Annotated in this window: 47 protein-coding genes and 1 pseudogene (1 of these 48 running past the window's edge); 28 read left to right on the top strand and 20 right to left on the bottom strand. The window is 37.1% G+C overall.

Annotated elements, in window-relative coordinates; all coding sequences use genetic code 11:
- Positions 1-271: transposase (locus F580_RS0112045; RefSeq protein WP_019026269.1), on the top strand; the 271-nt coding region annotated here is incomplete at its 5' end.
- Positions 272-373: 102 nt separating this feature from the next.
- Here F580_RS0112045 and F580_RS0112050 read toward each other — a convergent pair.
- Both F580_RS0112050 and F580_RS24445 read right to left on the bottom strand, forming a co-directional pair.
- A complete protein-coding gene (locus F580_RS0112050) occupies positions 374-997 on the bottom strand; it encodes a tyrosine-type recombinase/integrase (RefSeq protein ID WP_019027989.1) in 624 nt (207 codons plus the stop codon).
- A 590-nt stretch (positions 998-1,587) separates the two neighbouring features.
- Positions 1,588-3,141: an amidohydrolase family protein gene (locus tag F580_RS24445; RefSeq protein ID WP_019027990.1), complete on the bottom strand. Its 1,554-nt coding sequence runs from the start codon at positions 3,139-3,141 to the stop codon at positions 1,588-1,590.
- Positions 3,142-3,886: 745 nt separating this feature from the next.
- On the opposite strand from F580_RS24445, the gene F580_RS27115 reads away from it, so the two are divergent.
- Positions 3,887-4,399 (top strand): type II secretion system protein, encoded by a 513-nt coding sequence (locus F580_RS27115; RefSeq protein WP_019027991.1) that lies wholly within the window; start codon positions 3,887-3,889, stop codon positions 4,397-4,399.
- 554 nt (positions 4,400-4,953) lie between these two features.
- Here F580_RS27115 and F580_RS0112070 read toward each other — a convergent pair.
- Positions 4,954-6,087 carry a response regulator gene (locus tag F580_RS0112070; protein WP_019027992.1) on the bottom strand — a complete coding sequence of 378 codons (1,134 nt, stop codon included), beginning with the start codon at positions 6,085-6,087 and terminating at the stop codon, positions 4,954-4,956.
- A 583-nt stretch (positions 6,088-6,670) separates the two neighbouring features.
- Between F580_RS0112070 and F580_RS25520 the strand changes: the two genes are divergently transcribed.
- The 3 genes from F580_RS25520 (at position 6,671) to F580_RS0112085 (ending at position 12,014) form a co-directional block, all read left to right on the top strand.
- Positions 6,671-8,902, top strand: a complete 2,232-nt coding sequence (locus F580_RS25520; RefSeq protein ID WP_019027993.1) for a hypothetical protein — start codon at positions 6,671-6,673, stop codon at positions 8,900-8,902.
- A gap of 357 nt (positions 8,903-9,259) precedes the next feature.
- The gene (locus tag F580_RS24455; RefSeq protein WP_019027994.1) at positions 9,260-11,695 is read left to right on the top strand and encodes a response regulator; all 2,436 of its coding nucleotides are present in this window, start codon (positions 9,260-9,262) and stop codon (positions 11,693-11,695) included.
- A 115-nt stretch (positions 11,696-11,810) separates the two neighbouring features.
- Entirely contained in the window at positions 11,811-12,014 is a 204-nt protein-coding gene (locus F580_RS0112085) for an Hpt domain-containing protein (protein WP_019027995.1), read from the top strand.
- A gap of 244 nt (positions 12,015-12,258) precedes the next feature.
- Here F580_RS0112085 and secF read toward each other — a convergent pair whose 3' ends face one another.
- The 4 genes from secF to F580_RS0112105 all read right to left on the bottom strand — a co-directional run bounded on the left by secF (position 12,259) and on the right by F580_RS0112105 (position 15,586).
- A complete protein-coding gene (secF, locus tag F580_RS0112095; RefSeq protein WP_019027997.1) occupies positions 12,259-13,179 on the bottom strand; it encodes a protein translocase subunit SecF in 921 nt (306 codons plus the stop codon).
- On the bottom strand, positions 13,176-13,853 hold the full coding sequence (gene secD / locus F580_RS27315; protein ID WP_425393337.1) for a protein translocase subunit SecD: 678 nt from the start codon (positions 13,851-13,853) through the stop codon (positions 13,176-13,178). The genes secF and secD overlap by 4 nt, the downstream gene beginning before the upstream one ends.
- Positions 13,853-15,007: a SecDF P1 head subdomain-containing protein gene (locus F580_RS27320; protein WP_245560622.1), complete on the bottom strand. Its 1,155-nt coding sequence runs from the start codon at positions 15,005-15,007 to the stop codon at positions 13,853-13,855. Before F580_RS27320 ends, secD begins: the two co-directional genes overlap by 1 nt.
- A 159-nt stretch (positions 15,008-15,166) precedes the next feature.
- Entirely contained in the window at positions 15,167-15,586 is a 420-nt protein-coding gene (locus F580_RS0112105) for a hypothetical protein (RefSeq protein WP_019027998.1), read from the bottom strand.
- Positions 15,587-15,841: 255 nt separating this feature from the next.
- On the opposite strand from F580_RS0112105, the gene F580_RS25525 reads away from it, so the two are divergent.
- Positions 15,842-16,114 carry a PD40 domain-containing protein gene (locus tag F580_RS25525; protein ID WP_019027999.1) on the top strand — a complete coding sequence of 91 codons (273 nt, stop codon included), beginning with the start codon at positions 15,842-15,844 and terminating at the stop codon, positions 16,112-16,114.
- Between the two features lie 264 nt (positions 16,115-16,378).
- On the opposite strand, the gene F580_RS0112115 is transcribed toward F580_RS25525, so the two are convergent.
- The gene (locus F580_RS0112115) at positions 16,379-17,398 is read right to left on the bottom strand and encodes an SEL1-like repeat protein (protein ID WP_019028000.1); all 1,020 of its coding nucleotides are present in this window, start codon (positions 17,396-17,398) and stop codon (positions 16,379-16,381) included.
- Between the two features lie 486 nt (positions 17,399-17,884).
- Here F580_RS0112115 and F580_RS0112125 point away from each other — a divergent pair, with 486 nt between their 5' ends.
- Positions 17,885-18,712: a substrate-binding periplasmic protein gene (locus tag F580_RS0112125; RefSeq protein ID WP_019028002.1), complete on the top strand. Its 828-nt coding sequence runs from the start codon at positions 17,885-17,887 to the stop codon at positions 18,710-18,712.
- A 43-nt stretch (positions 18,713-18,755) separates the two neighbouring features.
- On the opposite strand, the gene F580_RS0112130 is transcribed toward F580_RS0112125, so the two are convergent.
- Both F580_RS0112130 and F580_RS0112135 read right to left on the bottom strand, forming a co-directional pair.
- A complete protein-coding gene (locus tag F580_RS0112130; protein ID WP_169338308.1) occupies positions 18,756-22,751 on the bottom strand; it encodes a translocation/assembly module TamB domain-containing protein in 3,996 nt (1,331 codons plus the stop codon).
- 11 nt (positions 22,752-22,762) lie between these two features.
- Positions 22,763-24,526 carry an autotransporter assembly complex protein TamA gene (locus F580_RS0112135; RefSeq protein WP_245560623.1) on the bottom strand — a complete coding sequence of 588 codons (1,764 nt, stop codon included), beginning with the start codon at positions 24,524-24,526 and terminating at the stop codon, positions 22,763-22,765.
- Between the two features lie 314 nt (positions 24,527-24,840).
- On the opposite strand from F580_RS0112135, the gene F580_RS0112140 reads away from it, so the two are divergent.
- The 7 genes from F580_RS0112140 to F580_RS0112170 all read left to right on the top strand — a co-directional run bounded on the left by F580_RS0112140 (position 24,841) and on the right by F580_RS0112170 (position 31,777).
- Positions 24,841-25,920, top strand: coding sequence for a DUF2157 domain-containing protein (locus F580_RS0112140; protein WP_019028005.1), 1,080 nt, complete (start codon positions 24,841-24,843; stop codon positions 25,918-25,920).
- Complete coding sequence (locus tag F580_RS0112145) at positions 25,917-26,720, top strand: DUF4824 family protein (RefSeq protein WP_019028006.1); 804 nt, start codon at positions 25,917-25,919, stop codon at positions 26,718-26,720. The genes F580_RS0112140 and F580_RS0112145 overlap by 4 nt, the downstream gene beginning before the upstream one ends.
- Before the next feature lie 127 nt (positions 26,721-26,847).
- The gene (locus F580_RS0112150) at positions 26,848-27,135 is read left to right on the top strand and encodes a hypothetical protein (protein WP_019028007.1); all 288 of its coding nucleotides are present in this window, start codon (positions 26,848-26,850) and stop codon (positions 27,133-27,135) included.
- Between the two features lie 389 nt (positions 27,136-27,524).
- Positions 27,525-28,880: a GTPase HflX gene (hflX, locus tag F580_RS0112155; protein ID WP_019028008.1), complete on the top strand. Its 1,356-nt coding sequence runs from the start codon at positions 27,525-27,527 to the stop codon at positions 28,878-28,880.
- Between the two features lie 204 nt (positions 28,881-29,084).
- A complete protein-coding gene (locus F580_RS0112160) occupies positions 29,085-29,918 on the top strand; it encodes an AAA family ATPase (protein ID WP_019028009.1) in 834 nt (277 codons plus the stop codon).
- Positions 29,919-29,925: 7 nt separating this feature from the next.
- A complete protein-coding gene (locus tag F580_RS0112165) occupies positions 29,926-31,098 on the top strand; it encodes a vWA domain-containing protein (protein WP_019028010.1) in 1,173 nt (390 codons plus the stop codon).
- A gap of 142 nt (positions 31,099-31,240) precedes the next feature.
- Positions 31,241-31,777, top strand: coding sequence for a DUF3750 domain-containing protein (locus F580_RS0112170; RefSeq protein ID WP_019028011.1), 537 nt, complete (start codon positions 31,241-31,243; stop codon positions 31,775-31,777).
- A gap of 124 nt (positions 31,778-31,901) precedes the next feature.
- On the opposite strand, the gene sigZ is transcribed toward F580_RS0112170, so the two are convergent.
- Complete coding sequence (gene sigZ / locus F580_RS0112175) at positions 31,902-32,459, bottom strand: RNA polymerase sigma factor SigZ (RefSeq protein WP_019028012.1); 558 nt, start codon at positions 32,457-32,459, stop codon at positions 31,902-31,904.
- Positions 32,460-32,648: 189 nt separating this feature from the next.
- Between sigZ and arsH the strand changes: the two genes are divergently transcribed.
- Positions 32,649-33,323: an arsenical resistance protein ArsH gene (arsH, locus tag F580_RS0112180; RefSeq protein ID WP_019028013.1), complete on the top strand. Its 675-nt coding sequence runs from the start codon at positions 32,649-32,651 to the stop codon at positions 33,321-33,323.
- Between the two features lie 77 nt (positions 33,324-33,400).
- Here the strand turns inward: arsH and F580_RS25985 are convergent, their stop codons facing one another.
- The 3 genes from F580_RS25985 to F580_RS0112190 form a co-directional block, all read right to left on the bottom strand.
- On the bottom strand, positions 33,401-33,586 hold the full coding sequence (locus tag F580_RS25985; protein ID WP_425393329.1) for an alkyl sulfatase dimerization domain-containing protein: 186 nt from the start codon (positions 33,584-33,586) through the stop codon (positions 33,401-33,403).
- A 44-nt stretch (positions 33,587-33,630) separates the two neighbouring features.
- Positions 33,631-35,253 (bottom strand): phospholipase D-like domain-containing protein, encoded by a 1,623-nt coding sequence (locus tag F580_RS0112185; RefSeq protein ID WP_019028014.1) that lies wholly within the window; start codon positions 35,251-35,253, stop codon positions 33,631-33,633.
- A 168-nt stretch (positions 35,254-35,421) separates the two neighbouring features.
- Positions 35,422-36,195, bottom strand: coding sequence for a hypothetical protein (locus F580_RS0112190; protein ID WP_019028015.1), 774 nt, complete (start codon positions 36,193-36,195; stop codon positions 35,422-35,424).
- Between the two features lie 318 nt (positions 36,196-36,513).
- On the opposite strand from F580_RS0112190, the gene yegS reads away from it, so the two are divergent.
- The gene (gene yegS, locus F580_RS0112195) at positions 36,514-37,410 is read left to right on the top strand and encodes a lipid kinase YegS (protein WP_019028016.1); all 897 of its coding nucleotides are present in this window, start codon (positions 36,514-36,516) and stop codon (positions 37,408-37,410) included.
- Between the two features lie 135 nt (positions 37,411-37,545).
- On the opposite strand, the gene F580_RS0112200 is transcribed toward yegS, so the two are convergent.
- On the bottom strand, positions 37,546-38,190 hold the full coding sequence (locus F580_RS0112200) for an HdeD family acid-resistance protein (protein ID WP_019028017.1): 645 nt from the start codon (positions 38,188-38,190) through the stop codon (positions 37,546-37,548).
- Between the two features lie 198 nt (positions 38,191-38,388).
- Here F580_RS0112200 and F580_RS26905 point away from each other — a divergent pair.
- The 4 genes and pseudogenes from F580_RS26905 to F580_RS25530 all read left to right on the top strand — a co-directional run.
- Positions 38,389-38,687: pseudogene (locus tag F580_RS26905) on the top strand (transposase); the annotation flags it as partial.
- Between the two features lie 247 nt (positions 38,688-38,934).
- On the top strand, positions 38,935-39,378 hold the full coding sequence (locus F580_RS24470) for a phosphatidylglycerophosphatase A family protein (RefSeq protein WP_281167220.1): 444 nt from the start codon (positions 38,935-38,937) through the stop codon (positions 39,376-39,378).
- A 9-nt stretch (positions 39,379-39,387) separates the two neighbouring features.
- Positions 39,388-40,275 (top strand): YegS/Rv2252/BmrU family lipid kinase, encoded by an 888-nt coding sequence (locus F580_RS0112215; RefSeq protein ID WP_019028020.1) that lies wholly within the window; start codon positions 39,388-39,390, stop codon positions 40,273-40,275.
- Positions 40,276-40,287: 12 nt separating this feature from the next.
- The gene (locus F580_RS25530) at positions 40,288-41,157 is read left to right on the top strand and encodes a YihY/virulence factor BrkB family protein (protein WP_019028021.1); all 870 of its coding nucleotides are present in this window, start codon (positions 40,288-40,290) and stop codon (positions 41,155-41,157) included.
- A 162-nt stretch (positions 41,158-41,319) separates the two neighbouring features.
- Here the strand turns inward: F580_RS25530 and ppk2 are convergent, their stop codons facing one another.
- Complete coding sequence (gene ppk2, locus F580_RS0112225) at positions 41,320-42,105, bottom strand: polyphosphate kinase 2 (RefSeq protein WP_019028022.1); 786 nt, start codon at positions 42,103-42,105, stop codon at positions 41,320-41,322.
- Positions 42,106-42,547: 442 nt separating this feature from the next.
- Between ppk2 and F580_RS25535 the strand changes: the two genes are divergently transcribed.
- Together F580_RS25535 and F580_RS27325 are read left to right on the top strand one after the other, a co-directional pair.
- Complete coding sequence (locus F580_RS25535; protein WP_083926981.1) at positions 42,548-42,892, top strand: diacylglycerol kinase family protein; 345 nt, start codon at positions 42,548-42,550, stop codon at positions 42,890-42,892.
- Positions 42,893-43,115: 223 nt separating this feature from the next.
- Positions 43,116-43,361 (top strand): hypothetical protein, encoded by a 246-nt coding sequence (locus F580_RS27325; RefSeq protein WP_425393338.1) that lies wholly within the window; start codon positions 43,116-43,118, stop codon positions 43,359-43,361.
- Positions 43,362-43,432: 71 nt separating this feature from the next.
- Here the strand turns inward: F580_RS27325 and F580_RS0112245 are convergent, their stop codons facing one another.
- Positions 43,433-44,077, bottom strand: a complete 645-nt coding sequence (locus F580_RS0112245) for an HdeD family acid-resistance protein (RefSeq protein WP_019028024.1) — start codon at positions 44,075-44,077, stop codon at positions 43,433-43,435.
- 481 nt (positions 44,078-44,558) lie between these two features.
- On the opposite strand from F580_RS0112245, the gene F580_RS0112250 reads away from it, so the two are divergent.
- A complete protein-coding gene (locus tag F580_RS0112250; protein ID WP_019028025.1) occupies positions 44,559-45,020 on the top strand; it encodes a hypothetical protein in 462 nt (153 codons plus the stop codon).
- 81 nt (positions 45,021-45,101) lie between these two features.
- On the opposite strand, the gene F580_RS0112255 is transcribed toward F580_RS0112250, so the two are convergent.
- Both F580_RS0112255 and F580_RS0112260 read right to left on the bottom strand, forming a co-directional pair.
- Positions 45,102-46,163, bottom strand: a complete 1,062-nt coding sequence (locus F580_RS0112255; protein WP_019028026.1) for an AI-2E family transporter — start codon at positions 46,161-46,163, stop codon at positions 45,102-45,104.
- A 17-nt stretch (positions 46,164-46,180) separates the two neighbouring features.
- Positions 46,181-46,660 carry a hypothetical protein gene (locus F580_RS0112260; RefSeq protein ID WP_019028027.1) on the bottom strand — a complete coding sequence of 160 codons (480 nt, stop codon included), beginning with the start codon at positions 46,658-46,660 and terminating at the stop codon, positions 46,181-46,183.
- Positions 46,661-47,220: 560 nt separating this feature from the next.
- Here F580_RS0112260 and F580_RS25540 point away from each other — a divergent pair.
- Positions 47,221-51,651 carry a hybrid sensor histidine kinase/response regulator gene (locus tag F580_RS25540; RefSeq protein WP_026301413.1) on the top strand — a complete coding sequence of 1,477 codons (4,431 nt, stop codon included), beginning with the start codon at positions 47,221-47,223 and terminating at the stop codon, positions 51,649-51,651.
- Here the strand turns inward: F580_RS25540 and F580_RS0112270 are convergent.
- Positions 51,641-51,865 carry a hypothetical protein gene (locus tag F580_RS0112270; protein ID WP_157443098.1) on the bottom strand — a complete coding sequence of 75 codons (225 nt, stop codon included), beginning with the start codon at positions 51,863-51,865 and terminating at the stop codon, positions 51,641-51,643. The genes F580_RS25540 and F580_RS0112270 overlap by 11 nt on opposite strands.
- Positions 51,866-51,920: 55 nt before the next feature.
- Here F580_RS0112270 and F580_RS0112275 point away from each other — a divergent pair, with 55 nt between their 5' ends.
- The 4 genes from F580_RS0112275 to F580_RS0112290 form a co-directional block, all read left to right on the top strand.
- Positions 51,921-52,163: a hypothetical protein gene (locus tag F580_RS0112275; protein ID WP_019028029.1), complete on the top strand. Its 243-nt coding sequence runs from the start codon at positions 51,921-51,923 to the stop codon at positions 52,161-52,163.
- Positions 52,160-55,666, top strand: a complete 3,507-nt coding sequence (locus F580_RS24490; protein ID WP_051092080.1) for a response regulator — start codon at positions 52,160-52,162, stop codon at positions 55,664-55,666. The genes F580_RS0112275 and F580_RS24490 overlap by 4 nt, the downstream gene beginning before the upstream one ends.
- Before the next feature lie 93 nt (positions 55,667-55,759).
- Positions 55,760-57,358 carry a hybrid sensor histidine kinase/response regulator gene (locus F580_RS0112285; RefSeq protein WP_019028030.1) on the top strand — a complete coding sequence of 533 codons (1,599 nt, stop codon included), beginning with the start codon at positions 55,760-55,762 and terminating at the stop codon, positions 57,356-57,358.
- Between the two features lie 20 nt (positions 57,359-57,378).
- Positions 57,379-57,671 carry the 5' end (the start) of a response regulator gene (locus F580_RS0112290; protein WP_019028031.1) on the top strand. Its footprint extends 2,770 nt past the window's final position, so only the first 293 of its 3,063 coding nucleotides appear in the window; its start codon is at positions 57,379-57,381; its stop codon lies beyond the right edge, outside the window.

Genomic DNA, 57,671 nt, shown 5'->3' on the forward strand with positions numbered 1-57,671 from the left:
ACTTGAAGCTTGGTGCCGTCTAGCAGAATCAACTAATATATTGGCCTTACATAATTTTGCAGTCGGACTAAGAATGCACAAGGTAGGCATTTGTAACTATGCCAAATATAAGTTGACCAGTGCCCGTATTGAGGCAGGAAATGTTTCTATTGGGATGATTAGGAGGCGAGCCAGAGGAGTAAGGGATACCGAATACTTCAAATTAAAAATAAGGCAAACATCAGTTCCAGCAACGCATTCTATCTTTTATCCAAAAATCAACCTCACATAACCGGAGAAGAGCCCAAAATCTAATCCGAAACCTAACTTTGATGAAACGGCTAATGTCCGTAATGTGGTAGGAAGCGTCCATACTTCCTGAATCATTTGCGATTTAAATATCTATATTTTCAGATAGCTCAAGTACGTCATCGACTTCTATACCAAGATAACGAACCGTACTCTCTAGTTTTGTATGACCAAGAAAAATTTGAACAGCTCTCAGGTTCTTCGTTTTTTTATAAATCAAAGTAGCCTTAGTGCGCCTCATTGAATGAGTGGCATAGGATGTTACATCCAAGCCAATACTAGCAATCCACTTTTTTACTATTCTGGTATATTGCCGAGTCGATAAATGGAAATTATCTTTTACTCTACTTCCAAATAAATAATCACTAGAACGAAGTGATTGAAATGAGATCCATTTTTGTAAAGCTGTTCGAGTTTTTTTTGTTATTTCAAATTGAACAGGAGTTCCTGTTTTTTGTTGAATTAACATTGCTCGTGATTGGATATTTTTGCCATGAGCAATATCCATCACTTTAAGCTTGATGAAATCACATGCTCTTAATTTACAATCTAGAGCCAAATTAAACATCGTTAATTCACGTAGATTATTTACTAAATCAAGCCTTGTTCTAATAGACCAAACTTCCTCAAGTTTTAGAGGAAGTTTTTGACCAACCAGTTTTCCTTTATTCCAGCTAGCTTTTGGGGTGTATGGAATCATGTCATACATAATAGCGCTCCTACGTTTAAGGGACTATAAGTATGGCTGTGGCTAATGTTCAGAATTGTGCGCTTTATACGTTAGCTACTGGTTATTCTTTAGGTCAACTGATAGCCAATAGCTGACATTAGCTTTTAAGCTATTAACAGCAGCTCAGAGCCTATTGCGGTCATTCTAATTTAAATGCTTTTATTTATTTGTACCCAAAATATTACTTAATATTTAGCATACGATTATATACACAATCTCTAAAGCGGACATTTGAATCATCTAAGGTCTACATAAAGTAGAGTATTAAATCTAAGACGCTAATGAGATAGTGCTAACCGTCACTATTACCACATTGATGACGTTCTTTATGAACCAAATTCATCTCAGCTAAGGGGTTGTTTAGATAAGAAAGCTGACGTTAGCCATTGTTTATCTAATGGTAACTGATCCGACAGAGTAGCCGTAAGCATCACTGATTACTTTATGACTTATGATCGCTATTAGTCGCTATTAGTCGATATTAAATTCCGTTATTAGTGCATGAGTTTGTTTGAGCAGAGAAGGAAAATTAAGTATTTTCCTTCTCTATGATTGCAAATCAAATAGTTCTATTTATTTACCACGCGCAAATCTAATTCTTGTTTTTTCTGCTGTGCAGTCATTAGCATACGATCAAGATCTTTACGTTCATATAGTTCACCATTATTTACAACGCGCAAATCTAATTCTTGTTTTTTCTGCTGTGCAGTCATTAGCATACGATCAAGATCTTTACGTTCATATAGTTCACCATTATTTACAACCGCAAAAATATCTTGAGTTGCTTTAATGTTTTCCAATGGATTGGAATTCAAGATCACAAGATCAGCCTCCTTATTTACACTTATAGATGCTGTGTGCTCTTTAACCCCCATAAATTTTGCACCATTAATTGTTGCCGTCTGTAGTATATTTAAAGGTTGCATCCCAGCATCTTGAAAAAGTATTAACTCTTCATGTAATGCCATTGCAGGATATACTAATGTATTCAAAGCCGCAGAATCACTTCCTGCCATCACTAGCACCCCAGCTTCTTGCAAATACGGAATTTGACTTGCAATAAGTTGATATTTATATTTTTTTTCTTTCCATTGTTCAGCAGTCAAATTTCCCATTCGTTTAATACGCCATTCATAATGGCTCATAAATTCAGATGTTAAGTATTTTTTAAAGTCATCTTCACTGTGATCATCTTCATCTAAATAGGCAAGTTGTTTACCGCCAATAAGAGTTGGTGTAATGGCAACCCCTTTTTTAGCTAAATATTGATAACGTTTATTAGCAAGAGCCTGATCAAAGTTATTTACATACTGCTTACGAGCTTGCGATGATTTTATTTCACCATTATTAACTTGAGCAATTAATTCAGCTTCATTAGGAATGCCTAATCTCAGTAAATAACTTGCATGCTCAATACTGCTTACTCCAGCATCAACAATATCGTATACAGTTGCTTTTTGTGGAATATGCGCTGAAACTTTATATCCTCGTTCCTTTGCCGCTTTGATACCTTCAATAAACAAATCGGTTTTCAATGTATTGGCTGTCATTTTTACAAAATCAACATTTTTACTATCGAGTAAATCTAACGCTTTATTAAGCTCTGCTGTTGTACCTATTTCTAGATCACCTTTCCAAATAGAGTCAATTCCTTCTAATTTACGGCCAGCGGTGTAAATCTGTGGACCCAACAATTTCCCTTGAGCAATCTGCGAACGCCATTCAAGTACTTCCTCACCTAAATCACTAGCTGAATCTCGTACAGTTGTAATGCCTAGGGCAATATATACAGGGAATAAAGCCTCATTGTCTTGGATTAAGCTCTTTCCTTCAAAGTGAACATGCATATCCCATAACCCAGGAATAACATATTTATTTTTTGCGTTTAACATCTTTGGAGCTTGATGGTTAGCTAACAGTGACAGATCACCAACTAGAGTTATTTTATTTTCATCAAGCACTATAACAGCATGCTTTTTAATATGACCTGTTTCAACATTGATAACATTGGCATCATAAATAATGACATTATGTTGCTGTTTAACTGTTTTAGTAACGTCATTGTTTTGACAACTAGAGATAAACAGAATTATTGACATAGTAGGGAATAGTATATTTTTCATTGTTTTTTTTACCAAATAGTTACTTTGAATAAATTAATCAGCTATAAACCAGTGTATTAGAGATACCTTATATAGTAAGTATTCACTAAAGTCACAATTTTTTCATTAAATTCGATGGTACATTATCCAATTTTAATTTTGTAGTTATCTTAGTATCTACCTGTACGATTAAATTAAAATAAACGATGATTATTAATTGGTGTCCATATTAATGGTGCAAGATCAGCTCTAAGTTACCATGATAAGGACTAAATCTAACGTCCACTTTTAGCCACAATCTCTAAAGCGGACATTAGAATCATCTAAGGTCTACATAAAGTAGAGTATTAAATCTAAGACGCTAATGAGATAGTGCTAACCGTCACCATTACCACTTTGAAGACCTAAGTTTTTAGTACCATAACGACAGCTGTGGGGCAGTAATCGGTCATAAATCACGATCCAAAATCACTATACCTAGCAGTCACAATGAGCATAAAACGGTCAAAAAACGCTTGTTAAAACAAACCTATGAAGTCGTTATTTTTATACGATAGCTGACCTAGATGAAAACATTATTTTAATGCTTAACCTGTTGTTGCTGACATAAATTTTATATACGAACAAATCAACAAAAGCTTGATTTCTCTATTGCCAAAGGTATTATAATTTCACTTATTACTTCATTATTTTTAAATAAAATGGGCAATCGTATTTAGCCCTTCGAAAAATAACTTCTTAAGCAAATATATAGAGATGAATACAGATGTATAGTAGTACAAAACAGCAGGGTTTCACCTTAATTGAGTTGGTCGTGGTAATTGTTATTTTGGGGATTTTGGCCGCTACCGCCGCACCAAAATTCATAGATATTACTTCAGATGCTAACAAGTCTGTACTAGAGTCTATGGGAGGAGCTATTTTATCAGGATCTAAACTAGTGTATGCAAAATCAATAATTCAGGGGGTGCAAAACCAAGAGTTAGCAAACATAGATATAGATGGTGATGGGAATAATGATGTTGAAATTAAATATGGTTACCCCAGTGGCGACAGAACAAATGGAATAGCCAATGCAGTAGAATTAGGAGACGATTGGGCTTATGGCGATAGGTTCAATCATGGAGCCTTCATCGTAACTCCTTCGTCCCTTGCTGGATTCAGTGGCATTACCAATAATAATATCCCTATCACACAAACTAATTGCTATTTGACTTACACGCCGCCAACTACAGTTGGGCTATTACCAACTGTGACATATACGAAAAACGATTGTTAACAGAAAATTTGAACCTTCAATACACTCTCTCAACTAAGCCAGAAATTTCTTCTTTAGCGAGCAAAAGTCATAAGGTCATCATTGGTGCTAACGACGGTTTTAAGTCTTGGAGATGCCGTTAGGAAAGTAAACGCTACCGACAGCTAAGCGCACTTTTTTAACGTTAGTTTTTGGTGAGGACAAACTTACAAGAACTCATCGTTCTAAGGTCACTAGCTACCACAGAGCGGACTAAAGCAAAAACCTAGGTAAAGTTAGGTATATGATCTGAAAGCGGACGCTGGGCTACCTCAATTATTTGTAAAACTACAATACATGATGTTATTGTTAATAATACAAGTTTTAGCAGTTATGACCGACTGTAAAGAGCGATCAACAGCCGTTCAAACGTTAATAAATAAGGCTCACTTAGGTACGATAACCGGACATTAACCTCAAAATAATAGCCCTATATTTTCTAATGAATGTTGTGTTGTTATTAATATATGCTGTTCGGTTCACAGGAAATACGGTTCATTAATATTACAGTTTAATATGTTTTTCAAGCTCTTGAATTAAAACAGTTCAATATCTTCAGTTGATTTGTATTCTCCTTCTGTTTTCAATTCCTCAATTTCTAGTTCATCAATTGTTGTTATAAGTACCTGACTAATATTTGATAAGGCATCTATGTTGCTAGTTTTTTCAATCGCATTTTCCAAGAATTTCTCATCATTGTCAGATAAATCTAAATTATGAAAATTTAATGTGATTTCAAGAATGACATCATCTATCATCTTCTCCTTAATGTCTTTTAAATGATTAATGTCTTCATTAATATCTATTACAGTTTTCTCTAACTTCACTTTCATTTTATTTAGTTGGATATAGTTAAATAGCGCCCGATAACGCATTTCTATTGCAGGAATTAACTTAGCAAAAATATCAATCCATAAACCATATTTAGTGGAGTGTTTGTCAGGCATGTTTTTAATGAGAATAGAGACATTAGTATCGTTGAATATGGCTCGTGAACCGAACTCATAGATACGTCCTCTATCCTTTAATAAGGAAAACACTTTTTTTTCTAAAGGACTGCACCTAATAGTTTCTTGGGAAAAACCCGAGATATCATCAGCATGATGAAATTCTATAGCTGAATTAAAATCATGATTTAAGAAAAACTTTAAAACCGCTTTCCCAAGATCTTCAAAAGAGTTTATTGTTTGGATATCTGACATGAAATTCAAACAATCCCCATACAAAGATGCTTGAATCATGCTTATCTCAACGGTTTGAGTTAGTTTCTTTATATTCTTCTTCTGTCTTTGTGTATCTTGGCTTAATAAATTTAAATTTCTGACTACCTGCAAGACAACCGATAGTGATTTATGTTTCGGTATAAAATCATTTGCGCCAGCCTCAAAGCATTTGAGAATAATTTCTTCATCATCTTTTGCTGTTCTAAAGATAACTTGGACTTCAGGTGATATCGACTTTAATAGCTTACATATCTCAAATCCATTCATACCTGACATTTCAGTATCTAAAATTACAACTGGAAATGTGTGTTTCTTGAATAAATCAATACCTTCATTTCCTGAAGTTGACGAATAAACTTTATAATGCTCAGCTAAGTATTTACCTATTGAATTCAAACTACTTTCACAGTCATCTATGATTAGGATTTGTTCTTGGTTTGAAGACATTATCACCTCTGACTTTAGTATTTTGCCATTCCTTGCGTAAATTAATATTATCAACTTAACTAAAAATATAGCAGTAAATTCTCCTTTGGGAATATTAATAATTGTTCCTTAGTCGTAACAAATTAAAATTCGTAAACTACAAACGTTATTTATATAAAATATAATCCTAGTATCAGTTTCAACTCAATCACTTAATGTCTCTAAAGTGGCACAAACTGATCGTTTCATATACATAATCGAATGACGGTTAGTGGCACTTAGCGGCAAAGAAAAAATGACCAATTTCACTTTTAATTAGTGAGCAGAATTATAATCAAGAGTTCTGACCCCTTGAACTTCATAAATACTAAATATTCATACAGAGTTGACCATATTTTCTTGCCAAAACGTTTAATAAAAAGAGACGAGTTTGATACGAAATTTATCCTATACAATCGCCCTTAAAGAGCTGGATTTATTCTAATATAAGACATTAGGTTAGCACCATATTTGATATATACCCTCAATAGCACTACATTGTTTATTAATGGATAATTAATGAACATATTTATGGATAATTAATAAACATATTTATGGATTAAATATGGTTGGATCTTTCATATCAGAACTCAAAAGGCGTAATGTTTTCAAAGTAGGCGTTGCTTATCTTGTTCTAGCTTGGGTTGTTGTTCAAATATCTGATACAGCTGTACCGGCATTACATTTGCCTGAATGGATAATAACAGCCGTATTCTTCTTTGGTGCTATCGGTTTTCCTTTTGCCATATTCTTTGCCTGGGCATTTGAAATCACTCCTGAAGGTATAAAAAAAGAATCTGAAATAACGCCAGAAGAATCTATTGCTGCTCATACGGGCAGAAAGATTGATTTCATTATTATCGGACTGATGGCTATTGCACTGAGCTATTTTATCTATGAAAGCAGGTTTCCCACTAAAACAGAACAAGCTGTTGTTACTGACACTTCATCTGAACTGAAAACTGAATCAGCTGAACCAATCAAAATATCTATAGCCGTATTGCCATTTGCTGATATGAGTCCAAATAACGATCATGAATATTTCTCCGATGGAATTTCCGAGGAATTATTAAACTTATTGGCTAAAATACCAAATATTCAAGTGGTGGCCCGCACTTCTTCTTTTCAATTTAAAGGCAAGAATCTGGACATTCAAAGTATTGCCAAAAAATTGGGTGTAAAAACAATTTTGGAAGGTAGTGTTCGTAAATCAGGAACAAAAGTCCGTATTACTGCTCAGTTAATTAAAGCTGATGATGGGTTTCATATTTGGTCAGAAACGTATGATAGAGAGTTGGACGATATATTCAAAGTTCAGGATGAAATATCAGCGGCTATTGTTGAGTCACTAAAGGAGGTATTAGGTATTAAGTTAGAAAAGGCCACTAGCACAGGAAAAATAATTAACCCAATAGCATATGATTTATATCTGCAAGGTTTGAAGGGGCTATATTCCCGAAATTTTAAGAGTCTTGAACGAGCGGTTTCAAAATTTGAATCCGCCATAAAAATAGAACCTAACTTTAATATTGCCAAAGTAAAATTAGCAGAAACATTTATTAATCAGATAGGAACGGGGAGTCGATTTGATAACGACATTCTTGTTACTGCTGAGTCAATGTTAAAAGCTGTACTGGAAAAGGAGCCTGACTCTGCTGATACCTACTATGTATTGTCATTACTTCCTGCTGATGTTGAATTGAGTCAAAAATTCATTAAAAATGCTTACCGTTTAAACGCAAATAATACCTACATAATTATGGATTATATTATGGCCTTTGGTCATGAACTAGGCGAGCATGAAACAAGGAAATTATATAATAAAGCACAACGGATTGATCCACTCAATGCGAATATACCCTATCAATATTCGATGTATTTAGCCTACATCGTTCAAAAATATACAGCAGCAGTTTTAGCCGTGAAACAAGCCATTAAAATGACCCCTCAATTTTTGGATTATCCCTTTGTTCTGAGTATGTATTACAGTTATTTTAAGGGAAATATTGCGGACGCTATATTTCAGATGGAAATACCTTATAAATCTGATCTGCTAGACCCTGATAGTGCTCGATTTTTATCAGGTCATTACTTATCCCTTGCCGATGGTGAAAGCGCTATAAAACTTGCAGAAGAGGCAGTTAAGATAAATCCCGATAATGCTGATGCTATTGACGCTAAAGTCAATGCGCTAATCTTTTTGAAAGATAATGTCAAAGCTTTAAAACTCATCAATGATACGCTTGATAATCCCGATACTGTCTACCGGAGAGTCACTAAAGGTATACTGGTTAGTAAAGCTATCTATCTATTGCTAAAAAGAAATGATTTAGATGCAGCTGAAACACTGCTCGATAAACATTTTTCAAAAGTGATTAATCTTAGCTCAATACCATCAACCAGGAATAGATATGTTGATACAGATATTCATGCATTAGCGCTACAGATTATTGTTTCAAAAGCCTTGGAAAAAGCAGCCAAAGCAGAAAAAATGTTAGATGAACTGAATTCATTGGATGAAACCTTTTTTACTAAAGGACAGATTAACTTGATGGGCAATGAACAGTGGGTGCTTGCTATACTCAATGCAATTAAAAATAATGACAATAAGGCTTTAGATTACCTTGAAGCCTCTATTGATAATGGCTTTATACATGATTGGCGTTCAAATATTTTACAGTCACCCTATTTTTTATTTCTACATCAGCATCCAAGATTCATTACTTTAATAAAACGATTAGAGACTGAAATGGTGAAACAAAGAGCGCTTGTAGAGGAATATTCAACTTCAGGGTAAATTATTCTGATAAGAAAACTCTGTGATGTTTACTTTACTACTCTGCGTAGTAATCAAAAGTTCTGACCCCTTGATTATATGTTCCCCCTTGAACATATAATCAAGGTGACAGTGGAGTTTCATATCAGAACTCTGTCTTTTACCACTAAAGATACCTAGAAAAGTCCAAAATTTGTACTTTGCTAGCTATCACTTAGATAGGAAAGCTGACCTTAATAAAATTGTACTTTAATACTTAACTTGATCCACTGGCTTGAATGATGGTGCTATTACATACTCTACGATCTCAGCTAACAATATCTTTTTTGATGTCCTATAGTAGTGATATAAAATAAAAAACATAAGGATTGTAACGTTTTGAAAATTAGTTGGTTTGAACGATTAACTACGAGAAAAAAGTTATACATTGGGATTAGCATTCCATTAATAAGTATGGTTGTTATTGCCATAATAATTATCTTGAACATCAATAAAATGCAATCTACTGCCAACTGGGTGAGACATACTGAAGAAGTGATTTCTAGTTCAAATTCGCTGGAAAAACTAATTCTTGATATGGAAACTGGAGAGCGCGGTTTCTTAATAACAGGAGATGAAATTTTCTTAGAACCTTACTATCAAGCAATAAAACTATTGGATAATAAAACTGAAATATTGATAGATTTAGTTAACGATAACCCTAAACAAGTTAGCATTATAGAAAATATTAAAAAGTTGAAGGATAAATGGCTTCAAGAAGCGGGTGAACCTGAAATTTCAACTCGCAGAAAGGTTAATGAATTAGAAGCCAGTATGTCTGATGTTATTGATCTGATCAAAAGTCAAACGGGTAAAGACATTATAGATAGTATCCGCGTTTTAAATACCCAGTTTATTAAAACTGAAGAAAAGTTGATGCTGCAACGAACCAAGGAAGCAAACTATGATAGTGCTAGGACTAAACTGATTATTATCATTGCTAGTTCATTTGCTTTAATCATTTCTTTTCTATTTATGCGCAAAATAGCAAACAATATTAATTATAACCTTCGGGTTTTAATAAACAACACAAATATGGTTAGCAAAGGTCATTATGATGAATTAATACTTACCTCATCTGCAGATGAATTTTTAGAGGTATCAAAATCTCAAAAAAATATGGCTTTTAAGGTAAAGACTTTAGTAAATGATTTACAACATTCATCTCAAACAAAAAGTGACTTTTTGGCTAATATGAGTCATGAAATAAGAACGCCGATGAATGGTGTTTTAGGTATGTTGGGATTATTACAGCAAAGTGAGTTGACTGCAGAACAGCAACATAAAGTTTTTATAGCACAATCGAGTGGGGAATCTCTATTAACCTTAATAAATGATATTTTAGACTTTTCAAAAATAGAAGCTGGTAAGTTGGAATTAGAAATTCTTGATTTTAATTTACGAGAAATGCTGGGTGATTTTTCAGAATCAATGGCATTACAAGCACAAGCAAAAGGTCTAGAGATTGTGCTAGATGTCACTGAAATAGAATATTCTATGATTAAAGGCGATCCCGGTAGGATCAGACAAATTTTAACAAATATAGTTGGTAATGCGATAAAATTTACTGAACACGGAGAAGTTGTTATTTACGGGAGAATACAAAAAAATGAGCAGGGTTTTTACCAATTTTGTTGCCGTATTCAAGATTCTGGTATGGGTATTCCGCAAGAAAAGCTCCCTTTTTTATTTGATTTGTTTAGCCAAGTTGACAGCTCAACCACCAGGAAATTTGGGGGCACAGGGCTTGGTCTCTCTATTTGTAGAAAATTATGCCAACTAATGGGCGGAGATATTAGTGTTACCAGTGAACAGGGTCAAGGTAGCTGTTTTAGTTTTAATATCCTTGTCGATATTAGTCAAAGCTCACAAAAAGTATTACCGCAAGTTGATATTAGTAATCTATCTCTGCTTATTGTTGATGATAATGCCATCAATCGAGAGGTACTTCGTAGCCAGTTAGAACATTGGGGTATAAATGTTAGCGATTCTTCTAGTGGTGCAGATGCATTACAATTATGCCAAAAGTTGATAGATAGCGAACAACCCTTATTTGACGTAGCATTTTTAGATATGCAAATGCCTGAAATAGACGGTGAGGAACTAGGTAGAAAATTACAGGCACACTCGATGTTCAAGACTATCAAATTAATTATGATGACTTCCATCTCAAGTATTCATGGTGCCAATCATTTTGCTAAATTAGGTTTTCATGGTTTTTTTACTAAACCAACCACTACCTCCGATTTATGTAATGCTCTCAATGTGGTGATGTCTGATGATTCCTGTTTTAACGAAGAGGGTTCTATTATAACCCACGATTACTTATCAACATTAAAATCAAATAATACTGAAAATTTTGGATTTTCACATTTCCGTTTATTATTGGTTGAAGATAATAGAGTTAACCAAATGGTGGCTCAAGGCATACTTGAAAAGCTTGGCTTTCACACTGATATTGCAGCAAATGGTATAGAAGCAATTCACTCTTTATCAAGTTCACCTCATGATAGGCTTTATGATTTAGTGTTAATGGATTGTCAAATGCCTGAAATGGATGGCTACGAAGCAACCAAACAAATAAGAGCAGGTAAAGCGGGTGCTAAAAACGCCGAAGTCTCTATTGTTGCGATGACGGCCAATGCAATGGAAGGTGATCGCGAAAAATGTATTGAGGCGGGGATGAATGATTATTTAACAAAACCCATTGAACCTAATGCATTACTCAATAAACTGAATCAATGGTTGCCAAGTAACAGGATTAAAGATCAGTAATTAACATCATTGATCCAATTAAAAAAATGTTGATAGTGTCTCAACTGATGTTCCTGGTCCGATTTTTAATACTATAAACGCACATTGGGATAAAACCGTGTTATTGAAGCGATTGATGGGAAAAAAGAAATTGCTGAAAGAGCTCGTGGCAAGCTTTAATGATGCAAGTAGTGATAAAGATAATACTGAACGTCATCAAAATATTCAGTTGATTACCCACACTATTAAAGGGGTGGCAGGTAATTTAGGTGGCATACTTTTACAAGAAAGTGCCAATCAACTTGAACAAGCTGCAAAGCAACAAACAGGTAATTATTAAGTATTAATGCAAAAAGTTGCCAGTAGTTATCATACTTTAAAAGATATTTTTAACGAATTTATTAGTATCGAAAAAGTACCAGTAAATATAATAATGAAAATTAAAAAAACGATGTTAAATGCAAACTAAGCAGTAATGAATCAATCAACTCATCGTCTTCTTTTGAATGAAGAAACGACAGTAAGTGTATCTACTACTAAGAGTAGATACACTCAAATAATAAGACATAACCCCTAAATCGTAACTACGGTAATTGACAAATATCTTGTTCTTTTTTGTGATAATAATCAGCTGTTAATCCAAGCAACTGCGGTACAGTAACCGAAATTGCGATAGATGAAAAAGTACCGACTAAAATCCCTGAAAAGAGAGCGATGGAAAAACCTTCTAATGATTCCCCAGCAAAGAACCAGATCGCTAATATCGTTGCGAGTGTCGTCCCTGACGTTATTAATGTTCGAACGATGGTTGATTTTATAGCGAGATTTATAATGGTATCTATATTTTTTTCAGTATTTCTTTTCATTATTTCTCGAACTCTGTCACCGACAATAATTGAATCATTTAGCGAATAACCAATAATGGCGAGTAAGCTTGCTAGAATGGTTAAATCAAAAGAAATATCAAACCATGCAAATAGTCCAAGTACGATAATTACGTCATGACAAAGCGCAATAACAGCGCCAGCCGCCAAGCGCCATTCAAACCGTAAAGATAAGTAGAGCAATATCACTATCACTGAGGTTAATAACGCCAAGCCTCCTTGATTAATTAACTCTTCACCTACTTGGCTACCAATATAAATGGCATCTTGTGGCGTAATTGTTAAGCCACTTTGTTGCGAAAAATCGCTTAACCATGCTTTCCCTTTCAAACTTATATCATTATCAGCTTGTTGTACGCTCCAATACGTCCCGTTTTCGGCTGAAGACAACTGAAAGGTATCGGGTAAATATGACGTTAATAACCCAGCCATTTTACTCTGAGTTATCGATTGTTGCGTAGAGAACTCTGTTAGGTATCCACCAGTGAAATCTAAACCAAGCTTAAGCCCGTTACTAAATAAACCCAATAAAGCAAATAGCATAAATGCAGCAGCGCAATAGAAACTGATGATACGAAACTTACTCAAATAATCGGTTTTTTTTAAGTTTAAATCGTTCATAATTTAACTCCAAGTAGTTGAGTCTTATTTTCACGAATGACTAAGTTTGTTAATGCTTTTGAGACGAATACACCAGTAAACATACTGGTTAATATTCCTAAGCATAAAATGATGGCAAAGCCTTTCACTGGACCATAGCCTATTGAATATAAAATAATGCCGGTGATCATGGTGGTAATATTTGCATCTAGAATGGTTGAAAATGCGTTTTTGTAACCGTTTTCAATGGCCGAGAGTACTTTGTGTCCTCGCTTTAACTCTTCTTTTATCCTTTCAAAAATAAGTACATTAGTATCAACCGCCATACCTACCGTTAACACTAAGCCCGCTATGCCTGGCAGTGTCAGTACAGCTCCTGGCAGTAATGACATTAAACCAAGTAGACTGACTAAATTTAATGCCAATGCTACATTTGCGATAATCCCTAAAGTGCGATACCAAAAGGCCACGAACAATAAAGTAAATGAAATGCCTATAGTTAACGCTTTGATACCATTATCAATATTATCAACGCCAAGTGTCGCTTCGATACTGCGTTGTTTTACAATGGTTACGGGTGCGGTTAATGAGCCTGCGCGTAACAATAACGCTAATTCTTGTGCCGCTTGTGGACTGGACATATTGGTAATACTAAACTGTGAGCCTAAGTGTTGCTGAATAGTGGCAACATTAATTACTTTACTTTACTTTTCTTAACCGTTTTATTATCAGCATTACGATAAAACTCAGAAAATACTGTCACCATAGGTTTACCAATATTTTTCTTCGAAAACGCAGACATTTTCTTACCACCTACGCTATCTAACGTTAGGCTTACTAATGGCATACCCATTTCATCTAGACCTGAACGAGCATTTTTAATACTACTTCCCGAGAATACTACCTGACTATTCATCCTCAACTTTCGACCATTGTCATCTGTCATTTGAAGAATGCCTATTGCTTTTGAGTGTTCGGCCATTTGATAGAAGTCTAGAGAAGCTGTAGCGCCAATAATCCTTTTGGCTTCTTCAGGATCATGCACACCAGGTAATTCAATTCGAATTCTATTTTTCCCTTGTTTTTGGGTCACCGCTTCTGTAATACCTAGCTCTTCTATTCGTCCTCTCATTGTTTTAAGCGTGTGTTTCATGGTTTCTTGACGAAATTTAACTTGCTCTTGTGATGAATAAGTCAAAATGACTTGGTTTTCATCTAGTTGTTTATGAGTTAACTCAGGGTAATTTTTCTTGATTGTTTTTAATAACTTATCTTTGTCATTTAACTTAGAAAAACTGATTCTAATTGAATGATTATTCAGCTGTGATACTTTGCTTAAGCGAGTACGATTCTCTACCGCCAAAGACCTCACTTCCAAGGCAATGCTTTTCATCCTGTCTGATAATGCTCGTTCGGTATCGACTTCAAGTACAAATAACACGCCACCACTGAGGTCTAAGCCTAATTTTATCGGTTTTCCCCCTAATGACTTTAACCAGGCCGGAGCATTATTTTCAATTGAACTTTCAATAGAATAATTCTCTCCAAACTTTTGCATTAAAAGACGCTCAATAGAATGTTGGTCTGTTTTATTTTTTAAGGTAATAGAGGTGTTTGCTGTAGTTGATTTAATTTCATCTACAGCAAGATTGTGGGCCGCTAACAAATTATTAATATCTTGAGGAGATACTGGTTTGTTTTGAGCACTGTTGTTTATAAGGTGAATATCCACCTTGTCAGAATATAAGTTTGGTAATGCGCTAACTAGCATAAATAGTAATATGAAAAAAATGACAATGTTTTGCCATTTAGCATGTCTTACATGCTTAGTTGTACGTGAATTCATCATGAAATCTCTAATTAAAGACTTAACGAATATTGCTACGTCTCAATTGGTATATAGCAAATACGGCAAGTAACCGATGGTTTAATACCGGTATTGGAAAAAGCTAAATTGTTGATTTTTATAGCCCAACATTATAATTACGTTGAACTGTGTTTTGATGAATTAACTGTGGTAAGTAGTGCGAGATGAATACAAGAAGTTCCCATCTTTCCAGCCGGAAAGTCGAGATGAATTAGTTTTATGACTTAATTGTTCAAACCAAGGTGTAACTAATGGAGGATTTGCCAGGTGTTTAAACAATCCAGCAGTAAGTTTAATTTTAAAAAACTCTATCACTAATACATAGTTTGGTGTTGTTTGTATTTCAGCAGTAAACAGTGAAGGACTAAGTCTATTTAATCTTGGTAAATTAAATGAATCTTCCGACTCATTATTGTCAAAAACCGAAGCTGTTTTCTGTTCAATTTGACAGATTGAGATATGCTTTGAAGATTCACAATTAAAAGTTTCAGAGATCGGCAAAGCATTAGCTGTTTGAGCTAATACTAATAAAAATAACATTACGGTTAATTTACGCCACATGAAAACTAATACTCCTCTAAGATATCCAATGATATATGGTTCTTTATTGTAGTTTCAATAGTTTTGTTTAATTTTAGTGAATATAAGGTTAGGGAATTAGACTTTATACTCTCAAGTGAACATCCGGGGTATGGCTCTATCCGTTATTCACGCCTCATAGATGGCAAACGTGAAAATCCAGTAAAAATGAGCAAAGCGATTAACACAGGAAGATGGATTGCCCATCCCTACATTGCGCCAGATTAATCCTATTTAATGTGGGATGGTGAGAGAGAAGGGGGATATGGTGATAGCGACAATTATATTAGTTTTAGACAGAAAGAGGGTTCATGGGGACCTGCCATTAACATGGGAGATAAGATAAACACATCATCAAATGAAAGTAGCCCAAGAGTGACGCACGATGGAAAATATTTCTTCTATTCGAGCGGAGACTGGGTGGTTAAAAAAGACGGAAGTAGTAATTGGATAGGAAAAACTTATTGGGTGGATGTTCAGGTTATTGATAATCTCAGACCTAAACAATAAACTATTTAACAGTCATTTTTGCTATTAGCAAGGGCGGTTTTGTTAATCCTTCGCCGTAGAGTTCAAGTCTCTAGCTCACCACCACATTTAGAAAAGCCCGTTAATCAAGAAATTAACGGGCTTTATGCTTTGTTTCTTTTTAAAAGTAAGGCAGGGAGGGAGCGTATAAAATACCATAAAGATAAAACTGCCTAGCTTTTAATTGCAGCTTTCTAAATTATGGTTTTGAGCTCCATTAATAATGGCGGGATTACCGAAGTACACTTAACGAGCCATGAGACTAAAACCAAGTGCTGTCACATCTGCGGAAAACTTTATGCCATCACATTCTTCTACTTTAGGGCAGTTTACTAAATACAAGTTAATGGCTGTTTTGTCGCCTTTATAGGATGCTAGTTTCAACCAGTATAGTGCTTGGTCGATTTTTGCATCATTAATATACCAACGTGATAAGTTTATTTGTCCTGGCGTATAGCCAATTTCTGCTGATTTTAAGAAGTACTTGCGAGCATTGTTTATATTTTCTTGCAGATGAGAAATACGCATAAAAGCCTCGCCTTTATTATTAAAGAATTGACCTAGGGAATCACCTTTACTTACTTTAACGGTATTATCTATTACTAAGTTACCGTAGAGTCTATTGTACTGAGGACGCTTCACCAACAAAATTGCCTCTTCATTCAATAATTGCTGTAACTTATCGAAAGTAAAAAGATATTGTTTTTTAGCAAAGTACCTAGAATCGATAACCATGCCACTTTGAATATCCTGCTTAATCATATTTTTGTGTTGAAAAGTAAACCGAGCATAAACCAATGACACGACATTGTTACCAATACTGACAATCTTAGCTAATCGATAATTTTGATTTGGCCGTTGATTTTCCAGTAACTTTTGATTATTTATAAAATAGAAGTCATTTACATAAGGAGTTGATAAATATTCTTGTGTAAGTACACGTTCTTGGTATTGGCCATATTGCCAATAAGCAATGGCCAATAGTGACAAAATCAAGCCGGTAAACATGGGTAAAATGATATAAAACTTAAAAAGGCGTTTTTTTATATCATTAACAATATTTGATTCGAGCGCGTTATTGTGCACATTTTGGCATTGATTACAGGTTAGAATAACTTCACGTTTTAACGGAACAAAAGGTAAATATTGTAAAATAAAGAAGGCATATTTTATCTTTCCTTTAACCGTAAACTGTTCATTTTGGCAATGGCAACAACTCAGCTCGTTTGTTTCTCCTCCGGCTAAAATCCTATATCCATATTCCATGCTAATTTCCTATGTTTTGACATGTTTATTTGTATACCTAACGATAACCTGAGTTATATTTAACAACTGACTAAATTAAGCCCTTGCCAACGTTTGAAATGATAAAAGTCAAATATAATATAAATCAAATGGATATAGAAAGATACGACAATGTTCGTAGATGTTTACTTATGATTTTAGTTGCTCTTTATGGAACGGAGACAACACTTGTTTTCCATTATCAATCATATTGAATATGGTGGTAAATTTTTCAGTTCGATATAGTTTCAAGCCATTATCTTCAAAAATATCAGCGTCAAGCCAGGAATCTTTTAGACATGGTGTAGTCAGATAAGAAATGGCAATCTTTAACATGTAACCTTTTACCTGCAACGTTTGAATGTAGTGGTATAGTTAATATACAGTTATATTTTTTCATTATTTTCCTGATGAGAAATGCAGTTTATTTATGATTAGTGGAGTTTCATCAAGGAGGTTAGTTTTTATATGAAAAAAATAGTTTTTTTTTATTGCACGTATTTCATCTTAAATACTGCCGCTTTTCCTGCACAGGAAGTGATTATCTCCACTTATGACTCATTACCACCGTTTGCCTTCCAAGATGCGCAAGGTAAACTAACAGGGGTTTATATAGAGATTGTAAAAATAGCTGTATCGAGGATGCCGAATTACAGTGTTTCTTTCAATGTTGTGCCTTGGGCTCGGGCAAAGGATCAAGCTAAAAAAGGTGAAGTATTCGCAATTCTCCCGCCTTATTTTCACGCCCATGACTGGCTGACAGAGACCGAACCCAAACGCCCTTATATCTGGCCTTACTCAATATCGCTGTTGACGCAACGTGATGTGGTGATATGCAATGAAAAAATATTAACGAGACCCAGAAGCAAATATCCGGATGATTATCAAGGGCTGGTATTCGCAATGTGGCGGGGCGATGGTCGCGCAGGTGAGGAATTTAGCAATATGACTGAAGATAAAAAAATTACAGTTCATTTTCTTAAAAATGTACAAAGCACCATTCGTTTTTTGCTGAAGGGCAGAGCTGATTGTACAGTTACATCGAAAATTCCCTTTGCTTGGTATGTGAAAAAAATGAAAGAACTTGGAGAATATCAAAAATACAATACCATGGGTATCACTCTGAAAGAGGTACTTATCATTTCCAGTAATGATGGCTATTTAGGGTATTCTGACATAAATTCCGATAAAAATTATCCATTTAAAAAGGACTTTTCAATCAATTTCGATATTGAAATTTATAAAATGAAGAAAAGTGGTGAAATTGCAGCGATTATTGATAGATTTGTCAAGTAAACAATCTGACAGTCGTTAAAATACAAAATATAATCCCAAGCTACTAATCAATATCAAATGAATAATAAAGATCACTCGATTTTTCGATGCCACTAACGACTTCTAACCATAATCGATTCAGTAAATATAATCTTACCGTCAATTCATTAATCGGCTCATAGACGCCAATACCATATTTTAGATAAACCCGTTCGCCGATATAACCACTGATGGTTGCTTGGGTAGTATCGCCTTCGCCCTCAGTATCTACTGCTATATTACTGATGAGGGGGACTTTCTCTAATTGGTCAATGATGCCGACACTATTTGTTACGCCAAAACCAATCAGCATACTTGCTGCTGCGGTGCTACTGCCGCCACCAGAATCCAAACCTCGCCCTCGAGCTAAGTAAGATAACATTTCAGGGGCTTCCATGGTTGGCGTCGAGAATAATTGTATATCTAAGGCGTCAGCTAAACCGGTGATTTTTAGGCCAACTTCAATATCTTCCGATTTAATATGTCTACTGGCGCGCAAATTAAAATAGGGGTTAGTGAGTGGGCCATTAAAGCTTATTTCCCCTTTCTCGATAGTTAGCTTTTGTCCATAAGCTTGGTAGGTACCATTTTCAGATTGAATGTTACCAAAAAGCTGTAGCGGTTTGCTTGGCTGTTGTGTTATCTGTAATTGGCCAAACAAATTACTTTCTAGACCTTGTCCTGAAACGGTAAATGCTTTGGCGATATTGAGACTGACATCGGTTTTGAGCACTATTCCGGATCTTTGTTTAAATAGCTCTTTACCTTGATCATCAATAAAAATGACGTCGTCACTTAGTTTAATACTGCCTTGTGGTAGCTTTTCAATGTTATAACTTCCCTCAAGCACATTGAGCATGCCACTAATGGTGAGTACTTTTTCTTTTAATGAAAAGTTTAAGGTGGGTGATATCTTCGCTATTAATTGCGGGGGAAATACTATGGGAAGTTGTTTGGCGTGCAGATCTATATCGACAGTAAAACCGTCTTGCCAAGCAAGATGGCCATTGAGGGTTGCTTTGTCCTCTTGTATGAAAAAACCCGCCAGTATTTCTGCCTGATTATTGTTTATTTGAAGTTCAGCGCTAACTTTTTCTAGTTTATTGGGGTTTTGACTTAACAGTAACTCGCCGCCATCGAGTGCTATTTTTCCGTTTATAAGCGGCGCCTTTATCGTACCATGCACTGCTAGCTCGGCAGTTACGTAGCCTTGTAAATCAATTACGTTGTGAATTAGGGCTTGAAAGGGTTGCAAGTTAAACTGATTAAGTTCTATTTGAGCTTCAAGAGGTAGCTCATCAATAGGTAATTCATCAGTAAAGTGAATGCTTGAGGTGATGTTTATCAGCGGTTTTTCTTGTCCGTCTTGTAATTGGAATTTACTGGTCATCTTCGTTTCGTTTACCTTGAACGAAAGCTCACCAAAGCGCCATTGACTCACTTGTTTATCATTGTACTGATCAGTGATTTTTATGTTGCCAGATGACAAAGCAAAATCAGCTTGTGCTGACAGGGCTTGAGTAGGTGACCATTGTGCAGTTATATCACCTGAAATCTTACTTTGTAGTTGCACCTCGTTGGGCAAAAACATCTTATCTATTAACGATAAATCTAAGTTTAAGGCGAGTGTTAACTCTCCTGATTCACCAACAATGGCATCAAAAGGTAAACACACTTCAATGCCGCTACCTTGCCAGCAATGTTTCTCTATGCGTAGCTGCTGATCGTTTAAATTAAAATTCAATGAGAAAACGTGGTTATTGCGCAACGTTTCTTGCTGATAAGTTAATGCTGCTTCTTCAATAGCGCCTTGCCAATTGTTTTGTGCTTCATGCCACTGGCCTGATAACGTTAAATTCCCGGCAAGTTCGCCTTGCCAATTAAGTTGTAACTGGTGCTCAGCAAGATCACCGGCAATATTAAGGAAAATATTGGGGATACTGGTAGTACTGCTTTTATCGGTGATATCCAACCAATCATTTTTTACTGTCAACTGCGTTTTATGATTGTTAAATGGCTGATAACTGGCGGTTATGTTTAACATTGGGCTATAAAACTGCTGCCAATGGAGATTATTCAACTGAGTATTAAGGGTAATAACGGGGTCATTTTTACTGCCCTTAATGCTGAAATCACTGGTGACAGTTCCGTTTGCGAATGGATACCAACGATTAATCTCTGCAATGGTTAATTGACCGTTAACGTGCCAGTTATTATCGTCAACCGTTTGTAATGTTAACTGGTCCTTATCAAAGACAACCAACAGCTCTCCTTGTGCTAGGTCACCGGAAGAGAAGTAACCGGATTGATTCAAGGCGATATCACCTTTAATGAGGAACTCAGAATCATTAATAAAACCAGATACATCGGTATCGTTCACCGAGATTGCCCATTTTGATGATGACCAAGAACCAGAGCTGCCGATCTTTCCTGAAATTCGCCCCTTGATAACATCAGGCAATAAGTCTTCAATAAAGTTGTCTTGGGATTCGGCGTTAACGTTCGTGTTGGCGTTTACGTTAGTGGAGGCATGAGTACTGTTAATATCGCTTGGAAAAACTAACGCCTTGAGGTCGATTTTCGGTAAAGAAAAACCAGAGGAATCAGCAAACAATTGCCAACTTGTCGCCGTTGACTGCAGGTCAATATGGCCGTGTAGTCCTAACTGACTGTTAGAGTTTTTTTCGTTGAACGCCAATTCATTCAGGGTGATTAAGCCTTGTTGATGTCTCGCCGATACTTTCAATTGAGCATTCTTATAACCGTAGCTATTAAGTTGGCTAGTTAAATGAAGTGTTTGCTCAACTAAATCACCAGTAACGTCGAATGACAAAGACGATGGTTTGCCGTATTGCGCTAAAGACAAGGGTAGGGGTAATTTATCAGCCGATAATTGTAGTTCAAAAGGAAGTTGCGGGTGCGTTAAGTTAATTTTCCCCTGGCTGCTCAGCGATACGCTACCGTTACTGGTAATATTCGCGCTTAACTCAGCAAAGGAGCCTTGCAGGTTGAGTTCTACTGTTGAGTTAGACGCTTGTGGCCAATGGGGCACATTATCTAGTTGGGCGATTACCTGCGCATTGATTTGATAAGGTGGTATAAGTACCGTCTTGAGCGCAGACTGCTTAATTTCATAGTCTGCTGTTGAAGTTTTAAAATCAGTGATGTTAACGTCATTGTTTGACCAAGTCGCCGTCAGATGGTTACGTAGATACGGCCAGGGTTCATCATTGTTAACCGATATGTTAACCGGTCTGTTTGCCTTTAATTCGATAATACGGAGTTGTTCAACGAATAATTGTTGCACGGCTAACGAGATAGGTAAATTAACTTCAGGCAAGGTACTAAAAGCAGCATAGACTTTGTTTTCAGGTTCAGGTTCAGCTTCGAGTTTTTGAGTTGTTGATGATGTTGATCCAGTTTCACTTTTTTCTAATGTTATGGTTAATTTATTGGCAGTAGGCTTGTTGAAGGTAAATTGGCTCGCCTTAATGTCTACTTGCGTGGTGAATTGCTCAATAGCTATCACAGTTTGGTTAATTGCTAGATAGCTGTTGGACAATTCAACAGCTTTCGCTTCAATGGCAAAAGGCATGACAAACAAACTATCAATATTTACCGTAGCAGCATCCAATTTTGTCTTATCAATAGAAGTTGCAATTGTTGGCTTGATATCATGGTTACCTTCGGTTTCATTGGCATAAGTTAATGAAAAATTAGCGACTTTTAATGTCTCAATACAGAGTGTTTTGCGCCAAGAGCAAGAGAAATCAATTACAGCCGCTAAATCCGTCACTTTAATATCTATCGTTGCTAACTCCAGGTGAAAAGAGTTGAGCTCAATATCTCTTATTAATGAGCCAGCCTTGTAATCCGCATTAAAGCCATCGATGTTATTCAGTAAGCTAACCGTTAATTGGCTACCTATGGGTGTGGTCAGTAAAACGGTACCTAAACAAAAAAGTAGGATTAACCACTTCATCACTTTATAAGTAAATTTATAAGCCATGTTATATGTCATTTTTCGCCAAATCATAGTTCAGCGCCTAAGCTAACATGCAGTCGCCAACTATTTTTTTCATCATCATAATCATTAATACCATAGGCAGCATCAAACTTTATCGCGCCCACCGGTGAAATATAATGTAAACCTGAGCCAAAAGAGTAGACCGGCTCAAATTCACCTTTGTTAGCAGCACTACCACCGTCGGAGAATAGGGCAATACGCCATTTGTCGTTAAGATAATATTGATATTCTATGCTTGCCACCATCAGCCTGGTACTACCAACAACAATGGGCTCTGCTTGTTCAGGATCGGATGAAGAGGGAATGGTTGAACCAATTGATTGGTATTCAAACCCCCTTATACTTTGGTCGCCACCGGCATAAAAACGTAAAGAAGGGGCTAATTGTGCATCTCGGTCAACATAAATGGCCCCTAGCTCTGCACGGGTGACTAAACGGTGTTTAGGCTTCAAGGTGGTAATGTAATTCCACCTTGCATGAATCCTGAAGAAGCTATTATCAGACCCGGCTTTTAAATGGGCCCCTTCAATATTGTAGGTTTGTCGAAAACCTCCGCTTGGGTCTAATGGCGATCCTGAACGTTTTGTTCTTGACCAAGTGATGCCAGGGATAAGGTAATTTGCTGCATCTAACTCAGACCAATCAGGATTCGGTGCATTGACATCAAGTTCATACTTCCATGCCTCTTTATGAAAACGGGTATAAATTTGTCTTTGCCATAAATTGCTGCTGACTAACCTACCAATTTTCGTTGAGAAGTATTTAGTTCTCAGATCTGCATAGTCTTCTTCTTCCATGCTAACTTGAAATTGAAGTAAGTCATTTCTGGGGTGGCTCAAAGGCACACTGTAAATAAACCTACCTAACGGATTTTTTTCAGAATATTCCAATTTAGTTTCTTGAAAGTGGCCATATTTGTTGATTAAAGGTGTACGCCAGGCGGCAGAAATACGAAATTCGGTATCGGTTGCATAACCAATACCAAAATCGAATTGATGACTTTTAGCGGGGGTTAGCGTGACATCAATGGGAACAATGTATTGATGATTAACATTATCTTCAATCTTGTCACTGGCTACAGCGATAATACTGCCAAAGTATTGCGTTGATTGCAGTTGATTTTGTAGCTCATGAAAAGAACTGGTACTGTAATATTCATTTTTGTGAAAAGGGATTAAGCTTGATAACAACTCAGGCTCTAAATCAAAATCATTAAAGGTAACGTCGCCAAATTGAAAACGTGGGCCACTGTTATAGTGCAAGGTAATATCAGCGTATTGATATTGCGCTTTTATCGCTATTTTACTTTCAATTAATTCGCCGTTGAAATAACCCCGTTGTAATCCTAAAGAAAGCAGATCAGACTTTAAATCTTCGTACTTGCCATGATGAAGAATATCCCCTTTTTTCATATTATGATTGTTAAGTAACGCTTGAAAAACAGGGTCCTTACTCGCCTCACCATCAAGGCTAATAACCACTTTATCGAGTAAAGTAGGCGAGTTTAAGGTGATGTTAATAATAAGCTGCGATGAGTCGTTATCAGCTTCTTCGCCATTAACTTTTGCTGAAATGACGGATGAAATAACTTCGGCTCGATAATAGCCAAGTGCTTGCAGTGCTTGGTAAGTGTTATCTTTGGCGCTATAAATAAAAGCAGAGCGGGCTATGTCACTATCGGGCAATTTACCTAAATGGGAGTGTATGTTGTGTTTTACAGCTTTGGGAAGTTTACCCTCGAGTGTGACAACTAAATTACTTGCGTACAATGAGTGACTTATTATGAAAAGAACAAAGCCTGTGGCTAATAGCCTAAAAGCGTACATTACGTGGTAAACCAATAACAAGTAGATATCATAATTCTAGGGTCGCTACCAACTATATAGGTGATTAAGGAACTGTATTTTTTAGTTATTATCGCATGAATACTAAGATAAAAGCGACCACAGATGTTACAAGTCAATACCATTATAGCTTCGCTAATAGTGTTGTTATTTCAACCCTGATGCGGGGTAACATTCACGCTGCTAGCGCCCCTTTAATAAATAGGGCAGAATAAAAGACTACTAAGGAGAATCCACACATGGAAGATAAGCAGTTTTCTCAAAAAGAGGCACAACAGCGCGTTGATCAAATTTATGCCTTTCAACAGGAAATGCTTGAATTAGAAAATGACGATGTATTAATGATACCTGCTGAGCATGTGAGCAAGGTTGAGGATCACCATCGTCAGTTATTGCTAAAGCTATCTTCAATGTATGACGTGGATACCAGTATTCAAGCCAAACAATTGACCCTAGGCATGAAAATAGCGTCACTGTTTGGCGCATTAGCCATGGCGATCAGTCTATTCTTTCTGTTTTATCAATTTTGGGGCTACCTTAGTACGACTATTCAAGTGGCCATATTAATTATCGCACCCGTTGTACTATTCTTGTTAGCGTTACATCTCGCTCAACAAGAAAAAAACAGCTACTTTTCAAAAATTGCCGCCTTGGTAAGTTTGTCCTGTTTTGTCTTAAATCTTTCAATGTTGGGGCAAATATTTAATATTACTCCCTCACCAAATGCCTTTGTCATATGGGCCGCTTTTAGTTTTACCCTCGCTTATGCTTGTAATGCACGCTTGTTATTATTCTTTGGTATTGTCTGTGTCAGTAGCTTTATTGCCATGAAAATGGGCAGTTGGAGTGGCATGTATTGGATAAGTTTTGGCGAAAGGCCGGAAAATTTTATCATACCGAGTTTGGTCATCTTTATATTACCGCATTTTGCTAATCACAAACACTTCACCGGTTTTGACTCCATCTACCGAGTAATGGCGATGATAATGTTATTCCTGCCAGTATTAATACTCTCTAATTGGGGGGAAATAAGTTATTTAAGCTGGTCTTCCGATACCATTGAAGGTTTTTACCAACTGATCGGTTTTGTCTTGTCGGCAGCGGCGATTTGGCTAGGGGTTAAGCGTCATTGGGGTGAAGTAACCAATACCGGTAATGTCTTTTTTATCTTATTTCTTTATACCAAACTTTTTGATTGGTGGTGGGATTCGATACCTAAATATATCTTCTTCTTCGTTTTAGGCCTAACGGCTTTACTTGCCTTAATGGTGTTTAAGCGGATCCGTTTAAGCAATATCAGCGAAGGAGTCTCACAATGAAAAAGTACCTGTTAATTGGGCTGACAATATTAATTGGCACTAATATAGTGGCATTGAGCGGTACTGCCTATAATCGTATGGGTGGAGTTACCGCACAATTAATGCTTAGTGAAAGGGAGCTATCTCTTCCTTACATTAGCCGTTCTAAAAAAGAAAATTCGGGTCTATCCCTTGCCATTATTTGGCGTACACCCACGGGTGATAGCGAAAACTATAGCCGGTATAATTCAAAAGATATAAAGATATACCAAGATGAACTCTTAGCGCTTGGCTTTGATCAAAGGGACGTTAAAGATAATTACTGGCTTGAGTCTAGAGAGCTGTATTGGGCATTTGAATTTGATGGTGCGCTTCATAAAGCAGAAATTGAAAAAGCAGCAATGAAATACCAAAGCGCTTTAACAACTTTTCAAGAAAACCCCAACGATACTACCAGTCGTATGAAAACGGAATACAACGACAATCTAGAAAGAGAAAAAACCACCAACAGTCGTTTATTTTTTATCGAAGCATCAGCTGATTATGAAACCTTGGCGGTCCAGTTCTCTGGTCAGCAAAATATAGTCATTGTTAAAGGGGTAGCTAAACCTTACTACCATAGTAATGATAAAGATTATAGCTTGATGTTAAGGCATTTATCGGTGCGTAATATTATGATTCCACTGGAATATACCCAAATACTGGCTAATTTTAATAAACGAGATAGACGAAAGATTAACCTGCCTCGTTATGCCGTAGACATCAACTGGGGCAATCGTCTAGAGCCATGGATTGTTGAGGTAAAGAGCTTGTCTGATTAATGCTATTCGCGCCAGGGTGTTTGAGTTTGATGTCCTAATCAACTTGATAAATATAATCAATCTCTTATAGACAAAGTGTTTAATTGATGTAGTCTAAAATTTCAACTAAATTAAATAAGAATAAAAAATGCAAAGATTAAAAGAATCTCAAGAAACGTTGACTCTTATTTATAACGCTTATAATAAGGTCACAGTTAGTCCTCTAGCAGAATTAGAAATTGATGATGCCGAGGTATTGAAAAAAATGCTCAATACCGTGATGAATAGAGAATCAATATCACATATACAAAATAAAAAAACGCTCAAAGAAAGTACCGAACTGCGTAGTGCTTTAGCTGATGTCTTATTGTTACTTGATAATTGTGATATCAAAGAAATTAAAGCGAATATGAAAAAAGCGATGGCAACGGCTTAATTAGCAAAAATAACATCCAGTTTATTGTTATAGTATTTTCCAATAAGTTATCCAATGCGCCACACTCCTGAAAAGTTTCTGACCATAAATCAGAAACTTTTTTTGTCTCTAGTTAAAAGCTTTCACCTACTAACCAATATACTACCTTAAGTCATTAGACGGCTATTTTCGGCCGAAATCCTGCTTGTATTACTTCGCACAAAACCATTGAATCTAACTTATGTTAAGTCTTAAAGTTCAGTCTTATGGCTACTAAGTTTAATTATATCGATAATAGTGTGTTATTCCGCTGTCAAGCTTAGCTATATCAGCGTAGGATCTAGCTACTTTAGCTAAAAATAGGTTTGCACCTATCCCAATGGGGTAGTAGGTGTACTAATATCAAATATATGCAACCAACCGCAAAAACATCACTTAATCACGCTTTACTTATTTCTATTTGCACCCCTGACTTTAAAGGTGATGAGGCAACCGAATCACTAGCAGAGCTGGCGCGTTTAGTGACGACACTCGGCTTTAAAGTCGTGGGCACTCAATCACAGAAGCAAAGTTCGACTAAAAAAGTTAATGTACTGGGGTTAGGCAAGCTAGCTGAAATAGCACACCTTACCGGTAATAAAGGTGAAGTAAGCGTCGCAATAGATGAAAGCTTGGATGTATCTGCAGAACAAGTAGATGATACGCCATTTACTGATATTCCGTCAGACAACTTACCGTTTGCTTGTGCTGATGTTGTGGTATTTGATTGCGATTTAACTCCGTCTCAACTGCGTAATGTCGAGAATCAATTAGGTGTAGAGGTGTTTGACCGTACCGGCGTGATTATTGAAATATTTAGTCGTCATGCTCGTACCAAAACAGCAAAATTACAAGTTGAAATTGCCCGTCTTAATTATGTAGCGCCGCGCCTACGTGAGACCTCATGTGGCGATAAAGAACGTCAAATGGGTAAAGGCGCTGGCGAAACAACGCTAGAGCTAAACCGCCGTAAAGTGCGTGACCAGTTAGCTGATCTCAAGCGCGAGTTGGTCAGTGTTCAAAATGAAATGAAGGGCCGACGTACTCAACGCGCGGAACTATTTTGTGTCGCTTTAGTTGGTTATACCAATGCAGGAAAGTCATCATTGATGCGAGCGATTACCGGTAGTGATGTTGAAGGTGAAAACAAACTGTTTGCCACCCTTGATACCACAGTTCGTGCCTTATTCCCCATCACTCAGCCTCGAATATTAGTGTCAGACACTGTTGGTTTTATTAAAAAACTACCACACGATTTAGTCGCTTCATTTCACTCAACCTTAGCAGAAGCGCAGGATGCTTCATTATTACTCTATGTGGTAGATGCTTCAGATCCTTCTTTTCGTGCGCAACTTGATGTGGTGCATGGCGTGCTGGAAGAAGTAGGTGTTGAGGACAGTAGAAAATTACTGATATTAAACAAATCAGATCTACTTAGTGCTGAACAACAACAAGCGCTGATGGAAGAATTTCCTGAAGCCATGATGACATCTGCTCGTAATAAGGCTGATGTCAGTAAATTACATAAATATATTGTTGGTATTGCCCAGGACGAGATGATCGAAGAAGAGATTATTGTTCCTTATACCGCTAAAGGCATCATAGGTGAAATTCGCTCAAGCATGAGTGTTACTAAGGAAGATTACGAGTTTGACCATATTAAGGTCACTGTAAGGTCAAACGCAATTGACTTAGCAAGACTCAAAAAGCGCATGTTGAGCTTATAGAGCGTAATAGTTTACCTAATTATTTAAACTGGTATGATGTGTTATTTTCAAAGCCATAATAAATCATCTGATAAATGTTAAGTCACTTTTTCGGTGAACTTATTTCAATGACTTATCTTGATAACTTACTCCAATGACTTACTTTTTTGAAAAAATCCATTGGATAAGTTGTCAGCTTAATAGACTCTCATTAGGTAATACAACATGTTTAACAGTACCGAAAATTATATTGCGTCTGACGATCTCCGCTTAGCCGTTAATGCTGCTATCACGTTAGAAAAACCGTTATTGATTAAAGGCGAGCCCGGCACAGGTAAGACACAATTAGCGGAAGAGTTGGCTAAGTCACTCAATTGTAAATTGTACCAATGGCACATCAAATCAACCACCAAAGCGCAGCAAGGTTTGTACGAATATGACGCGGTATCGCGCTTACGTGACAGTCAACTCGGAGATGAACGGGTAAATGATATCGGTAACTATATTATTAAAGGCAAATTATGGCAGGCGTTCGAAGAAGAACAACGCTGTATATTGCTCATTGATGAAATAGATAAAGCGGATATTGAATTTCCGAACGATTTATTACAAGAACTTGATAAAATGGAGTTCTTTGTTTATGAAACCCAGCAGGTTATCAAAGCAAAACAAAGACCGATCATCATTATTACCTCAAATAATGAAAAAGAATTACCAGATGCCTTTTTAAGACGCTGCTTTTTCCATTACATCAAGTTCCCAACAAAAGTTGAAATGCAACAAATTATTGATGTTCATCACCCCCACGTTAAACAAGATTTACTCGCCCAAACACTCGAAGTGTTTTTTGAGCTAAGAGAATTAAAGGGCATTAAGAAAAAGCCTTCCACGTCAGAATTAATCGATTGGTTAAAACTACTGATGGCTGATGATATATCTCAAGAGGTATTAATGGATAATAAATCAGGCGTTATTCCGCTATTTGGCGCTCTATTAAAGAATGAACAAGACGTTTCTTTAATGGAGAAACTCGCCTTTATGAGTCGTAGAAACAGGTAGTAGCGCCGTGTTCATTGATTTTTTCCTAACCCTAAAAAAACACAAAATACCCTGTAGTTTACGCGAGCTGTTAGATTTAATTGCCCTGTTAAAAAAGGGTGTTATTTTCGCGGATGTGGATGCATTTTATAATCTTGCCAAAATAGTGATGGTTAAAGATGAAATTCACTTTGATAAGTATGATCGCGCCTTTGCTGAATATTTCAAAGGCATTGAACAAATTGATATTTTTGACCGTTTGTTACCGGAAGATTGGTTAAGAAAAGAGTTTGAAAAACAGCTCAGCATCGAAGAAAAAGAAAAACTTAAGTCGTTAGGCGGCCTTGATGAATTAATGAAGGCGCTAAAGGAGCGACTTGAAGAACAGAAAAAACGCCATGCTGGCGGTAGTAAATGGGTTGGTACTGGTGGTACATCGCCCTTTGGCGCGTATGGTTATAACCCAGAAGGTATTAGAGTAGGGCAGGATAAAAACCGTAACAACAGTGCGGTAAAGGTTTGGGACAAACGTGAGTTTAAAAACTTCGACCAAGACCGTGAATTAGGCTCAAGAAATATCAAGTTGGCGCTGAAAAAATTACGTAAATTTGCCCGAACTGGTGCCAGTGAAAAATTGGATATCAATACCACGATAACGGCAACGGCGAAAAATGGCGGCTATTTAGACGTACACATGGAGCCAGAACGTCATAACGCGGTAAAAGTGTTAATGTTCTTCGATATTGGCGGCTCTATGGATGAATACATTCAGACCTGCGAAGAATTATTTTCTGCAGCGCACAGTGAATTTAAACATTTAGAGTTCTTCTATTTTCATAACTGTGTGTACGAAAAGGTTTGGCGCGACAACCAAAGACGTTACACCGAAACCATTGAGATAGAAGAAATCATCAGAACCTTTGGCGCTGACTATAAGGTGATTTTTGTTGGTGATGCGACCATGGGGCCTTACGAAATCACCTATCCTGGCGGTAGTGTTGAACACTGGAATGAAAAACCAGGGGCTGATTATATGAATAGACTAACCAGCCACTTTAGCAAAGTAGCTTGGTTAAATCCGCAGCCAGAGCCAGAGTGGTCATATTATCACTCTATAGCGCTGATCAATGAGTTGATAAACCATAAAATGTTTCCGTTAACCGTTGATGGCATAGGACGAGCGATAAAAGAGATCAGCTAATTTGATTTGCCGTTCATTAAATAACGACTATCTTTTATTAAATAAGTTAACTTAACTTAAATTCAATAAAGCCCAATCTTGCTTTAACCGTGCGAGCTAGGGTAATGGAAAGTCATCAGTCAACCGGTGTATGGAATGTTATATGAGAGATATTAGAGTTTTGAGTATGCTCTGCATTGTATTACTTATCAGTGCTTGTTCGAATAACGATTGGCGTACAGCGAGTAGACAGCCTGCAGGTATTGCCTCTGCGCCAAGTGAAGATAACAGAGCAATCATTGAATTCTATGCGGCGGATGCTTTTAGTTGGCGTGGCTGGTTTGCTGTTCATCCTTGGATCGTCATCAAAGAAGAAAAAGCCATGGAATATAGGGTTTATGAGGTGATTGGTTGGCAAGTAAAACAAGGATTACCTGCCATTAGACAATATCAAACCTTAACACCTGATAGATATTGGTATGGCTCAAAACCTGAGTTATTACTTTCTATTAAAGGTGAAAAAGCCGCAATGCTCATTCCTAAGGTTTTGCAGGCTATCGCCCTTTATCCTTGGGCAAATGAGTATAGTGTTTTCCCAGGTCCTAATAGCAATACCTTTGTCGCTTGGATTGGTCTTCAAGTACCAGAGCTTGGTTTAGAGTTACCTTTTAGTGCCATTGGCAGTGGTTACGCGGATTAACTTTCGTGTGACTAAAGCGGAGGATCTGCAAGCAATGATCATAGGATGTAAATAACTAAAATGACATCCCATTTCACACATCACCTTTCACCGTACACGCCATCACAGGCACAAGTAAAACCGATTACTGACAGTTTTTATCTTTTTTGTTTTTGACATCATAATCATAAACATTGCCGATTTTATCAATTTTAAAATGACAACAATCGTCAAATACCTGCTTAAGTAAACCTCTACTTTTTTGCACACGGGATTTTAAGGTCGAATAGCTTATACCCATCTGCTGTGCATATTGCTTTTGTGATTGATTATGTAAATCTATCGCGGTTAACAAACTCGCGTCTTTATCAGGCAGTGCGTTTATAAAAGGAGATATGCAGTTTGATAAATCAACTGAGCTCTGTGGTGATTCTTCAAGGGCAAAAATCTCCTCATCACTTGCCACTTGCGCACGGGCATTTTTTCGGCTTTTCTGGCGGTAATAATCAATGATGGTATTATTAGCGATTTGAAATAACCACGAATTAACACTTTTTTGTGTTTTTACCGCATCGAGATTGTTATAGGTTTTTATTAAAATATCTTGCAATAAATCGTCTACATCCGCTTCATTGGCAACCTTAGCGTGTAAAAATCGCTTCAACGCCGCTCGGTATTCTAACCATATATCTTCAACTTTCATTTACTGACAATCTCAGCTGCTATCTCTGCCTCTATAGTAAACCAACAACAAGCACAAAAGACTAAAAAGTTAGTTGAATTAAGCTACTTATTTACACTTTGGCCATCATTTATTATGTTTTTTATCTTTTTTTTCGTCTTTTCCCAAGGTCAGTCGTCTTATGGGTAAATGAACTAATGAGAGATATTTATGAACTTCTTACAAAACGAACAATTTAACCTAAAACCAACAGTTAACACCGTTAGCATTCATAAGCCTAGAGTATTGATGTTATATGGCTCATTACGTGAAAGATCATTTAGTCGGTTAACCGCTGAAGAAGCAGGGCGAATATTAGAAAGTATGGGCGCTGAAGTGAAGTTCTTTAATCCTAAAGGATTGCCACTCTTTGATAATAGTGATTCAGCTGAGCACCCTAAAGTAATCGAATTACGAGAATTAGTGCAATGGTCTGAAGCACAAGTATGGTCATCACCAGAGATTCACGGCAACATGTCAGGGGTAATGAAAACTCAAATAGATTGGATCCCTTTATCAATGGGCGCAGTAAGGCCAACACAAGGTAAAACCTTAGCGGTAATGCAAGTAACCGGTGGCTCACAAAGCTTTAACGCAGTCAACAACATGAGGTTATTAGGGCGTTGGATGAGAATGTTAACAATCCCAAATCAATCGTCTGTTGCAAAAGCTTATAACGAGTTTACCGAGGCGGGCATTATGAAAGCTTCGCCCTACAGAAACCGACTTGTTGATGTGATGGAAGAGTTGATGCGTTTCACTTATTTAACCCGAGATCAAAGTGAATTTTTACTCGACAGATACAGCGAAAGAAGTGCTGAGCAAACTAAATTGTTAGTGGTTTAACTTCCTAAAAATAAAGAGCCCAACAAATAGAGAGGCCAACAAGTGCAGAGCTAAACAAAAACTAAATATTATGCCAGTCACTTAATTGCTGGCAACTGCCATGGTATCCCCAGCTGGAGTGGGTTTATAACCCTGGCGAAGCTCCTTTGCACGACCAAGTAATAGTTCCCCCAAAGTCCAGATTCAGCCGGGTAACCTAGCTGTTTGATGGCATTGGCTTCTAAGTATCGAGCGTTCATCTTGTCTGGATTTGAGCATGTCACATTGTTAAGTAGTCAGTACTGATAGCTCAAAATCAAAATCAAAATCACAATTGGTCATCTATAGGAAGCAAACCAAATAGTAACTCGCCAAATACTTTCAAAAAGTTAGCATTTGGTTCATGTTTATGAATAACCATTTTTCCATTTTCTTCTCCCCGCCAACGCAAGTGACTATGGCCTTTGTCATTCGTTTCCAAGAATACTTGGTAGCTATTTCGAGGGTTAATATCTGTTAATAATGCCTGTTTAACTTTTTTTGCTAAGGCTATATTTTCGATTACGATAACAACTTCAGTATTTATTAATGTTGATCGGGGATCAATATTAAAACTGCCAATTAACACGCGTTTATCATCAATAACCGAAACTTTAGCATGTAAACCAATAGCCGTATCTCGATATTTTTCAGCGGTATAATCATTACGATCAAGGGCATCTTCGCGCATTTCATAGAGTTCTACTCCAGCTTCTAGCAGTGACTTACGTCGATCGGCATAACCATATTGTGCCATGGTGACATCATTGGAAGAAAGTGAGTTGGTCAATACTGTAATTTTAACGCCGTTATCAACGAGCTTTTTAGCCTGTGCAATCATTTGTTCAGTAGGTATAAAATAAGGAGAGCTAGTTATCGAGCTTTTTTGCTCAGTCAAATTGGCACGCCGTAATCGGTTATAAGCATGAGTCGATTGATCTTGTAGATCTTTGCGCGGCGGATCAGCATAAACGCTGAGGGTTGCCCAATCTAGCTGATGTTCGAAGTTATTTAGTAAAGTTAACAGTTCTTCTCTAGCCGGAATTTGATAAGGGAAATCTTTTAAATTGTTTATGCGCTTGCTAAAATCTTGTCTTGCGACAGCTAGTTCAGCTACCGAATAAATACTTTTTTCAATTAACTTAACATTGTAAGCCCAAGTGCTATTCCAATAATCATCAAACGCTACCGAAATATTTTCAACTTGTTGCCCTAATGCTAAGATATCCATATCTCGAAAATTTTTACGCTTATCAACACCAAAATACATATTACCGATATTCCTACCGCCAAAAATAGCCAACTGATTATCAGCAATAAATAGTTTATTGTGCATGCGATGATTAATTCGCTCAAAATTTCCTAACAAAGCCAAACTGCGCATAAAGGAACCTGAATACGAGCCACCCAGAGGGTTATATATTTTAATGGAAATATTGGGATGGTGATTTATATGAGCTAATCCAATTTGATTTTGATGAGACTCCCAAGAATTACTATCATCTATTAACAACCTAATTTGTACTCCTCTATCTGCGGCCCTCAGTACACCAGCCATTAATAACTGACCGACTTCATCATTTTTCCAATGGTAATATTGTAAATCAAGGGTGTGATCAGCAAGTTCAATGGCTGCAGTACGCACTAAAAAAGCATCTTTGCTATTATTAAGTAACGAAAAACCAGTTTTTTCAGTGATGTTTTCAGGCTGCAAACGTTGATAAAGGCTATATAAGGTTGATGGCTCTTTATTGGATAAATGAAAAGTGGCGACCGACGTTGTATTATCAGGAAGGCTAGAGCTACAAGATGACAAGAAAAGTAAAATTAAAATTACCAAGTATAATTTTAAGAAAGGTGAGAGATATAATGAAGTGTTCACTGTTTTAAATGTCACTGTTTTAAATGTCATTAGTTTAACCCATTGATGATTCGATAGTACTTACCTAAAACTAGTGTGCTCTAGAGGTAAAATCAACTGACCATAGCGGCAATTCATTATACGGTGAGGAAGAAACAACAGATAACAGGAAAGATTATAATAATCTTTCCTGTTATCTGTAGTGATAAGCTTCATAATTTAGAATTGGTAGTTGAATTCAATGCGGTGATCACCATCGCTAAAGCTAACGTGTTCATTCCAATTTGAAAAGTAGCGTAGATTAAAACGCGGTGTGAACTGATAAGATACTGCAACTTCATGGGTTAATAGTTGACTGTCACCAGCATAATTTTCATTTTGATATTTATCGCTACCGGTCAAGGTAGTTAACCATAACGGGTTATAGTTGACCCAGAGTTTGTCGGTTAAGGTAAATTTGCCATAAAAACCAACAACAGCAAAGGTGCCAGGTAATTTGAGGCCGTCTTCGCTATCGTTGGCAGCAGTTAAGCCGACACCAGCAAGTGGGTAAATCTGGACAAAGCCCCATTTGGGTAAAGCCTGAATTAGGCTATAGGATAAATCGACCGTTTTTTTGTCTATATTAAAAATAGCATCGATTTGGCTGCCACGACCATTAGTCATATCAACTTCAAAGTTCCGAAAGCGAATTGAATCCAATGAATTGTCTACCGTTTCGTACAATGCTTCATCATTGTCTCGGATACCAAGTGATTCTCCCGATAACCCCTTAAATTCAAATAAATTCATTCCCATCGTAGTGGCACTGCCAGTATCATAGGTTTGTCCTATTTTGAAGTTAATGCCTTTGTCTGTGATGCCAGCTCCTGCTTGGGTATAAACCGCCATAGGGTCGGACATATCTTGATATTCTTTTTCTTCGGCTTGAGCACTGCCATTAATCGCAGCTAGTGTGAAACCAAGGGCGATAAGGTTTTTGCGAAAGTTCATCATCATTTCCATCTATGTGCGTAGTTGTGAGATGAAGCTTATCGTCAACCTGCAGTCCAGGCTGTGTACTTTGTTATTATGAATGTGTACTTTTCTTAGGGTGATGTGTCTTAGAAATGAAGTTAGCCATGGCAGTCTATTAACTTTGTCTGGTGCGCTAAGAAGGCAGGTTCGCCGGTTAATTTTGCATGTATTAAGTTGCTGAATACGAGAAATCTGCATTGTGAACTGCTCAATACTTGAATTGTTATGGTTTACTCGACACTAACTAATTACTGCTATGCTAAGGTTTATTAATCATGGTTTTGGGGCTAATAAATGGAAAATATTCGTTTAATTATCAATGGGAAAAAATCTGGACTTGAGCCTGTTCGTGCTGCTATTTTTCAAGCAAGAACATATAGTGCTATTGACGTTAGGGTTACTTGGGAATCGGGTGATGTTGCTAGATTGGTTAAGGAAGCTTGCGAAGACGGTTGTAAGCGGCTTATTGTTGGTGGTGGTGATGGTACAGTAAAAGAAATCGTTGACGCCTTTATGCACATCTCTTTCGATGACAGACCTGAACTCGCTATTTTACCTCTTGGCACCGCAAATGATTTTGCCACTGCTTGCACCATTCCCGCTGATTATTTTTCGGCTTTAAGATTAGCTCAACAGGGAAAAGCTCATTTGGTTGATTGTGTTAAAGCGAATGAACAGTACTTTATTAATGTTGCTAGCGGTGGCTTTGGTGCCATAGTGACCACAAGTACACCGGTTGAATTGAAAAATTTCCTCGGCGGTGGCGCTTATACCCTAAACGGTTTGGTGCAAGCATTAAGTTTTACGCCTTACCATGGGGAATTTATATTACCTGATATTTCATTAACTAGTGATGTTATTGTTGGTGCTATTTGTAACTCAAAACAAGCAGGTGGAGGGCAGCAGTTAGCACCCAGTGCCCTCATTGATGATGGTTTACTTGATATTGTTGCTTTACTTAGTTTTCCAAAAGAGCATATCTTGCAAGTCATTGATGAGTTGCTTAATGCTCAAATAAATGGTGATTATGTTAAAAGATTTAGAGCGCCATGGGCTAAGTGGAAGTCTGATGTTGAGCTACCGACTAACTTAGATGGTGAGCCTATTAAGGCAAATGAAATTTTTTATCAGGTAATGCCAAAAGCAATTAATTTGGTTTTACCAGAACATTGTCCGGTATTAATGGCTTAATTTTGCTTTATTTTTCTTTATTAGAAAGGAAAATGGCTTACTGGATATGCTGTCCAGTAAGCCAAAGGTTAGGCGAATAATTTAGCCTGATTTTAGGTGTTTGTAGTGTCGATTTAGCCATTACACCAGCTAGGATTATACTGTTTGAGCTGATGTTGATGTGTTGTCAACTTTTACTGTGTTATTTGATTGCGAGTTCTTTAACGTTATTTCATTTTCTTCGTTAATGTCAGTTATCGCATTAACAAAACCAAAACCCGTTGCCGCCAGTAAAACTAAGTTAAAGCCAGTGAAAATGAACCGTACTCCAACTAAAGTACCGACAATATAAAAGCTAGATAAAGGCCATTGAGATATTAGTAAGCCAGCTAACACTAAACTGATAATCGCACTAAATAACATCCAACCCCATCCTTTATTCTTACGCCCTTCATAAGTCGAAATCAGCCCTGATATGCCATCAACAATGAAGTAACTAACCGCTATCATTGCTAAAGCATACAAGTTTGCTACCGGGTTAATGAACATAAATACGCCTAATAGCGTTACAAAGATACCTGATATAAAACTCAAAACCTTGTGATGAGTTTTCTCTTTACTAAAGGCAAAGATACTTATGGTAAGTCCAGCAGCAACCATAGTTAAACTAATAAAGTTCGCAATGGTTAAGCCTGATAGAAAGGGCAAACTGATGCAAAGTACGCCGATCAAAGATAATGTGATACCGCCTGCCACATGTAGTTTTGCGTTGTTTTTTAGCAATTTTAATAATGTATCCATGATATTCACCTTTTAAAGTAGTTATATAGATTAGCCGTTGAGCTGACCAATCTATTATTGATTATGATGGAGACTAGGTCTGTGTACTTTTACTGAATGTTTGTGTGCATAAAAAGTGTATTAGGTTGAGCAATCCATTTCTAAATGACGTTAATACTCTGCGTTGATTATATCGGATATGGTGTCTATATTACTTATACTCGTATGACTGATAAGATGGAAAGTAAAATCCTTTCTATGTTCAGTCTTGGCATAAGTTCCCGCGACATTACCCCGATGTCGAAGACATGTATGGCATAAACGTCTTAACAGGCACAATTAGTAGCGTTAATGACAAACTTATACTGAGCTAAACACATGGCAACTACCCAATTTTCTGGCTTGGTGCGATTCACTTTAAAGTAAAAGAAAATGGTAGCTATGCCAAGAAGGCGATTTATACCCTTCTCGGGCTTAATCTGCAGGAAAAAAAGGAAATATTGGCTTTATAGCGATCTTAAAATGTAGGTGCAAATTACCGGCTAACCGTGATAACAGACCTAAATAATAGGAAGAAGTTGTGGATATAAAAGTTGATGAACTACTAGAACCGTTCGCTAAAGCTGACAAAATAGTATATCAGTTAGGGATTGTACTCATCGGTATCAAACTCATATTGGATGGTATAACAATGGTCGGAATCAGCTCTGTTGCCAAATCTGTAGCCCAATAAAATACTTACTCTGGAAGTACCCGGTTCATTGGTTGGCCTATGGATTCGGCACCGGCCTCATGCCATTTGCACCAGGGACTTTCGGCACTCTGGTTGGCGTCGTCTTATTCTGGTTTATGGCATCGATGGCGGCGATTCCTTATGCCATTGTCGTCGCTATAATGTTTTTTGTTGGAATATTTATCTGTGGACAGACAGCACGAGATGTAGGCGCGATTGATCCCGGTTTTATTGTCTATGATGAGGTTGTTGGGTTTCTAGTCGCGATGTTCATGCTGCCAGCCGAAGGGCGCTGGATCGTGAGCGGTTTTGTTGTTTTTCGCATATTCGATATCTGGAAGCCATTTCCGATCCACTGGGTTGAAGATAAATTGGGTCTTGGCTCTGGCATCATGACGGACGATGTCATTGCGGGTCTTTACACCTTAATTATTTTGCATACGGCTCGACTGTTGATCGAACGATTTGTTAGCTGAGGAAATATAATGGCTGAATCCACCATATTAGTATTGCATCGTAAATCGGTGAATGAGCCTTATGTTAAAGAAGCGATAAAGAAGGTAAAAAAAGAGGGCTACGATTTACGTGTGTTGGTGCCGTTTAATAAGTCCGAAAAACCACGTATCGTACAGGAAGCAATAAACAGCGGTGCTACTAGGATTATTGCAGGTGGTGGAGATGGCACCATTAATGCGGTCGTTAACGCGATTGTTGGTGATGGCAAGATTAAGCCCGATCTGACACTTGGCATTTTGCCATTAGGAACCGCAAATGATTTTGCGCGCGGCTGCAAACTGCCGGTTGACGATTTGGCTGAGTGCCTGCGTATCGGCTGCGAACGCGAGGGTCGTGAAATCGATATTGGTGTGCTGAACGGTCGCAATTTCATAAATGTCGCAAGTTTGGGCTTTGGCGCAGAAATAACGGCAACGACACCCATCAAGCTGAAGAAGGCACTGGGAGGTGCGGCCTACACTTTGGTAGGCATGGTCAAGGTGATGGATCTGTCTTCCTACGAATGCCGTGTTAAAATCCCGGGAGAGGCGGCCATCGAGGGCAGCATGTATTTCGCTGCTGTTGCTAACAATCACTATGCTGGTGGAGGTTTCGACATTGCACCCTTGTCGAAAATTGACGACGGATTGCTCGATCTTGTAGCAATCAGAGCAGATCGTGGTTTGCAATTGAAACACATCATCAAAGAACTTGAAGATCCAATGAATCCGGACAATATACATATCGTATATCGACAGCTTGCTGAGTTTACAATCGAGTCGGACATTAAACTGCATTGCAACCTCGACGGCGAGCCAATGCACAAAAAGATATTGCGTTTTAGTATTCGACCGCGACATCTGAAAGTAGCATTCTAAGTTTTGTATTCTATGAAGATGTTGACATCAATTGTCACCAGGTTGAACAGGCTTCACGACTGGGCGATTGAAAGACCTTATCTCGGAGTCCTGGTTCGTGCCACCGACAGCGGACTAGAGCATCAGAGTAAGGACAGTGCCGCTGCTATTGCTTATTACACTCTTTTATCACTTTTTCCACTAATTCTCGGCCTTATCTCTATTGGTGGCTATTTCTTAACGTCATCTGAGATTCAGTTGTGGATGAACGATCTGATCGTCAAGCTACTTCCGGTTAGTGCGGAGTTTGTTACGCAGAATATTGACTCTTTAGTACGAATTCGTGGCGCCGCTGGTATAACCAGCGTAGTTGTATTGATGTGGTCTGCCAGTAAGGTGATTGGCGCACTGAGCCGGGCAATCAATTGCTCCCTAGGAATGAAGCGAAACTTCGCAGTTTACTTGTCACCATTTCGTTATTTCGGGTTAACATTGATCATTGCATTATTAGCCTTAGTGACCTTGGCAATATCACCAACGGCGGAATTATTGTCCGAACTCAAGCTGGATGTGCTCGGTTCTAAGTGGAATATGGCATTGGACATCATTACTAACCGCGGAGTGGGTTATATGACTACGGGTATACTGGTTAGTGCCTTGTATATATTATTACCCTACCGACGTTTGCCGTGGCGTGATTTGCTACCGGGGCTTTTGGTTGCCATAGCATTGATTGAAACTGGAAAAATGCTCTTTATCTGGTATGTGGAAACGGCGGCAAACTATAGTGCCGTGTACGGGTCGCTGTCCTCTATTATAGTACTGTTGATTTGGGTTTATTTTTCTGCTCGCGTTGTGCTATTAGGGGCAGAAATTATTGGCGTCATCAGAACAGACAAATGAACAGAAAAATCTCCTATCAAGGTATAAATAATCTCATTCAATGAGATGTTAAAGTTTTGCCCTATACTGCCATATATGGTTGCCCAAATTGCAAGGTTTAACATTTGATAAGAAAAGCAGATTTTCTGATGGCGAAATGATTAATATTACCAACACCAAGCCTCAATACACTTGAGCAACAAAATTGTGCTCACCCCTGCAAAGTTTATCATTATAGGCATGATGTAACTCTGGTACGGGTAAATAAATTTCTTTCTCTGGTAACTCTTCATAGGGAATTGTTTCTAGAATATGCGAGATACAATTTAATCTTGCCTTGCGTTTGTCATCAGCATCGACAATAAACCAGGGGGCATGTTGCGTATCAGTAGCCTCAAGCATCCTGTCTCTGGCTTTAGAGTATTGATACCAATACCGTCGTGAATCTAAATCCAAAGCACTTAATTTCCAGTGTTTTGTGGGTGTGTCAATTCGTGAACGAATACGTTTTTCTTGCTCTTCACTACTAACATCTAGCCAATACTTTAATAATATAATACCTTCTCTCACCATTTCTTCTTCTAATAGAGGTGTGTTTAACAAAAATTGCTCCGTTTCAAGCTCAGAACAAAAACCCATAACAGACTCAACACCTGCCCGGTTATACCAAGAGCGATCAAATATTACGATCTCACCTGCAGATGGAAAACACTCTATATAACGTTGAGCATACATCTGGGTTTTTTCTCTATCACTGGGAGCAGGTAGTGCCTCTACCCGAAATACTCTGGGGCTGACTCTTTCCATCATCGCTTTGATTACACCTCCCTTGCCGGCAGCGTCTCTACCCTCAAATACGATAACAACTTTTTGACCAGTGCGTTTTACCCACTCCTGCAGAGCTATTAATTTTGACTGCAATTCTTCAAGTGACTGTTCATAATCAGACTTTCTAATAATTGATCCCATAATGACTCTCGCTTTTGAGTGGTTAAGATAACGAGAGAAACAGTATCAATAATGTGAGAGTTGTGATGTGTGCTTGTTTAACATCAATGTGTGTACCACATTGTGATAAACCCCAAATGTTTCTACATGAGTATGAAGTGGCTAATTTTACTTGGCCACTTCACTCAATAAACAAAAAAAGGTCAATAGCAACTAAGAAAATACTCGATATCATGCTTTGTGTTGAGTCAGCAATATACGCTAAAAGGTTAGTCATATTTATATTTATATTTATATTGGAAAATAACTCACTAACTAGAACATCAAGTTTCAATCCCGTTAATTGAGAGAGTTGAACGATTAAATGTTCCAATTTTTGTTGATTAAAAGCTGCTGCTTCTACTAAATTATCCGTTTGTGTAACCATTGTTTGGTAAAAAATAACATCATAATCTACAGGGTTATGATAACGCCTTGCGATATAAACCACTTGGGTAAAGGTGATGTTGCTCGATTGGTTAAAGAAGCCCGTGATGAAGGTTGTCAGCGGCTTATTGTTGGTGGTGGCGATGGTACCGTAAAAGAAATCGTTGAAGCCTTGATGCACCAATCTTTCAGGGGTAGGCTCGAACTCGCTATATTACCCCTTGGCACCGCCAATGATTTTGCCACCGCTTGCACCATTCCTAGTGATTTCTTTTCTGCTCTAAGACTTGCTCAACAGGGAAAACCCTCTCTGGTTAATTGTGTCAAAGCGAATGAGCATTTTTTATTAATGTTGCTAGTGGCGGTTTTGGTGAACATGTGACGACAAGTAGGCCTGTTGCACTCAAAAAATTTCTTGGTGGTGGTGCTTATACCCTTAATGGCTTAGTACAAGCGCTAAATTTCTCTCCTTAGCCAGGAGAACTTATTTTACCCGATATATCACTACCGGGTAATGTAATTGTGGGCGCGGTATGTAACTCAAAATAAGCCGGAGGAGGGCAGAAGTTAGCCCCAATGAACTTATTGATGATGGTTTACTTGATATTGTAGCTCTACTCAGTTCTCCTAAAGAAGATATCTTACAAGTCGTTGATGAGTTACTTAATCCTGAAATAAAGGGTGATTATGTCAAAAGGTTTCGTGTGCTGTGGGCTAAGTGGCAGGCAAAAATTGAGATACAAACAAACTTAGATGGTGAGCCTATTAAGGAAAATGACATTTTTTATCAGGTAATGCCACAAGCAATTAATTTGGTTTTACCAGAACATTTTCCGGTATTAATAATTTGATTTTAATGGAAAACAAAAGGCCTACGGGGGTTTTGCCCTGTAGGCCGAAGTATTGTTACTATTCAATAGAATTATACTGTTTGAGTTGATGTTAGTGTGTCCTCAGTCTTTGTGTCGCTTTGGGTTTGAGAGCTCGTTAAAGAAGTCTCATTAAATTCGCTTACATCGTCTATCGAATTGATAAAGCCAAAACCTGTTGCCGCCAGTAAAACCAAGTTAAAGCCAGTAAAAATAAACCGTACACCAACTAAAGTACCGACAATATAAAAGCTAGATAAAGGCCACTGAGCAATTAATAAACCAGCTAACACTAAACTGATAATGGCACTGAATAACATCCAGCCCCAGGCTTTATTTTTACGCCCTTCATAAGTGGCAACAAGTCCTAATATACCATCAATAACAAAGTAACTTACCGCCATCATAGCTAAAGTATATAAGTTTCCTACAGGGTGAATGAACATAAATACACCAAATAGCATTACCAGGATACCGGATATAAAACTCAGTACCTTGTGAAGGATTTTCTCTTTGCTAAAGGCAAATATACTCATGGTTATACCAGTAGCAACCATAGTTAAACTCACAAAGTTCGCAATGGCTAAGCCGGATAAAAAGGGCAAGCTAATGCAAAGTAAACCAATTAGAGATAATGTGATACCGCCTGCCACATGTAGTTTTGCGTTATTTTTTAGCAATTTTAATAATGTATCCATGATATTCACCTTTTAAAGTAGTTATATAGATTAGCCGTTGAGCTGACCAATCTATTATTGATTATGATGAAGACTAGGTCTGTGTACTTTTACTGAATGTTTGTGTGCATAAAAAGTGTATTAGGTTGAGCAATAACATTTCGCCATCAGTTGCTTTTGAATGACGGAGCAGCTTTTTCCCTTGGTTAGCTATTAATATACTGGTGTAATTTGTAGAGGGGGAAATGCTTTATACATATTATAAGTTAACAAGTTTTATTGATGAGGAAACAGCAGCTTTGTTAACTAAGATACTCATTTATTGTCAGTTTACACATGGGCTGTGTTAATTCACACAAACGTTCAGTTATTGTACACATCCAACCTTGTTTTTTTTAGATATCATTAATCTCGTTCAAGTAAGCAGCAACTAAATTAAAGCTACTTATTTACTAAATCAAACTAAACTAAACAACTCTATAATAAATTAAAGGTGAGGATTATGACTACTATCGAAACCATAAAAGCTGAGATTAATGAACAAATGAACCACGTTCAAATGAAAACAGATGAAATAAAGCTGCAAGTTGCGCTGGGCGAAGCTGAACTAAATGATAGCATAATCGCTAAGCGTAAAGAGGCGGCGGTAGCAGCAACGGAATTAAGTGACTATTTAACCGATATTGGAGCTTCTTTCGGCGATGTCAAAGATAACATCTCGGCTAATGTAGATAACTTAAAACTACAAGTCGCTTTAGGAAAAATGGACAGTAAAGACGTTATCATAGAAGCTAAAGCTGAGCTGATTAAGTCGACAGAACAGTTTGAAAAATCCCTAGAAAAAACCAAGTCTATCCAGGCTGAAAAAGTAGAGCAAGTTAAGGACAAGGTTTCAAACTACATGACAAAAGTATCAAGCTTAAAAGCCAGCATTGAAGCAAAGATAGAGAATTTTACTGATTAGCTAAGTATTATTATTTTATGATGCTGCCAACTGTAGTTCTTATTCATGAATTCTTGAAACATAAGTGATAAAAAATATCACTTATGTTTTCGAGTTTCTATTGTCTTGTTCAATTAACAATTGCCCGTCAGCGGACATTAATATTGCAATCCACTTGGTTTCATCTATATGAGAAAATAGAATGGCTGTTGCGACCATTAATGGGATGGCTAAAAACATACCGGCAATACCCCAAATAAAGCCCCAAAAACTTAAAGAAATAAGTATCATAAAAGCACTTAAATTCAGACTCTTGCCCATTATTGCCGGCTCTATAATATTGCCAATAACAAATTGAATAATGACCAAACAGGTTATAATCAATGCGATGTGTGACAAGCTATCAAATTGTAAACTAATTAGTATGCTCGGAAAAAATACTGCGAGGGCAGAGCCAATATTAGGGATGAAATTTAATAAAAAGGTGCTAATGGCCCATAACTCGGCGAAATCAACGTCAAACATGACGAATACTAAATAACATAGCAGAGATGTTAGCGCACTGATGGCACTTTTTAGCCTTATGTAGCGTTTGATTAGCAAAGTACTACTTTTGAAAATGGATTGAATTAAGGTAAATCGGTCAGAAAGATTTTTTAAAGCGATGATTTTTGCCTTGGCATGACTTTGCTCAATAAACAAAAAAGCAAGATAAATAGTGACTAAGAAAACACTGGAAAGCATGCTTTGGGTTGAGTCAGCAACATAAGCTAAAAGTTCAGTGATGTTTATATTGGAAAATAACTCACTAACTAGAACATCAAGTTTCAGCCCGGTTAGTTGAGATAGTTGCACAATTAAGTGGGCAAACTTTTCTTGATAAAAAGGTGCAGCTGCAACTAATTTATCAGTTTGTATAATCATTACCTGGTAAAAAAACAACAACAGAAACGAAAAGACAAGGATAACGCCTAGCGATATAAGCCACTTGGGTAAAGGTATTTCAAATATTTTTATTGATTTTAACTTCGTCGCTAACGCATCAATGAGCATCCAAACTAACAATGCGACAACAATGGGTACTATGAGTGGCTTGCCAAGTATTAGTAGGGTAATAATTACTAAAAACAATATTAAACGAATAGTAAGCTTTTCAATAGTCATGAGTTAACCTTGTTGATTCAATCTTTTTTTTTGTCTATAACTTCAGAAGCGAGTTTAATTATAGGGATAAGCGCTTTTAAACCGCCATCGCTAAATGTTTTGATATCACGACTAAAATTTTGTATTTTTTCAATACTTTCTTGTACGTTGATAATGTTCGATTCTGCTTGTTCTTTTAAGTCACTTAACAGTGCATCTCGAATATCCTTTACTGCATTTTCTGGAGCAGATTTTTGCCGATTTGAAAAAAGTAAACCAAGGGGAATTAATGCCAGCAAGGTATTTAAAGCAACCATTTTCCAAGCACTCACGGCATGTTCACTAAAATCGCTTAGGTGAAAGAAAAGAGCAGCATTGACCGAAAGTACGGTTAATAAAAAGAATACAATAACTATGCTCAGCAGAATGGCTTGTTTTTTTTGCTGATTGTATTGCACGAATAACAGGCTTTTTTCTAATGTGATCAACATTTGTAGTTTTTCTATTTGATTACTCATGACTATTCCTTGTTTATTGTCTTTATTGAAGTTTAGTCGAATTTAATAATTTCACTATTCGATTATTGTGACTAATTTTAATAGCACAGGCGACATCGGGAGGGGTCATGTTTTAATGCTTTGTTGTAGCCGACAATAAAATTAATAATAGTGCAGTTATTGAACGGGTATTAAAAAACACCGGGGTGTCTTCTGTTTCTGGCAGAGACTAGAGCTTTTGGTCAAGTGTAAAACCATCAAGTACGGGCAGGTAAACATCTCATCGTATAACACTGGCTTTTGGTGTTAATGTTTGATTCTCATCTACTCGCCTATTAAGTGCATTTCTACTCCAGTAGCCAGTTTATATACCTTATTTTCGCTAGGAGGCAATACACCTTTAACTCACAGGTCCCTAATATCGATGCTCCACAGCGGATAGCTTTAATTAGTTTATGTTTTTTATAAAAACACTAGGGAAAATTATAGCTAAACTCTTGTTATTTAGTCGCAATATCCATGGTTTACAACTACTTTTAATTAAAGCTTAGTACATCAGGATGACTAGGACTCGATAACTTATGGCAATAGTAAACCCGTTTAATAAAAAAACTGTTTTTCAAAGTAACTTTAGTATTAATATGCCGAAGATATTGGCTTCTGTTGTTATTCTTTTAGGAGCCTCTGTCATATGGGGCTGGTTGAGTCAAAATGTAGATTTAATACAAATCAATAGCTCATTTGTCCCTATGCAGTTTAATACAGCCCTTGGTTTTTTTTGTTGTGGCTTGGGGTTACTTTGTCATTTGTATCAGTACAAAAAACTATCCAATATTTTCGCAGTCATGCTTTGTTTTTTAGGTTTCTTAACCCTTTGCCAGTATATTTTTAGTGTTTCAATTGGCATAGATCAAGTATTGATGAAACATTATATTGAGGTCAAATCATCTCATCCAGGCAGAATGGCACCAAACACCGCCTTATGTTTTTTGTGGGCGGGTATTGCCTTGCTCTTTATCAATGTCAAAAATGATTCTGCACTTTCTATACGGGCAGCACATATTGTTGGTTATATAATTTCTAGTTTAGGAACCGTGGCTCTTTTGGGATATGTAGTTGGGGTAGAAACGGCTTATGGCTGGGGACAGTTAACCCGAATGGCAGTGCATACAGCCTTTGGTTTTATTTTATTTGGTTTCAGTCTCACACTCTATATCGAAACAGAACTTAGCCTGATAAAACCTCAAGGAAGTATAAAATCATTTAAAGCTTATGGTTTGGCCTGCTACTCAACGATTGTTACTGTTGGCTTATGGCAGGCTTTGGCAACGTACGAAGATAATATAGCGTTAACTTTATTAAACGAAAACCAATTATTTATTGATGAAGGTGTGTTGTTAATTGGTTCTTTAGTTATTTTACTCTTTGTATATTATGGCCATTTTCTCTCACTCAACAAAGGTAAACGTCGACTGCAACAGGATAAACTGTTGATATACGGTACGGTAACTACTATCGGTACGGTACTTAGTTTTACCTTATTTCAATATTTGAGTGTCAATCATCAAATAAAAGTTAATACCCAGTTTGATGCCGCAGTATCGAGTCACCTTAATAGTATCAAACAAGGTTTGGAACACTATGTTGATGCTTTGCAGGATGTTCGTGAGGCATTTTACTTTTCTGAAAAAATTACTGAGCATGAATTTAAATTACTATCTTCCGCTGATTTAAGGGAATTGCCTGGTCTAGTGTCACTGCAATGGAGTCCTTTAGTAAAAAGTGTTGATTTAGAACAGTTTATTGCCAAGCAACAAGTAAAACATGGTAAGCAGTTTTTTATTAAAATGCTGAATGAAAATAATAAAATAGTGGCTGTAGATGATAAAGACTTTTATTTTCCGGTAATTTATGCCGAGCCAAAGCTAGCGAATATTAACGCTTTTGGATTTGATGTTGCGTCTAACCCAATGCCTCAAGGAGCCATTTTCAGGGCTATCCAAAATAATCAATTTGCGTCTTCACATATCGTTAATTTAATACAAAAAACGAATTCTACCAAGGGGGTCATATTATTAATTCCCGTTTATAAAGATCCAGGGAATATAAAAAAGAATACTGCTATTAGTAATTTAGTCGGGCTAGTAGTTGGAGTACTGGATATTAGTAAAATGTTAGAGTCAATATTTGTGCGTTACACCGAACCTGCGGCAATTGAATTCACTTTCTCCGATAGTTATCAAAACGAAGTAGTTCATATTCATTATTCTCGACGTGCTGATAACAGACAGGCGAGTAAGTTATTCAATAAAACGGTAACTGTGGATTTTTTTGGTCGTAAATTATATGTTACTGCTAGCTCTAAAAGTCATATTCGTTATCCAGAATCATCATGGTTTGCGCTGTTAATTCCGGCAGTGTTATTGCTCTTTATGTTATTGATATTGAAATTCTTAAGTGTTGTTTTTAAGCATGGTCAACAGCAAGAGTGGTTGCTCAAAGAGCTTGGTGATAAAGAAAAGCAATTTAGAGGTATGCTAGAGTCGGCGCCAGACAGTATTATTATCACTAATGACAAGGGGGTAATAGTTTTAGTAAATAAACAAACGGAAAACTTATTTGGCTATGATCGAAGTGAATTGATTGGGCAATCGATAGAAATGTTACTTCCGTCACAAATTAGAAAAAAGCATATTGACCTTAGAGATAAATATATACAGTCACCGAAAACTCGTGCGATGGGCGCAGGTTTTGATCTTAGCGCTTGCACTAAAACTGGAATTTTAGTTCCTGTAGAAATTAGTTTGAGTCCAATTGATCTTGAAGGAGGCAGATTAATATCCGCAGCTATTCGAGATATTAGCAGCAGAAAATTATTAGAAAAAGATCTTATTCAAGCTAAAGATAAAGCCGAGGAGGCGACTCAAGCGAAAAGTAATTTTCTCGCCAATATGTCTCATGAAATCCGCACGCCGATGAATTCCATTATGGGTATGACCCATCTAGCATTACAGACTGACTTGACAGAAAAACAGCGTAATTTCATTGACAAAGCATACCGTGCATCGGAAGCACTTTTGGGCATTATTAATGATATTTTGGATTTTTCTAAAATTGAAGCGGGAAAACTTGAAATTGAACATGTCGAATTTAATCTTCATGAAACCCTAGAGAGCCTGAGCAATGTTATTAGCTTGAAAGCGGAAGACAAAGGCATCGGTCTGTTCTTTAAAATACCCTATAACATTCCATTACGTCTTATGGGCGATCCGCTCAGGTTAAGTCAAGTGCTGATCAATTTAGCCAATAATGCCATTAAATTTACCGAGCAGGGCGAGGTGGTGATTAAAGTAGTCTTGGTTAAATCAGAGGATGATAGTGCTATCTTGTTATTTGCTATTGAAGATACTGGCATTGGCATGAAATCGGAACACCTGACAAAATTATTTAAGTCTTTCTCACAAGCAGACAGCTCTGTCACTCGAAAATATGGTGGTAGTGGCTTAGGTTTAATTATATCAAGAAATTTAGTGTCCTTAATGGGGGGCACCATTGAGGTTGAGTCAACATACCAACAGGGATCCACTTTTAGTTTTGAAATTAAGCTTGGCATATCACCTTCTGCTAAAGATGAAATCGCGGTAAGAGAAAATATGATTAGCCCTTTTAAAGACTATCATGTGTTAGTAGTTGATGATAATGCTACATCAAGAGAAATTCTCATCTCGATTTTGAAAAGCTTTAACTTTCAGGTCAGCTCAGCAAAAGATGGTTTTCAAGCAATTGATTTAGTGGCGAAGGCCGAGCAACAGCAGAAACCGTTTAAGTTGGTGGTGATGGATTGGAAAATGCCTGGTATGGATGGCATTGAAACTATCAGAGAAATAAAGCAAAGTTCGAATAAAAATGAATTACCCTTTTGTATTATGGTAACGGCTTATAATAGGGAAGATGCTGTTAAAGAAGCAGTAGGTGTTGATATAAGAGCCTTTATTACTAAACCAATAACACCATCAGTTTTATTAGACTCGATTATGTTTAGTTTTAGCGTCAAAAATGAGAAACAGATTTTTATAGCGCGTGACAAAGTCAACTCGCCATCTTTTGAAGAATTGGCTGGTCTTAATGTCCTACTAGTTGAAGATAATGAATTTAATCAAGAGTTAGCCGTTGAGTTACTGTCGATGAAGGGCATGACTATTGATGTGGCTGTCAATGGGCAACAAGCGATAGAGATGTTAGCAAAAAAAGATTACCACGGTGTATTGATGGACTGTCAAATGCCCGTTATGGATGGCTACACAGCGACCAAGAAAATAAGAGCCATCGAAAAATATCAAAATTTACCCATTATAGCCATGACTGCTAACGCGATGGTCGGAGACAAAGAAAAAGTATTAGCATGTGGTATGAATGATCATATCGCCAAACCTATTAATCCCAATAAAATGTATTCGTGTATCGCCAAGTGGTTTAAAAAAAATAACAGTCACACAGCTGTAGAACAAATTAATGACTTAGCTGAGACAGTTGAACAAATTGATGATAGTTCGCATAATTTATGTGAGAACTTATTGGGTTCAGTTGATTCTCAAGAAGTTGAATATATCCAACAATTGCGTCAAATAGAGAGCATAGAGGTGAATAGCGCAATTTCACATTGTCAGAATAATATCCAACTGTTAGCTAAGCTACTGCAAATATACAGCCATGAAAGTATCGATGTTAGGCTGAAATTTGAACAGGCGATGAAGTGTAAAGATCATTCATTGTCCACTCGCTTAGCTCATAACTTTAAAGGCACCTCAGCAACGGTTGGCCTGCAAAGTATTAGTCTCTTGTTCGCGAACATAGAGCAGATGTTTCTAAACAAAGAAAAGCCGGTTGATATCAAACTGAGAATTAATGAAGTTGCTCGTAAGCTTGATGTGGTATTACCTAAAATCACTGCTATCTCTTTTGATATTAAAATCAACGAACAAAAGGTAAGGCAAGACGATGTCAAGGGTTAGTAGGCCAGTTAAAAATCATGTTGTCAGCATCAGATGCAGCGTCTTTAGCAATAGTTCTCAAACTTCTTTCATCTGACCTATATTTATCACAACAAGAACAATTAGATAAACTTAAGTCAGCCATTGAAATGTTTGATTTTGAAAGTGCTTTGTCAATACTAGAAAAACTAGATTGATCATTCGCTGTTTTAATATCGAGTATTAAAGTTGCCAAGGTTTGGAGCTTGGGGTGACTTGTACGCTTTGCCAATAAATGTAGAGAAAATATCATGCTTATAGATGAGAGTTATCAGGGGAGATATCTAGATAAGTCGGCTTTAATTGTAGAGCCCACAGATAACATGGGATCTGCATTAGTTAAGATGTTAATAGAAATGGGGGAACACCCGATTCATCAATCGTTAAAATTAGCCGATGCTCAGCGGATTTTAGCTAAAACAACGCCAGATATCATTATCTCCGAAAGAGATATCAAACTTGCATGTGCAAATCCGAGATGGCTACATTTATGAAAAAATTAGACAATCTGCATCCTGCTTTGTGGATTTCTCTGATACTTTTTCCTGTACTGCTCGCATCTGTTGGTTTTTTATTACCTACTCAGTGGTTCTGGACTCATATCCCGTTTCATGCATTGGTCGAAACATTGGGAGCCGCCATTGCAATTGTGGTAAGTGTTTTGGTGATTGTATTTGGCAGTAATCGAAACTCCTCGACGTTGCCGGTTGCAATACCCATGGGGTTGCTGGCAATGGGGATTTTGGATGGATTCCATGCTGCTGTTGCACCCGGTATCACATTTGTCTGGTTGCACAGTTTCGCCACATTATGTGGGGGGGTGTTGTTTGCCACAGTGACTCTGCCCGCAGGTCGTTTACCTGCTGCACAACACAGATCATGGACTTTGATAATCTCCGCACTGACTTTAATGATTGGTTGTTTGTCACTGATCTTTCCAGGTTCAATCCCTCAAATGTTACAACCAGATGGCAAGTTCACATTCACTGCCCAATTCCTAAATGTGGTGGGTGGAGCTTTGTTTATTATCGCTTCAGTGCAACTGAATCGACTTTATATGGAAAAAGGCGAACCTAATTACCGATTGTTTGCGTTTCTTTGCATGCTTTTTGGCGTAGCTGGTATTTTGTTTGAGTTTTCTATTCTCTGGGATGCGGCATGGTGGTGGTGGCACTTGCTACGTATAATCGCCTACCTCGTCGCTCTCGCTATAATGTTAGCTCGAATTGTAGAAGCAGAAAACAACTATCGGGAAAATCAGGGACTACTCGATACTTTATCAAACAATACTTTGTCACTTATTTACATAAAGGATTTGGAAGGGCGCTATATACACATCAATCAACGATTTGAAGAGCTGTTTCATTTCTCAAAAGAAGCTATTTCAGGTAAAACTGATCTTGATATTTTCCCCCTGGATATCGCAAAAAATTTCAGAAAAAATGACCAGGAAGTTATTACCAAAGGTAAGCCCCTAGAGATCGAAGAAAGCATTCTTCATGATAATGTTTTGCACACTTATATCTCAGTCAAATTCCCGTTAGTCAATGCAGTAGGTAACGTCTATGCGATTGGTGTGGTTTCGACCGATATTAGCAAACAAAAAGAGACCGAAGTCAAACTAGAAAAGTATCGCGATGAATTAGAAGTTCGTGTCACCGAGCGCACCGAAGAGTTAAAGCAAACTGCACAGCAGCTAATTGTCGCTAAGGAGATCGCCGAGGCATCAACCAAGGCCAAAAGCGATTTCTTGGCAAACATGAGCCATGAAATTCGCACGCCGATGAATGCCATTATGGGCATGACCCATTTAGCATTACAAACTGATTTGTCAGAAAAACAGCGTAATTTCATTGACAAAGCGTACCGTGCATCGGAAGCACTTTTAGGTATTATTAACGATATTTTGGATTTTTCTAAAATTGAGGCAGGTAAACTTGAAATTGAAAGTATTGAATTTAATCTTCATGAAACTTTAGAGGACCTGAGCAATGTTATTAGTTTGAAAGCGGAAGACAAAGGCATTGGTCTGTTCTTTAAAATACCCTATAACATTCCATTACGTCTTATGGGCGATCCGCTCAGGTTAAGTCAAGTGCTGATTAATTTATCCAATAATGCCATTAAATTTACCGATCAGGGTGAGGTGGTGATCAAAGTAGTCTTGGCTAAATCAGAGGGTGATAGTGCTACCTTGTTATTCGCTATTGAAGATACTGGCATAGGCATGAAATCGGAACATCAGAGAAAATTATTTAAGTCTTTCTCGCAAGCAGACAGCTCTGTCACTCGAAAATATGGTGGTAGTGGCCTAGGTTTAATTATATCAAGAAATTTAGTGTCATTAATGGGGGGCACCATTGAGGTTGAGTCAACATACCAACAGGGCTCAACGTTTAGTTTTGAAATAAAACTGGGTATATCTCCTTCTGCACAAGATGAAGTAGCGCTAATAGAAAATATGATTAGCCCATTTAAAGACTGTCATGTGTTAGTGGTTGATGATAATGCTACTTCAAGAGAAATTCTAATTTCGATTCTGGAAAGTTTTAACTTTCAGGTCAGCTCAGCAGAAAATGGTTTTCAAGCCATTAAGCTAGTGGCGAAGGCCGTACAACAACAAAAACCATTTAAGTTGGTGGTGATGGATTGGAAAATTCCTGGTATGGATGGCATTGAAACTATCCGAGAAATAAAACAAAATTCGAATGAAAATGAATTACCCTTTTGTATCATGGTAACGGCCTATAATAGGGAAGATGCCGTTAAAGAAACCGTAGGTGTTGATATAAGATCCTTTATTACTAAACCAATAACACCATCAATATTATTAGACTCAATTATGTTTGCTTTTAGCGCAAAAAATCAAAAACAGGTGTTTTTGCAGCGTGATAAAGTCAATTCTCCATCTTTCGAAGAATTGGCGGGTCTGAATATTCTGTTAGTCGAAGATAATGAATTTAATCAAGAATTAGCTATTGAATTACTGTCGATGAAGGGCATGACTATTGATTTGGCTGTCAATGGGCAAGAAGCGATAGAGATGTTAGCAAAAAAAGATTACCACGGTGTATTGATGGACTGTCAAATGCCCATTATGGATGGCTACACAGCGACCAAGAAAATAAGAGCGATTGAAAAATACGAACATTTACCCATTGTAGCTATGACAGCTAATGCGATGGTTGGAGATAAAGAAAAAGTCTTAGCATGCGGTATGAATGATCATATAGCCAAACCTATCAACCCCAATAAAATGTATTCGTGTATCGCCAAGTGGTTTAAAAAAAATAACAGTCACACAGCTGTAGAACAAATTAATGAATTAGCTGAGACAATCGAGCAGGTAAATGACAAATCTAACCAACGAGTTGAGTATAAACTTGATGTTTTAGAGGGAACAGAGGCTGAATACATACAAAAATTACGTCAAGTAGAAGCCATTGATGTAAATAGCGCAATATCACATTGTCAGCATAATATATCTCTGTTAGATAAACTGTTGCACAGATACTGCTATGAAACTTGTGATGTGAGATTGAAATTTGAACAGGCTATTAATAGTAATGAACCTACGTTGGCAATCCGCTTAGCCCATAGCTTAAAAGGCACATCTGCCACGGTTGGTTTGCATAGTATTAGCTCATTGTTTTCGAACATAGAGCAGATGTTACAAAGCAATGAAAAGCAGGTTGATATAAAACTAAAAATTAATGAAGTCGCACGTAAACTTGACGTGATATTACCTGAAATAACTGGGATTTCCTTTAATGTTAAAACCAAGGGTAAAATACAAAATAAAGTAGATTCTCAAGAATTACTTGGGCAGTTAAAACACATGTTGTTAGCATCTGATGCTGAATCTTTCGAAATAGTTCTCAAACTTCTTTCATCTGACCTATATTTATCACAACAAGAACAATTAGATAAACTTAAGTCAGCCATTGAAATGTTTGATTTTGAAAGTGCTTTGTCAATACTAGAAAAACTAGATTGATCATTCGCTGTTTTAATATCGAGTATTAAAGTTGCCAAGGTTTGGAGCTTGGGGTGACTTGTACGCTTTGCCAATAAATGTAGAGAAAATATCATGCTTATAGATGAGAGTTATCAGGGGAGATATCTAGATAAGTCGGCTTTAATTGTAGAGCCCACAGATAACATGAGATCTGCATTAGTTAAGATGTTAAGAGAAATGGGGGTACACCCGATTCATCAATCGTTAAAATTAGCCGATGCTCAGCGGATTTTAGCTAAAACAACGCCAGACATTATTATTTCAGAAAGAGATATTGACGGCGTCGATGGTCTCGCATTACTAAAATGGTGCCGAGATAGGCAAGAAACCAAAAACACGCCATTTATTTTCTGTACCTCTATCGTTGAACAGATGAGTGTACTGAAAGCCTTAAAAGCGGGAGTTTCGGAATATATTGCTAAACCATTCAGTTTTCTTTCATTTCAAAAACATGTAGATAAAGCTTTCAAAACCCCATTAAATTCACGTTTTGAAGAACAATTTAGTCATAACGTAGAAAATAATCATCAACACCTGAGTATTGTTAATTACTCACAAAGGGCGCCAGAAATAGCACAGTCAGTTTTTACCATCCTAGTGGTTGATGATAGTCCCAATAATATTGAACTCGCCGCTAAAGTAATAAAGTCTCTAGGCAGAGTGAAGTTTGCCACAGATGGCGAAATGGCGCTGCAAATGTGTAAGGAATTTCCACCAGATTTAATTTTATTAGATATCATGATGCCAATTATGAATGGCTATGAAGTGTTACAACAACTTAAAGGTAATGCCCTTACGGCAACTATACCGGTGGTTTTTCTAACTGCGAAAGCCGATGAGGAAGATATTGCTAAGGGGTTAGCTTTGGGAGCAGTTGATTATGTTACCAAACCGATTAATAACAAAATTCTTTATTCCCGTGTTTATAATCAAAAGAAACACATCGAACTGCAAAAGTCATTACAAAATCAAATTGATGGTTTTATTGATAATTTTTCACTAAAAGCTGATTTGGAACTTATTTTGTTTAATCACTTAAAAATACCACTAAATAACCTCCATGATGTTTCTCATCGTCTGATGCAAAAGAGTATTTCTAATAGCCAGGCCGTAAAAGAGGGCATAGTGCTAGAAAAAGTCAGAACGACAATAGAGCGTTTAATTGAGTCGTTAAATAGCATGGTAAAAGTAGAAGATAAGGATTTCAGTCCTACTTTATTGAGTGTTAATTTAAGCAAGGTTGTTAATAGAATGACAGATAATCTTTCTCGCGAAATGAATGAAAAGAGCCTTTCCTTTGACTCTTTTTTACCTGCCCATACCTATGTACAAGCTGATGAAATATTACTTTACACTATGTTGAGTAGTTTATTTCTCAATGCAATTGAAGCGGCACCAAGAGGAAGTCAAATAATCATCTTTCACAAAACAGAAGAAAGTCAGGAAGTCATCACCTTATATAACTTAGGTGGGGTTGATAAAAGTATTGTCGCGCGCTTTTTCGATAAATACATAACAAAAGGAAAAGTGAACGGTACCGGTCTTGGAGCTTATTCGGCTAAACTGATTACTGAAGCATTAGGGGGGACTGTGGAGCTTGAGACCAATGATAAAGAAACTCGTCTACACATTAAGTTAACTAGTGCTAGTCGCCATAAAGCGGTTCAATAAGCTAAATAAAGGGCTTTGTTTTGACTGATTTTTTCTTATTAAATATTCAAGTGTTTATAACATTGATGGTACTTATCATCATTGTTTTCTTGTATTTACGGCGTAAATCTCGACAGTCAACAGCACACTTTAAACAAATTTTTTCAGCACTTCCTTTTCCCATTTTTGTTTTGAATAAAAATACGGAACTGATTTTTTGTAATCAATTATTCACTGATATTACCAATATTTCGACAAGCAATAACGGTAACGTAATGCATGAGCATTTTGGCGTGTTCATTGACTCAAAAGAACTCGATGAAATAACAATTGC

The sequence above is a fragment of the Colwellia piezophila ATCC BAA-637 genome (genome assembly GCF_000378625.1).
Taxonomy (GTDB): Bacteria; Pseudomonadota; Gammaproteobacteria; order Enterobacterales; family Alteromonadaceae; genus Colwellia; species Colwellia piezophila.

Excerpts from the sequence above, each read along its gene's own strand:
- F580_RS0112050 (WP_019027989.1), bottom strand. The coding sequence starts at position 997 with ATGTATGACATGATTCCATACACCCCAAAAGCTAGCTGGAATAAAGGA.
- F580_RS24445 (WP_019027990.1), bottom strand. The coding sequence starts at position 3,141 with ATGAAAAATATACTATTCCCTACTATGTCAATAATTCTGTTTATCTCT.
- F580_RS27115 (WP_019027991.1), top strand. The coding sequence starts at position 3,887 with ATGTATAGTAGTACAAAACAGCAGGGTTTCACCTTAATTGAGTTGGTC.
- F580_RS0112070 (WP_019027992.1), bottom strand. The coding sequence starts at position 6,087 with ATGTCTTCAAACCAAGAACAAATCCTAATCATAGATGACTGTGAAAGT.
- F580_RS25520 (WP_019027993.1), top strand. The coding sequence starts at position 6,671 with ATGGTTGGATCTTTCATATCAGAACTCAAAAGGCGTAATGTTTTCAAA.
- F580_RS0112085 (WP_019027995.1), top strand. The coding sequence starts at position 11,811 with ATGGGAAAAAAGAAATTGCTGAAAGAGCTCGTGGCAAGCTTTAATGAT.
- secF (WP_019027997.1), bottom strand. The coding sequence starts at position 13,179 with ATGAACGATTTAAACTTAAAAAAAACCGATTATTTGAGTAAGTTTCGT.
- F580_RS27320 (WP_245560622.1), bottom strand. The coding sequence starts at position 15,007 with ATGATGAATTCACGTACAACTAAGCATGTAAGACATGCTAAATGGCAA.
- F580_RS0112105 (WP_019027998.1), bottom strand. The coding sequence starts at position 15,586 with ATGTGGCGTAAATTAACCGTAATGTTATTTTTATTAGTATTAGCTCAA.
- F580_RS25525 (WP_019027999.1), top strand. The coding sequence starts at position 15,842 with ATGTGGGATGGTGAGAGAGAAGGGGGATATGGTGATAGCGACAATTAT.
- F580_RS0112115 (WP_019028000.1), bottom strand. The coding sequence starts at position 17,398 with ATGGAATATGGATATAGGATTTTAGCCGGAGGAGAAACAAACGAGCTG.
- F580_RS0112125 (WP_019028002.1), top strand. The coding sequence starts at position 17,885 with ATGAAAAAAATAGTTTTTTTTTATTGCACGTATTTCATCTTAAATACT.
- F580_RS0112130 (WP_169338308.1), bottom strand. The coding sequence starts at position 22,751 with ATGACATATAACATGGCTTATAAATTTACTTATAAAGTGATGAAGTGG.
- F580_RS0112140 (WP_019028005.1), top strand. The coding sequence starts at position 24,841 with ATGGAAGATAAGCAGTTTTCTCAAAAAGAGGCACAACAGCGCGTTGAT.
- F580_RS0112145 (WP_019028006.1), top strand. The coding sequence starts at position 25,917 with ATGAAAAAGTACCTGTTAATTGGGCTGACAATATTAATTGGCACTAAT.
- F580_RS0112150 (WP_019028007.1), top strand. The coding sequence starts at position 26,848 with ATGCAAAGATTAAAAGAATCTCAAGAAACGTTGACTCTTATTTATAAC.
- hflX (WP_019028008.1), top strand. The coding sequence starts at position 27,525 with ATGCAACCAACCGCAAAAACATCACTTAATCACGCTTTACTTATTTCT.
- F580_RS0112160 (WP_019028009.1), top strand. The coding sequence starts at position 29,085 with ATGTTTAACAGTACCGAAAATTATATTGCGTCTGACGATCTCCGCTTA.
- F580_RS0112170 (WP_019028011.1), top strand. The coding sequence starts at position 31,241 with ATGAGAGATATTAGAGTTTTGAGTATGCTCTGCATTGTATTACTTATC.
- sigZ (WP_019028012.1), bottom strand. The coding sequence starts at position 32,459 with ATGAAAGTTGAAGATATATGGTTAGAATACCGAGCGGCGTTGAAGCGA.
- arsH (WP_019028013.1), top strand. The coding sequence starts at position 32,649 with ATGAACTTCTTACAAAACGAACAATTTAACCTAAAACCAACAGTTAAC.
- F580_RS0112185 (WP_019028014.1), bottom strand. The coding sequence starts at position 35,253 with ATGACATTTAAAACAGTGACATTTAAAACAGTGAACACTTCATTATAT.
- F580_RS0112190 (WP_019028015.1), bottom strand. The coding sequence starts at position 36,195 with ATGAACTTTCGCAAAAACCTTATCGCCCTTGGTTTCACACTAGCTGCG.
- yegS (WP_019028016.1), top strand. The coding sequence starts at position 36,514 with ATGGAAAATATTCGTTTAATTATCAATGGGAAAAAATCTGGACTTGAG.
- F580_RS0112200 (WP_019028017.1), bottom strand. The coding sequence starts at position 38,190 with ATGGATACATTATTAAAATTGCTAAAAAACAACGCAAAACTACATGTG.
- F580_RS0112215 (WP_019028020.1), top strand. The coding sequence starts at position 39,388 with ATGGCTGAATCCACCATATTAGTATTGCATCGTAAATCGGTGAATGAG.
- F580_RS25530 (WP_019028021.1), top strand. The coding sequence starts at position 40,288 with ATGAAGATGTTGACATCAATTGTCACCAGGTTGAACAGGCTTCACGAC.
- ppk2 (WP_019028022.1), bottom strand. The coding sequence starts at position 42,105 with ATGGGATCAATTATTAGAAAGTCTGATTATGAACAGTCACTTGAAGAA.
- F580_RS25535 (WP_083926981.1), top strand. The coding sequence starts at position 42,548 with ATGATAACGCCTTGCGATATAAACCACTTGGGTAAAGGTGATGTTGCT.
- F580_RS0112245 (WP_019028024.1), bottom strand. The coding sequence starts at position 44,077 with ATGGATACATTATTAAAATTGCTAAAAAATAACGCAAAACTACATGTG.
- F580_RS0112250 (WP_019028025.1), top strand. The coding sequence starts at position 44,559 with ATGACTACTATCGAAACCATAAAAGCTGAGATTAATGAACAAATGAAC.
- F580_RS0112255 (WP_019028026.1), bottom strand. The coding sequence starts at position 46,163 with ATGACTATTGAAAAGCTTACTATTCGTTTAATATTGTTTTTAGTAATT.
- F580_RS0112260 (WP_019028027.1), bottom strand. The coding sequence starts at position 46,660 with ATGAGTAATCAAATAGAAAAACTACAAATGTTGATCACATTAGAAAAA.
- F580_RS25540 (WP_026301413.1), top strand. The coding sequence starts at position 47,221 with ATGGCAATAGTAAACCCGTTTAATAAAAAAACTGTTTTTCAAAGTAAC.
- F580_RS0112275 (WP_019028029.1), top strand. The coding sequence starts at position 51,921 with ATGCTTATAGATGAGAGTTATCAGGGGAGATATCTAGATAAGTCGGCT.
- F580_RS24490 (WP_051092080.1), top strand. The coding sequence starts at position 52,160 with ATGAAAAAATTAGACAATCTGCATCCTGCTTTGTGGATTTCTCTGATA.
- F580_RS0112285 (WP_019028030.1), top strand. The coding sequence starts at position 55,760 with ATGCTTATAGATGAGAGTTATCAGGGGAGATATCTAGATAAGTCGGCT.